This is a genomic window from Anaerococcus porci, assembly GCF_009696575.1.
Taxonomy (GTDB): Bacteria; Bacillota; Clostridia; order Tissierellales; family Peptoniphilaceae; genus Anaerococcus; species Anaerococcus porci.
The window spans coordinates 1-57671 of record NZ_VULQ01000008.1; the positions used below are offsets into that span (position 1 = coordinate 1).

The following is a 57671-nucleotide window of genomic DNA, read 5'->3' on the forward strand; positions in this document are numbered from 1 at the left end:
AGTTCGTATAAAATTAAGATAAGCTCCATTCCTATAGGAATGGACAGATATTGATACATAAAAAATTGTATCAACCCTTACCCATTGATCAGGATTTAGGTTGATACACAAAACTATTTACAGACCCTCAAATGTTTTTAAATTACTTATCATAAGCTTTGCTCCTTATGTTTATTTTTAACTTTATCTTTACTAATGGTGTCCTTAGCCATATCTTTAAACTTATTTATAGTCTTCGTTATTGAATCTTTTCTATCGGCCTTTCTTTCAGAAGCCTTAACTGCTTTTTTAAAGGCATGTTCCATTACCTTTATATCCTTAGATTGAAAAAACACAGAGTGGTTACCAGTTTCCTTATCTTTCATAACAGAAAACTTCACTCCGTGTTTATTTAAAATTTTCTTTAATTCTTTTAACTCAGGATCCTTTAGATTAATTTCTTCTAACTGACCTTTTTTAACCATATCTTTTAGTTTTACTTCTTCTCCATTATTTTTTATTACATTTTTCAAGCCTCCTTGTTCTTCTATTTGCTTGTGAACTTTCTTTAAGGCATCAAGAATTGCTTTACTTGTAGCTTTTGCAAGTCTTACTTCAAGATTAAGACTCGACCTAGATACTTCTTCATTAATCATCTATTCCACCTCCATATAAAAGTAACTCTTTGTATTTTCTTAACTTCTCTTGTTGAATTTTTCTTCTAAAATCTTCTCCCGTAACTTTAACTGGTATTGTCATTTCAAGTATTCTTGAATATATTCTCTGATACTCAAGGTCAATATTAGGATTTTGAATAATTTCCAATGATAAGTTTGTAGTAAAAATTGTCGGTCTACCCTTTAAGTATCTTGAGTTTATAATGTTATATACTTGTTCTCTTGCATAAGATGTATCCCTTTCAATTCCAAGGTCATCTAAGATTAACAAAGCAATATTAGAGAGGTTACTTATTATTTCATTTGAATCAACCTTAAATGCAGATTTTTGTATTTGATTTATAACCTGAGATAAATTCATAATCTTAGCTTTAACTTGTTCTCTTTCAATTAATTCATTTGCAATAGAACAAGCAAGATAAGTCTTTCCACTGCCAACATCTCCATAAAATAAAAGTCCAACATTGTCTTCCTTCATTTGTTCAAAGCTTTTGGCATAATTATATGCAACCTTATAGGCTTGACCTTTTTCATTTAGGAATTTATCAAAAGTATATTGGTGTTGGAGCGGCGATGAGAAGCAATCTCTTTTCAATGACGATATTTTCATCAGTCTTTCTCTTTCTTCATTTTCCTTATCTCTTTTTATTTCACATTCACATTTAATTCTGGGAATAAACTTTGTAAATCCAAGGTCAAGTAATTCTCCATCGACTCTTTTACCACAGACCTTGCAATAAATATGTCCATTCCTTTCAACATCATTTTCTCTTAATACAAAATCTTTTAAGTTCTTCATAAACTCTCTCCTATATCGTAATTCATTTTCCTTGTTGTATTATCATTAATGTTTTTTGCCTGATCATTAAGATACCAATTGATTATCGTTGCCTTGTGATCTTGATAAACTCTGTTATTTGCTTTCATATATGACGAGAGCCTATCAATGTATTCACTAATTCTGCTCCCCAACTCATTTGTTAAGTCCTTGTATTCTTCATCAGTCAAAAATATATTTTTATATATTCCATAAGGCTTTTGTCCCTTACTAAAATCATTCTTTCTTAACTCATTATTACTAATATTGTTATAGTTACCTTCCGATTTTCGAAAATCTTGACTTTCGATATTCGAATCTCTTGAATTTCGATTATCGAACTTCTGGAATTTTGTTTTTCGAACTTCTTGATTTTTTATTTCCACATTATTAAATATGCTCATAAAGTCTTTAACATAAATTCTGTTAGGCTTTCCCAATCCTTGTCTTTTCTTTTCAATCAGTCCTATTCCTGATTTAATATCAAGTTCAGCTATTAATTTATTCGCTTTTTCACTCGCACAATTAAATTGATCTTTTATGCTTTCAATTGTGTAATAAATAAAGACTTTTCCATCTTCATCTATCCAGCCATTTTTATATGAAAGACCCATTCGATTAAGCATATATGAATACAAAACTTTAGCTTCAATAGATATGCTCTCAAAAATCTTATCTTCCATTAATACCATAGGTAACCTAATAAAGTTATACATCTCAGATTGCCTATTATAAAAATAATCAAAATTCATCCCTACCTCCTTTCTTTGAAATAAAAAAGAGCAGCCTTATTTAAGCTACTCTTATAGAAAGTATAAAATGGGTTTTATCTTATTATATTTTTCTTTGTGTCTCCTCATACCAGTTGCAAAACTACTCTTACGTCCATATAGTTTTTTTGAGTTTTTTTGACGTATCCTTCCTCATCTTTATCGAATACAAAATGCTTATAAAACTGCTTAAAATGCAGGATTTCTAAATTTATATCTTTTGTATCAACGCTATAGTCTCCACATGTCTTGATCTTGGAAATTGGTCAAAAACTTGGTATTTTACGACTTTGTACCCTTTTTCCATGAAAATTTCAATGTCCCTAATTTGGGTTTTAGGGTTACAAGATATATAAACAAATTCTTCTGGATTTATATCTATTATCTTTCCTATAGCCTTAGGGTGAATCCCCTCTCTTGGTGGATCTATGACAAGTATATCATATTCACCCTTTACAAGATTGATTTTTTCTAAAACATCTCCAGCTATAAAGTCAATATTTTCAATTTTATTTTCTCTTGCATTGTCAAAGGCCTTTTCTACTGCTTCTTCTACTATTTCTATACCTAAAGCTTTGTTGGACACTTTTGCAAAAAATTGAGTTATGGTTCCAGTACCGGAATAAAGATCTAAGACATTTTTGCTTTTACTAACACTTGAAAGTTCTATAGAATTTTTATAGATTTTTTCTGCTGTATACACATTTGGTTGAAAGAATGAAAATGGAGATATCTTAAACACTAGGTCATTCATTCTCTCTTCTATATATTCTTTTCCAAATAAAAGTTCAATTGAGTCAACCTTTACAGCATCTGCCAAAGAGTCATTTACAACATGGTATATTGATTTAATAATGCCATTGGTCTTTGCATTTAATAGATTGTGGGTGAATAGTTCTTTTCTCATCGGGTCAAATGACTCATCTGAACTTGTTACAAGGATTACCATAATATCTCCTGTATACATCCCCTTTCTTATTATTAAGTTTCTTAAAAGACCTTCATGGGTTTTTTTGTGGTAGAAATTTGTATTTTTTTCCCTAAAATAAGATTGAACGTGTTTTCTTATACTTTCAAAGTCAGAATCTACAATATTGCAACCATTAGTATCTACTATCTCATAAAACCTATTTATTTTATGAAGTCCCAATATTAATGGACCTCCTTTATAAGCATCTCCAAAGGAATATTCCATCTTGTTTCTATATCCCTTAATTTTTGCACTTCTTACTATAGATAGGTCCTTTACTTTTATATCAGATTTTTTTAAAAGTTTTCTTATCATATTATGTTTTAATAAAAGCTCTGTTTCATATCCCATCTTCTGATAAGAACAACCTCCACATATACCTGTATTAGGGCAAAATTCTTTGGAATTTTCAAGTTTTGAATCTTCAATTTTTTCTATGTATTTACCCATTTTCTTATTTCCACGAGATCTTGTAATCTTGACTCTACACTTTTCTCCGAGAACTCCTCCTTTAAATTCAACAAGTTTATCTTCATCAAATTTTCCTATGGAAATATTTGGATATGCTACATCAATTATCTCTACTTCCTTTATAGGTTTTTGTTTCATTCAATCTCCTTTATTCCAAAATTCATCTATTAAAAATCTAAGTTCATCCTTATCTCTTACTTCTTTTATATTTGCCCAATGTCTAGGGTAAAGTCTTCTATATTTATCCCACAAAAACCTATCATCTATTAGATAGATTATCCCCCTGTCCTTTTCATCTCTTATAAGTCTTCCTGCTGCTTGAAAAATTTTATTAAGTCCTGGGTAGGTGTAGGAATAATCAAAGCCATTGTGGTTGATTTTATCAAAGTGGTTTTTTATAAGATTTCTTTCATCACTGACCCCAGGCATACCAACAGATATGACCATGGCACCTATAAGCCTATCACCTTTTAGATCTACACCTTCTGAAAATATACCACCTAAAACAAGAAATGCGGTTTTTTCACTATCATAGGTGAAATTTTGTAAAAATTTATACCTATCTGTTTGAGACATAAATCTCTCTTGGACAAGTATTTCATCATCATATCTATCCTTATAATATTCATAAATATCTTCAAGATAGGAAAATGATGGGAAGAATATAAAATAATTTCCCTTTTTTGAGCTTATAAACTCATGGATAAGATCTCCTATATCCATAAGATTTTTATTTCTATCCTTATATCTTGTTGATATAGGTGTAGCTAAAAGCTTAAAATTTCTATTATCAAATGGAAGGTTCAAGTGAAGTTTTAAGCTATCTTCTGCACCAAGCATCTTCCTATAAAATTCCATCGGTGAAAGAGTTGCTGAGAAAAATATGCAAGATACAGCTTGTTTGTATTTTTCCTTTAAAACTTTTGATGGATCTATGCACTTTATTTCAAAAATCTTATCTAAAGAATTATCATCAAAAGTTAAAGTCATATAAAAACCTTCCATAAAGTTATCTGAAACCTTTATATGATGATTTATTTCAAAAAACATATCTTTTATTTTATCATAGTCTTCTCTTTTTTTATCATCGATTAGAACTTTTTCTAATTTTTTTGAAAGTATAATAAGTTTTTTATCAAAATCATCATTGTATTTTTCACTATAATAAAAAAGTTTTTTACCATAGTTTTTATACATTTGTTCAAATTCATCAAGTATAGAGTCTAAAGACTTTATTATAGTTTTATCTTTTTTTATATCCATTGACTCTCTTAGATCTTTAAAGGAAGATTCTAAAAACTCATGACTAAGCATTTTTCTTGACCTTTCCAACAGATTGTGAGATTCATCTATAAGAAATATAAAGTCTTCTAAGCTTTCATCAAAAAATCTCCTAAGATAAACATTTGGATCAAAAACATAATTATAATCACAAATAATTATATCAGAGTAAAGTGCTATGTCAAGTTCAAATTCCAATGGACAGACCTTGTGCTTTTCTGAGTAAGAAGTTATTACATCATAGTCCATTATATCTTCGTTTTCTAAAATATCTTTAAGGGCATTATTTATCCTGTCAAAGTGTCCCCTTGCAAAAGGGCAGTCGTTTGGATTACACTCGATTTCATCATTTAGACAAATTTTCTCTTTGCTAGTTATTGATACTGCTTTTATGGATAAGTTTTTTTCTTTTAATAAGAATAAGGATTTAATAGCTTCTTTTGCTGTAGTGTTCTTAGCTGTAAGATAAAAAATCTTATCTAATAGACCTTCTCCTAGTGCCTTAACTGAAGGAAATATAGTTGATATAGTTTTTCCAGTTCCTGTTGGTGCATCTACAAAAAGTTTTCTCTTATCAAGTATTGCCCTATAGACAGCAACTGACATCTTTCTTTGCCCCCTCCTATAACCCTTATAAGGAAAAGTTAGTTCTATGGCCGTTTTATCTCTTTTTTCAAGGTTTATAGAAAGAATTTTCGAGAAACTTATATATTCTTTTAGAAGATTAATATAAAATTCATTAAGCTCATCAAGGCTCTTTTCCTTATAAAATTCCTTTGTTCTATAATCATCTAAGGAAACATAGGTTAGTCTTATTCTCACCTTTTTAAGGCCTTTTTTTACAGCAAAAAAGTACCCATAGCAAAAAGCCTGAGCCCAGTGTAGCTTATTTGAAGCATCTAATTTATCTAAGTCTCTAGTAGTTGACTTAATTTCATCAATTGTGTAGGTATCTCCAACCTTAAAAAGACCATCTGCTCTGCCCTCAACATGAAATTCCATATCATCAATTTCTGTAACATTTCTTAGGTAGTATTCAGCCTTATAGTTATCAGAATAAGATTTTTGAATTTGTTGATGTGCCTTTATTCCTTGAACCATCCTATTAGAATCACGAAAGCTATTATCTATATCTCCACTTCTCATAACAAATTCTATCAGCTTTCTTACTGAAGTTTTTATGTACATAAAACCACCCTTCTTTTTTTAATTATAACATATTTAATTGTTTAATAAATCTTCTTTAAGGTATAAAATTATTGAGGTGAGAATATGAATGAAACAATTAAAACACAACTTGAGCATAGGACAATTAGAGAATTCACAGATAAAAAAATTAGTAATGATATTTTAAAAATCCTACTTGATGTTGCAAATCAAACTGCATCAAGCAATGGTATGCAAAACTCATCTATTATTAGAATAACTGATCAAAATATAAAAGATGAACTTGCTAAAATTGGAAATCAAGAATACATGAGAAGATGTCCTGAGCTATTTATATTTATAGTAGACTTATATAGAAACTATAATATAGCCAAGGAAATGGGAAATGAAAATAACATTATGATAAACTTCGATAAATTTATTCAAGGTTTTACTGATGGAGTTCTACAAAGCCAAAACTTTACAATAGCTGCCGAATCTTTAGGACTTGGCGCAAACTTTTATGGAAATATTCACAATGATACTAAAAAAGTAATTGAGCTATTAAAGATGCCGAAACTTACTTATCCCATAGTAGGTGTCGGTATAGGATATCCTAACCAAAAACCACAACTTAAACCAAGAATGTCTTTATCTAATAAACTTTATACAAACTCATATGAGTTTAAAGTCTCATATCTTGACTCCATAAAAGATTATGATAAAGAAATGAGAGATTATTATGACTTAAGAGATTCTAATAAGAGGTCTGATGCCTTCTCTACACAAATTCTTAAAAAACAGGGTTCAATTATAAAAAATAGAGAAAAAATGTTTGATACCTTAGAAGAACAAGGTTTTGTTATAAAAAAATAAAAACAAAGAAAAAAGCTATTGAAAGGATAAAACCTTACAATAGCTTAAATTTTTTCTAAATTCCTCTACTAGCTCCTCCACCACCAGATGAGCCTCCACCTCCAGAGAATCCTCCTCCAGAAAAGCCACCTGATGATCCGCCTGAAAATCCACCGCCAGAGAAACCTCCAAAGCCACCAAAGCCTCCTCCGCCTCTATAGCCACTTCTTCCTGAAAAAAGACTAGATAAAATCATAAATACAACAAACATTATAATTATTGTTCTTAAATCAAAGTCATCATCATCTTCAAGATTATCTTTATAGCTCTCATAGTCACCATTCATATCTACTTGATACTCATCAGCAATCTCTCCAACTACTGCATTAAACCCTTCTTTTATGCCTGTAGAAAAATCTCCTTTTTTCATATAATCAAGCATATAGGTATCTATAATTCTTCCCACCTTTCCATCATTTAGTCTTCCCTCTATTCCGTAGCCTGTTATGATGGATATGTCTTTTTTTTCAGAACCAATCTTTTGTGATATAAGGATTAAAACTCCATTTTCCTTATCTTTATCTCCTATTTGCCATTTACGAAATAAATCAGTTCCATAAGCCATTGGATCATTTTCAATATCTTTAACTGAAACATAGATAACTTGTGCTCCTGTTTTTTGTTCAAGTTCCTTGTTGACCTTAGTAAGATAATCTTTAGTTGGTTGATCTATTAGGTTAAGCCCATCTAGGTAGTAGGTTTTAGGTGCGTCTGGTATTTTATCCGCATAGGCTCTTATTGGTAGAAAAAGAAGAATAAAAGCAAATATTTTTAAAACTAAGGCATTCTTACTTTTTCTCATAATCTACCTAATTTCCAAAGTCTACTTTAGGAGCATCTTGTGCTGATGCATCCGCTTGAAAATACTCAGCTTGCTTAAAACCCATTAATGATGCAAATATACTTGTAGGAAATGATTTAACTTTGGTATTGTAGTTTTGAACCTCCTGGTTATAATTTTTTCTTTCAACTGAAATTCTATTTTCAGTCCCAGCAAGCTCATCCATAAGTTGCGTGAATTGGGTATCTGCCTTAAGTTCTGGATAAGCTTCTGCAACTACATTTACATTTCTTATAGCCTGAGACATTTGTTCATTAGCTTCTGCTAATTCCTTTGGTCCTTTGGCTTCTTCTATACCTGCTCTTGCCTTAGTTATTTCTGTAAGGGTTTCTTTTTCATACTCTGAGTAGCCCTTAACTGTATTTACAAGATTTGGTATAAGGTCTGCCCTTCTTTGAACCACATTTTGAACTTGGGCATAAGATTGGTCAAGTTGTTCTTTCTGCTTAACAAGTCCATTATATGAAGGAACTAAAACAAGTAAGGCTATCACAATTACTGCAACTATTGCAACAACTATACCAATAGCTCCCTTTCTTTGTCTTTTAATTTCCATAAAATCCTCCTAAATTTTTAACTATTTTATTTATACCCATCTAAAATACATATTTTATTTTTTTCTAATGACTTTTGGATATCTATGGTTCTTTGGTTAGATGAACCCTTAAATTTTAATTTTAAATTTTTCAACTCTTCTACAAAAAGACCATCTACTAATACGTCACACATGGAAAGAAGCTTTTTACTTTCTTTATTATTTACCAATACTTCATATTTAAATCCTGAAAATATCCATATGGACTTATCTGACTTATCTCTTATCTTTCTTACAATCTCTATTAAATCTCTTACTGACTCGAAAGGCTCTCCACCAAGAATGGTAAGACCCTCTATTTCATCTTTTTTTAGATAATCAATGATAAGATCTGTTTCTTTTTCAGTCCAAAGTTTACCATAGTTTGGATTCATATATTCTGTATTGAAACAATTTTTACAATTAGCTGAACATCCTGTTACAAAGAAAGATGTTCTTATCCCCGGCCCATTTGCTACATCATATTTTCTAATTTGTCCGTATCTCATAAATCCTCACTTAAAAAGCCCGCAAAAGCAGGCCTTTATTTTTATATATGCAATACCCTTGCTTTTATTTCCTTTGTTCTACCTTCATTCCAGAAATTTTCTCCAAGATAGCCACAAGTTCTTCTTACGACCGTAAGTTTAGACCTGTCTTTATTTCCACATTGAGGACAATACCATTGATTGTCATCATCTAAAAGCATCTCCCCATCGTAATTACACTCTGAACAATAGTCTGATTTTGTGTTAAATTCAGCATATTGAATATGATCATATATATATTCTACAATTGTTCCTAAAGCTTTTAAATTATTGGTCATATTCGGTATTTCTACATAGGAAATACAGCCACCTGATGACATATTTTGAAATTCTGATTCAAAATCAAACTTCTCAAATGCAGATATTTTTTCTCTTACATCAACATGAAATGAATTTGTATAGTAACCTTTATCAGTTACATCTTCAATTTCTCCAAATCTTTTCTTGTCTATAGATGCAAATCTATTAGTCAAATTTTCTGCAGGAGTTCCATAAACTGCAAATTGAAGTCCTGTTTCTTCTGTCCATTCTTCTTTCTTTCTATTTAAAAGTTGCATTATTTTTATAGCAAAATCATGACCTTTTTTACTTGTATGACTTTCACCTGTTACAAGCTTACTTGCTTCATATATTCCAATATACCCAATTGTTACTGTTGCATAACCATTTTTTAAAAGGTGTTCTATTTTTTCATGAGGTTTAAGTCTTGCAATAGCCCCATGTTGGAAGTGGATTGGAGATGAATCACTTGTTACATTCTTAAGGTGCTTATATCTTAAGATTCCTACTCTTTTTACAAGCTCCATTCTCTTATTTAAGATTTTAAAGAATTTTTCTTCATCACCTCTCGCAAGAATTCCTATTTGTGGAAGATTTATAGTACATACTCCTATATTAAACCTTCCATCAAATTTATATTCTCCATTTTCATCCTTATATGGTGGTAAGAAAGCCCTACATCCCATTGGGGAGAATACATTTCCCTCATAGTTTTTCCTCATAATCTTAGCTGATATATAGTCTGGATACATTCTTTTTGCTGTGCATTTTATAGAAAGCTCTGTTAGGAAATGATATTTACTATTCTTTTTAACATTGTTTTCATCTAGAACATATATAAGCTTAGGGAAGGCTGGAGTTACATATACTCCCGCTTCATTTTTAATGCCTTGAATTCTTTGTTTTAAAATTTCTTCTATTATTTTAACTGTTTGATCAAGATATGGATCATCTTCATCTGTATGCATAAACAATGTTACAAAAGGTGCTTGACCATTTGATGTCATTAAGGTATTAATTTGGTATTGAATTGTTTGTATACCAGATTCTAAGTCTCTTTGTGTGAGCTTTTGGGCCATTACTTCTATTTCTTTTTGATTTGAAAGAATTTCTGAAGCTAGCTTAAAATTTTTATTGTAGGATCTTTTCAGATACTTACTAAGACAAGCTATATTTATAGATTGACCACCATATTGGTTTGATGCAATTTGTGCTATTATTTGGGTCATAACATTACAAGCTACTTGAAATGACTTTGGTGTTTCAATTGTTTTTCCATTAATAACTGTTCCATTATCTAGCATATCTTTCATATTTACTAAACAGCAATTAAATATTGGTTGAATCAAATAATCTAAGTCGTGAATATGTATGGCTCCATCTTCATGAGCTTCTACAAGCTCTGCATCTATTAACTTTCTTTTAGCCAAGTCTTTTGATACTTCTCCTGCTATAAGGTCTCTTTGGGTTGATGCTATTAAAGGATTCTTGTTTGAGTTTTCGTCCATAACATCTATATTTGTTCTTTCTAATAGACCAATTATATCATCGTCTGTAGTATTTGCACTTCTCTTATAAGCTTGAACAGACCTGTAAGATTCGTATGATTTTGCTGTAGCAGGATTATTCTTATCAATAAGTTTGTAATAAACTTGATCTTCTATTTCATATATTGAAATCTCTTTTTTATTTTTTGATCTTTCTTCTATTTCATCTGCAATGGTTTGGGCTTGACCATCTACAAATACTCCGTTTGAAGAATTCATAGCTTTTTCTATAGCAATTATTATCTTATCTTTATCAAAATTCACTTTTTGACCATTTCTTTTTACAACTTTTAACATATACAATACTCCTTTTCTTTTCTTTTTAAGTATACCATATATAGATATAAAAAATCAATAACCACTATATATTGTGCTTTTCTCTCTTTTGTTTTGAATAATTAACAAGAAGATAAGCCATTCCATGATACTTGGTGAATAAATATGATAAATAAGATTTTTAATTAATTCTCTACAAATCTTTATATTAAGCAAAAAAATAGCAAAAAGAATTTTTACATCCTTTCTGCTAATAATATTTATACCTTAGTTTTCTATATTGTAGGAAAGTTCATTATTTTCATCTAAATCAATTAGAACATGGTCTCCTTCCATTATATTTCCTTCAATAATTTTTCTACCAAGACTTGTTTCTATATTGCTTTGTATGAATCTTTTTATTGGTCTTGCACCATATTCTACATTATAAGATCTTTCTAAAATATATTTATGAGCCTTATCTGATAATTTTATAGAAATATCCTTATCTTCAAGCCTTTTTGAAATATCTTCTATTTGAAGATCAATGATTTTATAGATTTGATCACTTGTAAGTGGTTTAAACATTATTATATCATCGATTCTATTTAAAAACTCAGGTTTAAATGAATTTCTCAAAGCTTTATCTACTAAGTCTTTAGTATCTTCACTTATAGTTGCATCTTCTTTAAGTCCTTCTATAAGAAAATTGGATCCTATATTTGATGTCATTATGATTATTGTGTTTTTAAAGTTTACAGTCCTACCTTGGCTGTCTGTAAGTCTTCCATCATCTAAAACTTGGAGAAGTATATTAAATACATCTGGATGAGCTTTTTCTATCTCATCAAAAAGTATTACTGAATAAGGATTACGTCTTACTGCCTCTGTAAGTTGACCACCTTCTTCATAACCTACATATCCAGGTGCAGCACCGATTAATCTTGATACTGAGTATTTTTCCATGTACTCACTCATATCAATTCTAATCATATTATTTTCACTATCAAACATTGCTTCTGCAAGTGCCTTTGCTAACTCAGTTTTACCAACACCTGTAGGTCCTAGAAATATAAATGATCCTATAGGCTTGCTGAGATCTTTAAGTCCTGATCTTGCCCTAATTATAGCATCTGAGACACCTATTACTGCTTCATCTTGTCCTATAACTCTTTGGTGAAGTTTTTCTGGAAGAGCTAAAATTTTATTTCTTTCACTTTCTACAAGCTTAGATACTGGAATATTAGTCCAATTTGATACAACATCTGCTATATCCTCATCTGTAACTTCTTCTTTTATAGATGAATCATTTTCTTGGTCCTTTTCTTTCTCTTTTAGCTTTTGTTCAAGCTCATTAAGTTTTCCATATTTAAGCTCTGAAAGTTTTTCAAAATCATAATTTCTTTCAGCCTTTTCTATCTCAACTTTTACCTTATCAATTTCTTCTTTTATATCTTTTACTGAATTTATAGAATCTTTTTGGCTTTTCCATTTATTAAAGTCAGCATTATATTTTTCATTAGCATCTGCTAGCTCTTTTTCAAGTATTTCAAGTCTTTTCTTACTCTTTTCATCATCCTCTTTTTTAAGGGCTGCTATTTCAATTTGAACTTGAAGAATTCTCCTTTTTTCCTCATCTAGGTATTCTGGCATAGTATCTATTTCTGTTCTTACAGTTGCACATGCTTCATCCATTAAATCTATTGCTTTATCCGGAAGAAATCTATCAGTTATATACCTATTTGAAAGTTCAGCAGCTGCTATTACCGCTTGATCTTGGATTCTTATACCATGATAGATTTCATATTTATCTTTTATGCCCCTAAGTATTGATATAGTATCTTCTACACTTGGTTCATTTACTAAAACTTTTTGGAATCTTCTTTCTAGGGCTCCATCTTTTTCTATATATTCTCTATATTCATTTAGAGTTGTAGCCCCTATCACTTTTATTTCTCCACGTGCAAGCATAGGTTTCATTATATTTGATGCATCCATAGAACCTTCTGATTTACCTGCTCCAACTATTATATGAAGCTCATCTATAAACATAATAATTTGACCTTCAGATTTTTTGACTTCATCTATAACTGATTTTAGTCTTTCTTCAAATTGACCTCTATATTTTGCACCAGCAACAAGGCTTGACATATCTAGAGCAAAGATTTCTCTTCCTTGAAGTGGTTCTGGAACATCTTTATTAACAATCCTTTGTGCAAGTCCTTCAACTATGGCAGTCTTACCAACACCAGGATGTCCTATAAGTACTGGATTATTTTTCTTTCTACGAGATAGGATTCTTTGACAATTTCTTATTTCTTGATCTCTTCCTATAACTGGATCGATTTTACCTTCTCTTGCTTCTTTTGTAAGATTTCTACCATATTTTTCAAGTGGATTATTAGTTTCTTCTGGATTATCGTTAGTAACTTTTTGACCATTCCTAACCTTTAAAAGCTCATTATTAAAATTTTTATAAGTTAAGCCAGATACCTTAAATAAGTCACTGAGTTCTGTTTCTTCTTTTAATAGAGATAGAAATATATGCTCAGTGGATATAAAAGAATCACCCATATTTTTTGCTATGTCCTCACTTTTAAGTAGAACTCTTTGAAAAATTGTGTTGGGATAAATATTTCCTGATCCAGATTGGGATGGGAGCTTATTTAATTTATCTTCAATTTTTTTAAGTAATGGTTTGTATATTTTCATATTTGATAATACTTGACTTACCATTGAGTCACTATCTTCTAAAAGTGCATAAGCTAAGTGAACTATACCAACTTCAGGATTGGCATTTTTTATTGCTATTTGTGAAGCTTCATTTATAGCCTCTGTTGACTTTTGAGTAAATTTATTAAAATCCATAATTGCCTCCTAATTTTTTTCTTTTAATTTCTTATATAGGTCAATTTGATCTTTACTTAATGTTTTTGGATTATTGATTTGAATTTCTATATACAAATCACCTTGATTATTATTCATATCAACATATCCCTTATTTTTAATTCTTATCTTATTTCCAGATTCTATCTTTTCTGGAATATTTACCTTAAACTTTCCATTTGGACTATCTATTGTAATTTTTTCTCCAAAGTAGGCATCCCATGGATAAATGGATTCTTTTTGTATAATATCGAGGCCATCTAGTTTATATTTTGAATCTTCTTTTATATTAACCTTGACATATATATCAGCACTTATTCCATATTTCAGTCCATCTATCTTAAGTTTTTTACCAGATGTTAATCCTTTTGGTATATTTATGTTAACCTCTTTAATAGAGTTATTTTTATCATTTATTTTTAATGTTCTTTTACTTCCCTTAATAGCTTCATCTAGTGATATACTTACTGTAGTATTTAATTTTTGTTTTTTCTTTGCTTTAAAACCTGTTCCAAAATTTGAAAACGAAGATCCTTGATGTGTTTTTTGAGAGAATCCTCCACCTCCAAAAAATGTATCAAAAAAGTCTGAAAATCCAGAACTTGATCCTCCACCTTTAGTGTAAGTATAAGACCTATTAGATGATCCAAAGTTTGAGAATATATCTGAGAAATCAAATTGAGAAGGGTCAAAATTTTGACCTTGGCTAAAGTTTCCACTTTGCCCAAACATATCATATTGCTTTCTTTTCTTATCATCAGATAATACCTCATAAGCCTCATTTATTTCAGAAAATTTCACTGTGGCTTCCTTGTCATCAGGATGAAGGTCAGGGTGGTACTTTTTGGCAAGCTTCCTATAAGCTTTCTTAATCTCATCCTTGCTTGCATCTTTTTTTACACCTAATATTTTATAATAATCTTGATATTTCATATTTACCTCCATCATTCTCTGACCATCTTTGACCTTAATCTTACTATACTAAGTTTATGTAAATATTCAAGTTTTAATTATAAATATTTCTATTATTTATAATTAATTGTTAGCTTTTAATAAATATTATCATCTTTTAAATTATCTATAAGATATAGAAATATCACAATATAATATAAGTAAATGCTAGATGTAATTATGACTTAAAACCTTATATAAAAAACTTATTTATAAAGAATGATATTTATTCTTTATAATATTAATTAAGGACTTTATCGGTTTTCTTACTAGATCTTTTTCAAATTTATTCATAGATAAGTACCAAGAAGTAAAGCAATAAAATATTACAAAAGCTATAATATATCCTATAAATTCATATATAGATTTTATATTTATTTTATATATGATTAAGGAGATTAATATAGCTGGTATCATACCTCTTAATACTAATATAATTTCTTTAAAATAATAAAATATATCAATACCTATCCTTTTATAGTAATAAATATTCATTATTATTCCATTTCCTATTGTTACTGTTATTGCTGTACCCAAGGCCGATCCTATAGGACCAAATTTGATAGCTAAGGGTATTGAAATAAAAAAGTTTGTTATAGCAACTATAAAAAACACTATTGCTGTAAATCTATGTAAATTTTTAGCCCTTTGTATATCTATACCTATGGATTGAATAAGAGATAAAAATGATGCTGACATTAGAATTAATGCTACATAATAAGATTCTATATAGGATTTATTTAGCCAAATATTAGAAATAAAGAATTTTCCAAAAGCAAAGAAACCTAAAAGAAATAACATTAAAACATACATTTGGATTCTTGAAATCTTTGCAAATAGTTTTGTAATCTCCATATCACTTTCATCGTTTGATACCATTCTATTTATTTGTGGAACAAATACGTTTACAATAGATGCTGCTAGTTGCTGATAGGCCCTATATATGATAGATCCCATAGCATAACTTGTAACTGCAAGACTTCCTACAAATTTTCCCAAAACAAACTTATCTACAGACCAATTTATTTGTTCCGTTATCATAGTTAAAAAGATAAAGCTTGAAAAAACACTTATAGCCTTTAATAGTTTTTTATCTATACTTGTAAAATCAAATCTCATACCTAATTTTTTTATTGCAAAATAAGAATTAGAAATAAGAGCGAAAAAACTTATAAGGGTTGTAACAATAACTAACCCTACAGACTTAAAGCCAATCATAAGTAATGGTATTCCTAACACTGGCGATAGTATTAGTCTTATAAGCATTATGACTTTTTGAAATATAAATTTTTCATTTGCTGTTATATAAGCTTCAAAAACACTAGTCGGGAAAGTTAAAAATATGTTAACAACTAGTATTGACATAAGTTTTTTAGAAAGAGAAATTTCACCTATGCTTAATTTACCACTTAATATAGTATCTAAATTTAATATTAATATAATACCTAAAAAAAGAGCTATAAAGGCCATAAACATAAAAACTATTATAAATAAGCCATTAAGTTTTCTTATTCCAGAATCATCATTTTTCACCTTATACCCATAGTAAAACCTAATATAAGCTCCACCGAATCCTAATGATAGTAGTCCTAGATATGCTACAAGAGATGCTGTAAGTTCATAGACTCCATATTCAGCATCTCCTAAATAATTAAGAATGATTGGTGTATAGGCAAGTGTTAATAGTGTATTTATAATTATTGAAAGATAAGATAAAACAGCTCCTACTTTTCTTTGACTAAAATTCATAATCTAGTTATTTAAGAAGTCTTTCTAGTTTTTGTTTATTAACAAAAAGTTTTAAACTTCTTAACCCTTGTTTCATTGAAATATTTTCTATATATTTTTTGTATTTATTATAATATTTTTTAACTAAATTAATATCATATCCTCTATCGAGGCACTCAAGCAATCTATATACAATTAAGCCTATAAGCTTATAATTTACCAAGACCTCTCTATGTTTTTTACTTAAGTTTATATCTTTATCATTTATTATTCTATTAACGAAATTAAAGTCCTTGTCAATTTTTTCTATTTCAAAATTAGATAAGGCTTTTTCATCAATCTTATTTATGTAAGTAGTAAGAAAATATTGAACAAGATTTATATTTTTTGTCTTTGACATAGCTTTTATAAAAAAAGAAATGTCTTCTCCCCATGAAAGATCTTCATAAAAGTAAATATTGTTTTTTCTAATAAACTCTTTTTTAAATACAAAAGTAGAAGTATGAAAATTATTTTTTCCTAGTATGTAGTTATAAAGGATATCCTTACTAATAAATTTAGTCTTACTTTCTCTTTTTTCATAATCATCTTCAATATAATATCCGCATATAGCTATATCACCATCATTTTCTCTTATAATGCAAAGCATTTTTTCTACAAAATCCACCTCGTATAAATCATCAGAATCTAAAAATGAAATATACTTTGTTGTAGATTTCTTAATCCCAAGGTTTCTAGCTGATGATACTCCACCATTTTCCTTATATATATATCTTATATTATCATAGTCTTTCATTAAAGATTCTATAACTTTTTTGGAATTATCAGTTGAACCATCATCAATTACCAGAATCTCAAAATCTTTACAGGTTTGATTTTCAATAGATAGAATTGTATCTTTAACCTTATCTTCCCTATTATATAGTGGTATTATTACAGTAAGTTTATCTTCCATAATTCCTCCAAAAAATTAAAACTTTCAAATTGATGAAAGCTTATTAATAATCATATTCTATAAGCGATATTACCTTATAATCTTTTAAAATTTCTCTACCTCCAAGTTCTGTTAGTTCTATTAAAAACTCAAAAGCTACTATCTCTCCTCCTAGGGATTCTATAAGTTTAGCTGAAGCCATTGCTGATCCACCTGTTGCTATAAGATCATCAATAATAACAACCTTATCTTTCTTATTGATAGCATCCTTGTGAATTTCTATTTCACTTTTTCCATATTCTAAATCATATGAAATAGATTCTATATCTCCTGGGAGTTTACCTGGTTTTCTTATTGGTACAAATCCAACACCTAGTCTATCAGCTAGTGGTGCTCCAAAAACAAATCCTCTAGATTCAATTCCTACTATATAGTCAAATTCTAAATCCTTTAAGGCATCTTCCATAAGGTCAAGCGTTTCTTTATAAGCCTTTTTATTCTTAAGTAGTGTTGTTATATCCTTAAATGATATTCCTTCTTTTGGGTAGTCTTCAATTACTCTAATAGTTGCTTTAATATCCATTTTTTCTCCTTTTACTCTTCTAATAGGTAATTATACAATACTTGGTTTCGAATATCTATAGTAGCTTCTGAATCTGGAATATAATAAGAAATTCCGTCTATAGTATCTGGATAGCCAGGTATTGTATATGTAGTGATTTGGGCTTGAGATATATTTTTAAAAGCCCATCCAAATGATAAGAGATTTTTATAATTTATATTTGTATCCATATTTGAGCTAAGTTTCGAAAATACCATTGGTATTCTTAAAAGCTTGCTAGGTTTTGATAGTTCGCTTATAAATTGAACTAGAAAATCTTGTTGGGTTGCAATCCTTCCTAGATCTGCATTTGAATATCCCTTCCTAAATCTTACATAGTTAAGGGCTTCTTGTCCATTAAATCTATGCAAACCAGGTTCTATATCTTGAGCATTTGCTATAGGTTCTTTTACATCTATATCAATGCCACCTAAAGCATCTACTCCATCTACAACAGCTTGAAAATTTACTTCACAATAATAATCGAGATCTATTCCAAGAAAATCTCTTATGGTTTTTATTGTCATATCCATACCACCATAAGAATGTGCTGCATTTATTTTGTCTAATTCTCCTTCAATATATACCCTTGTATCTCTTGGTATAGAAATTATATCAATAGTTTTTGTAGACTTATTCATCAATACAAGCATTAGGGTATCAGTTCTAGTATTAGTCTTCTCGCCTGTAGAGTCTACTCCTGCAAATAAGAAGAAGAGTTCATCCTTATGTCTTTGTTCAATTGTATTACCATCAGATAAATCATCGCCTATAAAATTATTTTCATTTTTTACAATACTTGATGATATAAGACCCTTTATTACAAAAATAGCTAAAAATAGAGTAATAGCCATTAATATAATAAGGATTAATTTTATAATAGTTTTTTTAATGTTTTTCATAAAATCCCCTTAAAAGAAAAAACTTGAAAAAATATATATAATTAAGCCAGCTATAGTATTTCCACAAGCTATTACAAGAAAAGATTTAATTCTTCTTAGTCCAAGAAGTGATGCAATTAGAGAGCCCATCCAAACTCCTGTACCTGGAAGTGGTATGGCTACAAATAAGAACAAACCTAGATACTCATATTTTTCTATATTATCCTTTCTCTTAAAGGCTTTTCCTTCAGCCCAATCTGCAATTTTTTTTAACTCTTTTCTTTCTTTCATCCAATCAAAGACTGGCTTAATCCACAATAGTATAAAAATTGCAGGTATAGTTGAACCCATTAATGATAATCCATATGCTTCAAATGGAGTAAAATCCATGGCAAGACCTATAGGAATAGAGCCTTTAAGTTCAATTAAAGGAAGCATAGATATAATTAATAGAGCTATTTCATTAGAAAATGATGTTCTAATTAAATCTATTATACTCTGCATATATTCTCCTTTTTTATTTTAATATCATATTTTAACAATCTTATTATATCATAATTTATAAGAATATAGCATTTATCAAGAAAAAACCCCGAAATCTAGAAATGATTTCGGGTTATTTTTATTTTGAAGCTTCATTAAAGTATTTAGATGATTTAGTATCTTGTTTCATCTCATAGTAAATTAATGAATTGAGCTTATTATTTCTTTCTTCAAATTCACTATCATCATTAACCTCTTGACCATTTTTATCATATATTTGCTTTGTACTAATTATTGGATAATCATCTTTCATATCAAGCATATATTTTTGGTAGGCTGAAAGCTTGATACCACCTGCTTTTTCTAATAGATATGGTGTAAGGTAGTTAAGTGATATATTTACATCCTTTTCTTCTTCTATATCATAATTTGCCCATATAGTTAAAGGTGTATCGAAAACATCTGCATTTGTATAATCTCCACCATCTTTAATCAAATTCATGAAAGCGTCATAGTTTTGTGGTTGGTGATCTCCAAATATGGCTATGATTGTAGGCTCATCATAATTTTTAAAATATTCTACTAACCTTTCTAAATCCTTATCTGACTCTTTAACTAAATTCACATATTGGTTAACACCTTGATCATCTATACCTGTTGGATTTTCAACTTTTACATCTCCTTCATAGTTTGATACATAGCCACCATGGTTTTGCATGGACACCAAATAATAAAAAAGTGGCTTTTCTGACTTATTTTCATACTTATCAATTATCATATCATAGGCAACAGAATCTTTCATAAAACCACTTAATGGCATAAAACTATCAGATTCATTATTATAATCGTCTATAAAATCTATATTTTTAAAGCCTAGGTTTGGCCAAACTTCTTGTCTAGAATAGTTTGTCGGCTTATTTGGGTGAGTTATAAAGGTTTCATATCCTTGGTCTTCAAGAACTCTTGCAACGGATGTATGACCATCTTTCACATATTGTTGGAACGGATAAGCACCTAAAGGGAAAAAAGTTAAAGGAATAGAAGTCAAAGCTTCATATTCTGAGTTAACCGTACCCCCGCCTAAAACCGATACATAAACATTTCCTTGTATAGCATTTTCATCTAAAGACCTCTGAAATCCTATAGGGTTTTCACTAATTTCTAAATTCCCTTTCCCATAGTAGTCAGCAAGAGCTTCCGATTGAATTATTATTATATTAGGTTTTTTATTATCTTTTTCTCCTATATCCTTGTTGTAATATTCTTCTAAGGTATTTTTAACTTCTTTTTCATCATATCCTTTAGGAGCAGTTATTATTTGATTAGCAAAAATCCTATAGAAACTATAAGGTGAACCTTCAACATAATAAGTTATGGATGGTCTCCATAAATTTACTCCTACTCCATTTTGTTTTATAAAATAATTTATGCTTGTAACAAGTATTATGGCAAATACTGTAGAATATGCGATAAATTGCTTTAAGTATGAAAGCTTACTTATATTAATCTTAGCTTCTTTTATTGAAATTATAATCAAAAGCCACATTGAAGCTAAAAGATACGCCATTAAAGACATAGGATTTAGAGCAATTGTAGTTTCTTTAGCAACATCGGCTGCAACCCCTAGCGAGCTTAAAAAAGCAGGTATGAGTGGTGAGTCTCTTAATATAAATAAGGCATCATTGGCTATACCAAATGCAATAGAAATTAAGAGTACAAGTACCATGGATAGTCTTTTCTTTCTAGATACTATATAAAGTAGTACTTGAATTAAGAAAAGTATAAGAGCATTTATAAGTATATAAACAATCTCCATAGACATAAATTCTGGATTATAGGCTGACTCTAATATATAAAAAGATACAAATGGATTTATAACAAAAAGTATCCAATTAACTATGGAATATTTTTTATCATCCTTCCTATTCTTATATACACTTCTTATCCCAAGACTTAATAAAAATACCATGAGTATAAGAGCAATCATGTCATTGAATGTATAAGGTGTACTAAAGACTGTAAATGTGCCAGTATTTGATATATGATCTTTTATCTTATACATTCCAAATATAGATATAGCTAAAATCACAAAATCTATAATATAATCTTTTAATCCATAAGCTAATTTTTTAATTGGATTTTTGGATGCTATTAACTTATTTATTAAACTATATAAGAATATATAGAAAAATCCTATAGCAAGTATTGCAATTAAAGTTTGTATCAATACAGATACAAGACCTGTATAAGAGATATCTACATATGATTGATTATCTGATGAGTTTGCATACATGGTCATTGTATGGTCTGTGAGATAAGTCATAACAGCTTGGGAATAAGCTGGATTTGTAGCAAAGTTTACTGTTAAGTCATCAAATAAAAGCTTTAATGGTGGTTTAAATTTAATATGGTTTCCTTCACTATATCCATTTGTTTTTATTGGATAACCTGTTTCAGTATTTGACTTTTCCCACCCCTTAATATCCATATTATCAAGGTTAAGTAATTTATCTCCTATATAAATCGAATAGATTTTAAAATTATCCGAATCTTTTGTAATATTTGAAGTTTGTTCAATTATGATTTCTTCATTTGTAAACGCTTTAAAGGAAAAATCTTTAATAAAAGATTGCAAAAATAGAATTACAATTAATGAAATTATAAATGAAAAAATTTTTATCTTTCTTTCTCTACTAATATTAATCCCCTCTTTTCTTGTCTGTTAAATAAATATATGTTAATTATAAATTTTGTGTAAACTTCGTGATATAATTATATATTATATGACAAATTATGTAAATATAATGTTTTTATAATAAGAAATCCTATCTATATGGATTTAGTGACATAAAGGAGTTATATGTTAATAGATAAATTAGACCAATATATAGAAGATAATTATTATTCATTTGCTATGCCAGGACATAAGAGAAATAAGAATATATTAAATAAAGCATTACCTTATGATAGGGATATAACAGAAATTAGAGGATTTGATAACCTAAATGACCCCAAAACTATATTTAAGGATATGGAAGATAAGCTTAAAGAAATATATAAGTCCTTTGACTTTATCATTTCTACAAATGGATCTACTTGTGGAATACTTTCATCCATTAGGACACTAACAAGAAAAAATAAAAATATACTTGTCCAAAGAAATTCCCACAAGTCAGTCTATAATGCCATAGAAATTTTTAATTTAGATGCAGATTTTATAGATTTACTTATAGATTGTGATATAGCTTATGATATAGATTATGATGATTTAGAAAACAAGTTGAAAAATAAGGATTATAGTGCCATAGTTTTGACATCACCCTCTTATGAAGGATTTATGCTTAATTTAAAAAGAATAAGAAAAATCTCAAAAAATACCAAGATTATATTAGATATGGCACATGGATCTCACCTAATTCTTGATAAATTATATGATGAATTAGATTTTGATATTGCAATTACTTCTTTTCATAAGAATCTATCTGCTCTAACTCCTGCTGGTGGAGTTATAATAAATAATAAATCTATAGACAAAAAAGAAGTAAGACGAAATATGGCTATTTTTCAAACATCTTCTCCATCATATATAATTTGTCAATCCATAGATGATATGATAGATAATTTTCAAAAGTTTTATATGCTGTATAATAGCTTAAATGAGAATTTAGATGACTTATATAATATTAAACTTTCAAATCTTAAATTCATTAATAATAAAAATAAAGATAAGTCAAAGATTCTAATATCTTGTAAAAATACTAATATAAATGGAAATGATTTTTCGAATTTTTTATATAAGAAAAAAATAGAAGTAGAAATGGTATCTTATTCCTATATTTTATTATTAAGCTCTATTTTTAATCAAAAGAAAGACTTTAACAAGCTTAAACAAACAATAATAAATATGGATAAGAATCTTTCTTATAAGAAAGATAGTTTTGATTTTTCTTATAAGATACCTAAAAGGGCCCTATCTATAAATGATGCCTTAAGAAGAAAGAAAAAGATTGTTGATTTTAATAATGCTGATAAGAAGATTTCTGGATCTTTTATCTATGCCTATCCCCCAGGGATACCTCTAATAGTTCCTGGAGAAATTTTTGATATAGATATAATTTCAAATATTAAAAATCTACTAGAACAATCTGTACAGCTTAATATAGAAAAGGGTGGTTTTATTATACTAGATTGACAAGTGTAGACTATTTTGTTAGAATATAGATAATAATACTACATAATTTAAGGAGATAAAAATGAAAAGAATTATTACTTTAAATACAAGAAATCTTCACAAAAGCAAAAAAGATGGTGGTTGTGGAGAATGTCAAACATCTTGCCAATCAGCTTGTAAAACATCTTGTGGTGTTGCAAATCAAGAATGTGTAAACTCAAAAAATAAATAAGGGCATGACCCTTATTTTTTTATGGTCTTAATCTAGACTATTTCACTATAATTTAAGGAGAAATTATGATTCATCAATATAGAGCAAAGGGCTATAATATAGTTCTAGATGTATATTCAGGTTCTGTTCATTTAGTAGATGATATAACTTATGATATTATAGAACTTTTTGATAAGGATAAAAAATACATAAAAAAAGAAATTCAAAAACTACATAATATATCAAACGAGGAATTTGAAGAGAGCTTGTCTGAAGTAGAAAGCCTTAAAAATCAAAATCTTTTATTTTCAAAGGATGATTTTAAAGATATTACTATTGATATAGATAATAAGAAAACTTATCTTAAAGCTATGTGCCTTAATGTAAGCCATACTTGTAACCTATCTTGTGAGTATTGCTTTGCTAAAGGCGGAAGATACCATGGTCCTGAAGCAATAATGACATGGGATGTAGCAAAGAGTGCTATAGATTTTCTTTTAAAAAATTCTGGATCACATTTTAACCTTGATATTGATTTTTTCGGTGGTGAACCACTTTTAAATTGGGAATTGGTTAAAAAAACTATTGACTATGCAAGGAGTAAGGAAGAAGAATATAATAAACACTTTAATTTTACTCTTACTACCAATGGAGTACTTTTAGATGATGAAAAAATTGATTATCTAAATGAAAATATGAAAAATGTTGTTCTTTCTCTTGATGGAAGAAAGGAGAAACATGATGAATTTAGGAAGACTATAGATGGTAGAGGCTCATTTGATAAGATTGTTCCAAAATTTCAAAAACTTGTAGAAAAACGTGGTGATAAAGAATATTACATGAGGGGCACCTTTACAGCCAATAACCTTGATTTTACAGAAGATATAAAAACTTATCTTAATCTAGGTTTTAAGAGAACCTCCCTTGAACCAGTTGTTGGAAACAGTGAAGAGGACTATGCACTTAAGGAAGAACATCTTCCAAAGATATATAATGAATATGAAAAACTTGCTGATATGCTAATTGAAGCTGTAGATAAGGATAATAAGTTTATCTTCTATCATTATATGATAGATTTAAACAATGGTCCTTGTGTTTATAAAAGAATATCTGGTTGTGGGTCAGGTTCTGAATATATGGCTGTAACTCCAACAGGAGATTTATATCCTTGCCATCAATTTGTCGGAAACGAAAATTTCAAAATCGGAGATGTTTATGATGGTATAAAAAGAGAAGACTTGATTTCTAATTTTAAGAAAAATAACCTTTATAGCCAAAAAAAATGTAGGGATTGCTGGGCACAGATGTATTGTTCTGGTGGTTGTGCTGCAAATAATTTTAATGCAGGTGGCGATATCAATAAAATTTATGATTATGGATGCAAAGTATTTAAGAAAAGAATAGAAATGGCTCTTGCTGTAAAAATTCATGAATTTTTAAGAGAAAATGAAAAAGAAGAAGATATAAGTTAAAAATAGTAGCCGTTGCAATTAAATTTGCAATAGCTACTATTTTTTTACTCTGTGGCTTGACGCAAGAGCAATTATTTCAATACTATCTGGGTTATTTTTTTCCAAAGTTCTTATTATCTCCTTCATAGTATTTGAACTTGTTATAATATCATCAAATACCAATATCGATTTTCCAGTTAAGTCTTCATCTATAAAAAATGAATTCTTAAGGTTCACTTCCCTATCTTCTCTAGATAAAATATGTTGGACCTTGGTATTTTTTATTTTTTTGAAAGAATCAAGATAACTAATACCTAAATCCTTTATAAAATAATCACAAATTAATCTTATATGGTCAAATCCTCTCTTATTTAAAACTGACTTTGACGAAGGTGTTGCAAGTATATAATCAAAATTAAATAGTTTTTTTTCTTTTAAATAGGAATAAATCATAGACCCAAATACCTTATAAAGTGAGGTATTTCTATTAAACTTATAATCAGCTATAAGATTTGCCATAAAATCATTGTAAAAATATAAGACTCTTGTATTATAATCTAGTATCTTAAATTCATTATCTACAAAATCTAACTTATCCAGACATTCTTCACATAAGAAATGTATTTCATGTGTTTCCCTTTTACATGATAAACATAAATTTTCATCTAAAAATAAAAAATCTAAAATCATTTCAATACCTTATCAAGCTCATTTATCCAAAAACTAAGATTAGTTAATCTTTTAGACTGTCTATCATTATTCACCATTTGTTTTAAAATCCTCTTCTCCCCTAAAAGTATAACGAGCTTTTTTGCTCTTGTTATAGCTGTATATAGAAGATTCCTATTTAAAAGCATATAGGATGTACTCATCATTGGTATAATTACACAGTCAAATTCTGAACCTTGCGACTTGTGTATAGTTATAGCATATGATAGGTCTAAATCTTTTATATCATCTTTTTTATAAGTTACAATATTTCCATCATAAAATTCAACCTTTAGCTTTTCTCTTTTTACATCAATATCAATAATCCTACCTATATCCCCATTGTATACCCCATCATCAAAATTCGATGGATCATCACTTTCAAGGTCATAATTATTTCTAACTTGCATGACTTTGTCATTTATCCTATATATTTTATTATTGACCTTAATCTGTGAATTAGACTTATTAAGCTCTTTTTGGAAAATAAGGTTTAAATTGACTGTACCCCAATCAGACTTTTTACTAGGAGCAAGAACTTGGATATCATTTATTGGATCAAATTTATAATAGCTTGGCAGCCTTAATTTGACCAAGTTTAATATATCATTAATAAAGTTTTTTTTATCTGAATCTATAAAAAAGAAATCCTTGTTTTTTTGATTTAAATAAGGATATTTTCCTTCATTTATCCTATGTGCATTTACTACAATATTACTTTGCTTAGCCTGTCTAAAGATTTTTTTAAGTTTTACATTTTTTATATTTGTTTCTAGTATATCTTTTAAGACATTTCCAGGTCCAACACTAGGAAGCTGATTATGATCTCCAACAAGGATTAAGGCTGTTTTATCACTTACTGCCCTTAGTAAGGTGTCCATTAATCTTATATCAATCATAGATACCTCGTCTAAGATAATATAGTCTGTTATTAGAGGGTTTTCTTCGTTATATTCTGGAATTGGGCTATCAGGTTTTATGCCCACGAGTCTATGAATTGTAAGAGCTTTTTTATCAGTTGATTCTTGCATTCTTTTTGCAGCTCTTCCTGTAGGAGCTGCAAGTAAAAATTTAAGATTATTTTTTTCAAGTATCCTTGTAATTGCTCTTATTATTGTGGTTTTTCCAGTACCTGGTCCTCCAGTTACTACTAAAAGCATATTTCTAAAGGCTTGATCTATGGCATCTTCTTGTTCTTTCGAAAAGCCTTCAAAGTTTTCATCTATATCAATATCAAATATAAAATCTTCATTTTTAAGTCTTGATAGGTGAATGGCACAAGATTTTTCTGCCTTATAAAGTTCTTTTTCATATACATATTTATTTCCTTGAAATTCCATTATTAAAATTTTAGAATTTAGCTGATCCGATAAAATTTGTTTTTTAATGATATCTTTATCTACCTTTATTAATTCATATACGTCATCTATAAGTTTTTCTAAAAGCATGGTACAATTACCACTCATATCAGCATCATTTTTAAGTATATAGTTAATAGCAGCAGATATCCTAAAATCAGAGTCCCTTTCCATTTTCATATTTAAAGCAATCTTATCAGCCATAAGAAAACCTATCCCTCTTATATCTTCACTTAGCTTATAAGGATTAGTTTTTATAAGGCTAATGGTATCATCACCATAGTTTTTATAAATTTTATTTGAAAGATTATATGATATATCTAAGGACTGTAGATATAAAAGTACCTCTCTACTCTCTCTTGCCGCTTCACTTGAATCTTTTATCTTTTGAAGCTTTTTTTTACCTATACCATTAATAGATAAGAGTTTATCAGGATTATTAAAAACTATATCTATGGACTCATCCTTAAACTTATCATAGATAAGCTCGGCTGTTTTTTTACCTATAGATTCAATACTACCATTTGATAGGAAATTAATTATAGCTTTTTTACCTGAGGGCTTTTTTAACCTTGCTTCTTTTACATTAATTTGCTCGCCATATTTTTCATGATAAATAATATCACCAATAATCTCTATATTGTCTTCTTCATTAAAAAAAGGCATAGTTCCAGTACATATTATAGGAGAATCAAAAGTTTCTAAAGATAATACTGTGTATCCGTTTTCTTCATTTCTATAAATAATACTTTTAACTATGCCTTCAAATTTCATTTTATATTACCTGTTTTCTTTCAATTTTAGCTCCAAGATTAGTGAATTTTTTAATTAAGTCGCTATATCCTCTATCTATATGATAAATATCAGATATCATTGTTTCACCTTCTGCTACAAGTCCTGCTAAAATTAAAGCTGCTCCTGCTCTTAGGTCTGTTGCCTTTACTTCTGCTCCGTGAAGCTTATCTACACCAACTATTGCTGCTCTATTACCTTCAGTTACTATTACTGCTCCCATTTTTTTAAGTTCATCTACATGCATAAACCTATTTTCAAAAACAGTTTCAACTACTGATGATTCTCCATTACACACTGTCATTAATGCCATAAATTGTGATTGGACATCTGTAGGAAATCCAGGATATGGTAAAGTTTTGATTGTAGTTGGTTTAAGCCTTTTATCAGTTCTTACCCTAATCATATCTTCATCATCAATCTCTTCTACATGAGTTCCCATCTCTATAAGCTTTGCTATAACTGGCCTGATATGGCTCCCTATGACATTCTTAACTAGGATATCACCCTTAGTAATAGCTGCTGCTAACATATAAGTTGCCGCTTCTATCCTATCAGGAACTATGGTATGTCTTGTTCCTTTAAGTTTTTCTACACCTTTAATAATAATATTAGATGTACCTGCTCCAATAATATCAGCCCCCATTTTTGATAAAAATGAAGCCAAATCTACTATTTCAGGCTCTTTCGCTGCATTTTCTATTACAGTTTCACCTTCAGCAAGACATGCTGCCATCATTATGTTTTCTGTAGCTCCAACTGATGGAAAATCTAGATAAATCACATCTCCTTTTAGCCCACATTTTGCCAATGAAGATATTTCTTCATGATTCATTGTTGTATTGGCTCCTAAAGATTCAAAACCTTTAAGGTGAAGATCTATTGGTCTTTTTCCAATATTGCATCCGCCTGGTGCCTTTGTAATAGCATGTCCAAATCTTGCAAGTAGTGGACCCATTACTATAAAAGATGCCCTCATCTTATCCATTAATTCAAATGGTGTTTCATATTTATCTACCTTTGAAGCATCGATTTTTAAGGAAGTATCTGATATATATTCAACTTTTGCATTTAAACTCCTTAATATTTCTACCATTACTTCAATATCTTTAAGCTTTGGAACTTCATCCAAAATGACTTCTTCTGTAGCCAAGATACTTGCAGCAAGTATTGGTAGAGCTGAGTTTTTCGCTCCTGAAATTGAGACCTCTCCCCTTAAAGGTCCATTATCCCTAACTAATAATATTTCTTTGTTCACCATATAATACCCCTACTTTGTTCCAAAAAGCCTATCTCCAGCATCACCTAGTCCTGGCACTATATAACCATCCTTATTTAATTTCTCATCTAATTGTGCTATATAAATATCTACATCTGGATGTTCCTTTTGAACTTTTTTAATTCCTTCAGGTGCAGCAATAATATTAAGTAATTTTAATGATGTGCACCCCTTTTCTTTTAATCTTTGAATAGCATCACAAGCAGAGCCTCCTGTTGCAAGCATAGGATCTATAACTAACATATCCCTTTTATTGGAATCTTTAGGTATTTTTAAATAGTATTCTACAGGTTTCAAACTCTCTTCGTCTCTATACATACCAATATGTCCAATTCTTGCAGCTGGAAAGACTTCAATAAGTCCATCAACCATTCCAAGTCCAGCACGAAGTATTGGTATAATGCCAAGTTTTTTGCCTGAAAGCCTATATCCTTTAGTAGCGCAGATTGGTGTATTTAAGTCATATTCTTCAACTGTAAAGTCCTTACTTGCCTCATATGCAAGAAGGATTGTAATTTCCCTAATAATAGACCTAAATTCATTACTCCCTGTATTTTTATCTCTTAGTATCGAAATTTTATGTTTGATCACTGGATGATCTAGTACTGTAACTTTGCCCATCATTTCTCCTTTATAAATAATTCACATTTCCTGACGCTGATTTTTTCATTCTATTCATTATACTTTTACCCAAACCTATATCTTCAACACCTTGGGCTAATATTATATCACAAGAATTTCTATCAAGATCTCTTAGTGCCTGAAATAATACATGGCTCATCTCGATAAGCCTATCCTTATTCCCTAATGATAAGGTATAATAATCTGAAAACTCATCTAGATAATCATTAAATACTAAAATTCCTACCTTGTTCCCCTTCTCACTTTCTTTTTTCGCTAAATCTTTTATTAAACTTATACTCTTATCTCCAACATAAACTTCCATCCTAGCTTTTGGGGCATAGTGTTTATATTTTTGACCAGGAGATCTAGGAACTTTCGAATCATCAACTAAAGAATCATCCAAGCAAACTTCAGGTATAAATTCTTTTATATATTCATAAGTATAAAAACCAGGCCTTAGTATACAAGGCTTATCTAAACTCATGTCTATTACTGTAGATTCTATACCTATATCACTTTCTCCTCCATCGAGTATCAAAGAAATTCTTCCATTCATATCATAGTATACATCACTTGCATTTGTTGGTGATGGTCTTCCTGATATATTTGCCGAAGGAGCTGCTATAGGTGTATTGCACTCTTTTATAAATAATCTCGCAAGCTCATCTTTTGGCCTTCTTACAGCAACAGTATCGCCTCCACCTGTTATTATAGCAGGTATTTTTGAACTCTTTTTGAGTATAACAGTCAGTGGCCCTGGCCAAAGATTGTTAATAAGATATTTAGTCTTATCATCAACTTTCTCAACCAAGTCAATAAGTTCTTCGTTTTCTGATATATGTAAAATTAAAGGATTATCAGCCGGTCTATTTTTTGCCTTAAATATTTTAGCTGCGGCCTTTTCATTTAGTCCATCAGCTCCTAAACCATATACTGTTTCTGTAGGAAAGGCAACCAATTCTCCCATTTTTATTAAATTTCCTGCTTTTTTAAGATAGGAATAGTCAACATTATTCCTATCTATCTTCAATATCTTTGTTTCCATTTTCCACTGACTTTCTTAATCTTTCAATTATCTTTTTATTTTCTTCGTTTTCTGTTAAACAATAAGTTGGATCCATGTGTATGGTTATAGATATATTTAACTCATTTTTTAGCCTTACTTCAACGTCTGTAACAGCCTGATGCATAATACCTACACTTATATTAGATGGAACTTCTACATCACATGAGCCAGTTAGTTTACCCCTACCATATTCGTGAATATTTAAATCATGATATCCTTCTATTAAATCGCCTTCTAAAATTATTGTTTCTATTTTTTTATGAAGTTCAGGGCTTACTCCCCTTCCTAATAGCTTATCCATAGTTTCTAAGGAAAGATCTAAACCCGGCTTAAATACAATTACAGCAAGTATAATACCAATTATTGAATCTAAGTTGAAATCTATATATCTTTGTACAATTACTGAAATAATAATAGATATAGTAGATAAAATATCATTCCTTGCATCTATCATTACAGCATAATTGAGTTGTGAATCAAGCATTTTATTTAATTTTTTATTTAATAAGTATATATAGATTTTAAAAGTTAAAGAAAAAATTAATATTATAAGTGCTATAAAACTAAGCCTAGGTATATCTCCTTTATAGAAACTCTTTATAGAATTTATAAAAAGAACAAATCCTATAAACATTATAAAAATTGATACAAGAAAACTTGCTATATATTCACTCCTACCATGACCATAAGGATGTCCACTATCTGCTGGCTTATTACTTGCCTTTGCACCTATTAAGGTTATAAAGCTAGTAAGCGAATCAGACATATTATTAAAGGCATCACCAATTATAGCTTGAGATGATGATAATATACCTATAGTAATTTTTATAATAAATAATAGAGCATTTATCAGAACACCTACAAGACCTGAAAGTGATATAAGTTTAAGCCTAACACTCCCATTCTTATAATTCTTATAGTCTTTAACATAAATTTTGCTAAGGAATTTAAACAATTATTCTTCTCCCATTGTTTCAAGTTTTCTTGCTTGATCTTCAGTTATCAGAGATTCTATCATCTCTTCTATATTTCCATTTAAAAAGTCATCTAGTTGATAGATTGTCTTATTAATTCTGTGATCTGTAATTCTTCCTTGCGGATAATTATAGGTTCTAATTCTTTCTGAACGATCTCCAGTACCTACTTGAGATTTTCTATTATCTGATATTTCCTTTTGACGTTTTTGTTCTTCAAGCTCATATAATCTAGATCTTAAAACTCTCATAGCCTTGTCTTTGTTCTTAATCTGAGATTTTTCGTCTTGGCAAGTTACTACAAGACCTGAAGGTATATGGGTAAGTCTTACTGCTGAATCTGTTGTATTTACACTTTGACCTCCATTACCACTAGACCTATATACATCAACTCTTATATCATTAGGATCTATCTTAACATCTACCTCATCAGCTTCAGGCAAAACTGCAACAGTTGCAGTAGATGTGTGGATTCTACCACCAGATTCAGTTTCTGGAACCCTTTGAACCCTATGAACTCCAGATTCATACTTAAGCTTTGAATAAGCGCCCTCTCCTCTAACTAGAAAAGTCGCTTCTTTAACTCCACCAATTCCTTGGCTTGATACATTAATATCTTCTGTTTTGTAACCTTGCTTATCAGAGTACATATGATACATCCTATAAAGATTACCAGCAAAAAGACCAGCTTCATCTCCACCAGCTCCTGCTCTAATTTCAACAATTACATCCTTGTGGTCGTTAGGATCTTTCGGTATTAATAAGACTTTTAAGTCTTCTTTATATACTTCTAGTTTATTCTTGTTTTCATCAATCTCAGCCTTAAGTAGATCAATCATTTCTTTATCTTCAGCCTCTTTTAAAAGCTCACTGTTTTCTTCAATCATATTCTCAGCTTCTCTAATTTGATTGTATTTTTCTACTATAGGTTTTAATTGATTGTATTCTCTTGAAACTTTTTTAAACTTATCAGAGTCTGATAAAACTTCTGGATCTGCAAGTTTTTTCTCCAATTGTTTAAAATTTTCTTTCATATGTTCTAGATTTTCTAACATATATCCTCCTTAGATATTTGATGATAAAATCCTATCAAAATCATTATAATCTTTTATTGCTTTTATATTTTTATATCCCTCATCTTTTAAAAGCTGGATAAGAGGATTTTTTTGGTTATATCCTATCTCTAAGTATATTTTACCATTTTTATTGAGAAAATACTTGGCTTTAGAAATTATCTGCCTATAAAAATATAAACCATCTTCTCCACCGTAAAGAGCGTTTTTAGGCTCATAATATAATTTCTCCTCCAAATTTTCATAATCATCTTTATTTATGTAAGGTGGATTTGACACTATTAAGTCAAACTTTTCATCTATATTTGAAAATAAGTCACTATAGATAAATTCTACATTGTTTAATTTAAGTTTAGATTTATTTAAATTCGATAATTCAAGAGCATCTTTTGAAATATCACATCCTATAATCCTTGATTTTTCTAATTTTTTTGCCAAAGCTAGACTTATAGCCCCACTTCCACAACCAATATCAAGTATTTTTTCCTTTTTAAATGGTTCTTTTAGAATTTCTTCAACTAGAATTTCCGTTTCAAATCTTGGTATAAGAGCTCTTTTATCTACATAAAGATCTAGACCATAAAAATTCCACTTACCAATTGCATATTGGAGTGGATATCCCTTTTGTATCTTTTTTAATATTTTTATTAGTTCATTTTCTATCTCTTTACTTAATTCCTTTTCAGGATAAAGATATAGATTGTTTTTATTTGTATCTAGCAAATATGAAAGAATAAGTGCTGCATCATTTCCATATTTTTCTAAAAAACATCTTACTTTCATAAGTATTCTCTAATATTTTCTTAAGTATATAAAAAATAAGGTTAGAGAATCTAACCTTATTTATTTCTTCCATATTTTCTATTGAACTTCTCTACATTACCACCACGATCAGAAAATCTTTGTTTTCCTGTATAAAATGGGTGACATTGTGAACATACTTCAACTTTTATCTCTTCTTCTGTTGAACCAACAGTGAATTCATTACCACATGATGTACAAGTAACTTTTGCTTGGTGGTATTCTGGATGTAGTTCTTTTTTCATATAAACACCTCTTCTTGTCTCTTTCAATAAGCAATAGTTATTATACCATAAGGATCTATATCTTTCAAGCAAAATTTTTAAATATAGTTTTTATTCCCAAAACAAGACCCATAGAATAGATAAAGATTGATGGTGGTTTACAAAATAGAATTATTTTTGCAAAAGTCGAAAATTTCATATTAGTTAAACCTGAAAAATAGCATAGAAAATCATCAGGTGCTACAGGTAAAAGTATAGCCCAAGCAAAAAACCTATCATATTTATCATGATTTAGCCATTTTCCATACTTTTCGAAACTTTCTTCTCCAAATATTGATAAGACTATTTCTTTACCGAAAAATCTTGATATAAAAAAGACAATCATTGAACCTATACATATAGAAATATAATTATAGATAAAGCCCCACAAAGGACCAAACATTACTACTCCAAAGGCTGTAGTAATCCCTCCTGGTATAACAGGAATAACAATTTGTATAATCTGTAAAAGCATAAAAATCATAGGAGCCCAAATACCATATGACTTAAGAAGCTTTTGTAGACTTTCAACAGATGTAAATATATTCATCTTATATCCCCTATACCCTAAATATATAGATATGAGTATTATTAAAATACTAATTATATTAATTATGCTTTTTGTTTTTATTTTCATAAAAACTCCTAATCAAAATTTAATTTCACTTTCTGCTATATTTTGTTATACAAGAAAAATATGCTTAATTTTTGTAAGTTTTATTTATAAGTTCTATAAATTCATCATTAGTTGATGTTTTTGACAATAGGCTTAAGAATTCATTTGTAAATTCAATTTTATCTCTCATATCAGAATTTCTAAGTTTATAAGCAGCTTCTTCTTCTTTTTCAGACAATAATAAATTGTCTTTTCTAGTAGATGATTTTTCTATATCAATGGCTGGGAAAATTCTCCTTTGAGCAAGTTTTCTATCAAGGTGTAATTCCATATTACCCGTTCCTTTAAATTCTTCATAAACCATATCATCCATCCTAGAACCTGTATCAATAAGAGCAGTGGCTATTATTGTTAAAGATCCTCCATTTTCTATATTTCTTGCTGCCCCGAAAAATTTTTTAGGTCCTACTAAAGCAAGTGGGTCTAATCCCCCTGAAAGAGTTCTTCCAGATTGTGGAGTCATAATGTTATATGCTCTCGCAAGCCTTGTAATTGAATCAAGTAAAATTACCACATCTTTATTATCTTCTACCAATCTTTTTGCCCTTTCTAATACCATCTCTTGCATATAAATATGGTTTTGAGGTGGTTTATCAAAGGTTGATGCAGCAACTTCAGTTCTCATTAATTCATTATTTTTATCCCTATATTGGTTTACAAATCTCTTAAAATCCGTTACCTCTTCTGGTCTTTCATCTATAAGAAGAACTAGAATTTTTAAATCATCAAAATTTTTTTCAAGAGCATACTCAATATCCTTTATTAAGGTAGTTTTACCAGCCTTAGGTTGAGCAACTATAAGTCCTCTTTGTCCCCTACCTATAGGTGATATTATATCAATAATTCTTTGAGAAATATTATTTTTATTTGTTTCGAGTTTTAGTTTTTGATTTGGATAAATTGGTGTAAGTAATTCAAAATTTGATCTATTAAAAGCGTCGGCAGCCTTAAGGCCATTAACATCTGAAACGAAAATTAAGGGTGAAAATTTATCTCTATCTCTTTTTTCTCTGGCTATTCCCTTGATGAAATCTCCAGTTTTAAGTCTAAACATTTTTACTTGTTTTGGGGAAACATATATATCATCATTGCTTGATTCATAAAGGGCTGTTCTTAAAAAACCAAAGCCATCTTCATGAAGATCTAAAAGCCCTTCACAATTAAATTTTTCTCCAAGATCAAATGAAGAGTCATTATCATCAGATGAATTTTCTCCATTCTTTTTGCCATCTTCATTGTATATATCCCTAATTTTTTCTATAAGTTCGTTTTTTCTAAATGAGCTTATAGCTTTTATATCTAATGACTTTCCAATCTTTTTAAGCTCATCAAGTTTTAAATGTTCTAAATTATTAATATCTATTTCCATATATTTCCTTCTTAATAAAAAATATCCGGAGCCTTAGGCTCCGAAACTTTTTATTTATCTGCAGAATTTTCTCCTCCAAAGAAGTCTACTTTTTCACGTACCTTGTCTTTGATTGCTTCAAAACCAGGTTTTAAGACTTTTCTAGGATCAAATCCTTTTTTCTCTTTATCCTTGTTCTCTTCAAAGTATTTTCTAGTAGCCTCAGTAAATACAATTTGACATTCTGTATTTATATTGATTTTTGAAACTCCTCTTTCAATAGCTTTTTTAACTTGTTCTTCAGGAATTCCTGTACCGCCATGAAGTACTAGTGGAAGTTTTCCAACCGCTTCTTTGATTTCTTCAAGTCTTTCGAAGTTAAGTCCTTTCCAATCTTCAGGATAAACTCCGTGAATATTACCAATACCTGCTGCTAAAAAATCAACTCCAAGATCTGCAACTTGCTTACATTCTTTTGGATCAGCAAGTTCACCATTTGATATAACTCCGTCTTCTTCGCCTCCAATTCCACCTACTTCAGCTTCAACTGAAACATTTTTAGCATGAGCAAGTTCTACAATTTCTTTGGTTTTTTCTATATTTTCTTCAATTGGAAAATGTGAACCATCAAACATTATAGAAGTAAATCCAGCTTCAAGTGCTTTTTTTGCTCCTTCATATGAACCATGATCTAAGTGTAGAGCCACTGGAATTGTTATATTTAAATCCTTATCGAGTCCTTCTACCATTTTTGCAACTGTATTAAAGCCACCCATATATTTCATAGCACCTTCAGATACACCAAGAATTACAGCAGTATTTTTTTCTTGACAAGCCTCAAGTATAGCCTTGGTCCATTCTAGGTTGTTTATATTAAATTGACCAATTCCGTATCCACCCTCATAAGCTTTGTTTAACATTTCTTTTGCATTTACTAACATATTAACTCCTTATAAATTTATAGTCTTTATATTGAAATCATTTTTCTTTAGACTATCCTTGGTAAATATAACCAAGGATGGTATTTGATTAATACCCAATTTTTGCATTAATTCTCTATTTTTGTCAATATCTATAATAATTTTTGCCTTATCTTTATATTGATCTTCATTTTCTTTTAAAAATTCTTCCTTAATTTTATTTGAAAAAGATGACCAATTTGCATGAAATAAAGCTGTCACCTCCTTATTATCCTTAATAAGACTAAAAATCAAATCGTTTGACAATTTATCTTTAATTATTTGCATAAATCTTCTCTTACTGCTTCTATAATTTCTGAAATTGCTTCCTTTGAAGATATTTTTTTATTTTTCATATCACTTCTTTTTGAATATTCAACAATATCATCCTTACTATCTTTACCTACAGTAATTCTATAAGGAACTCCAACTAAGTCTCTGTCGTTAAACTTAACTCCAGCTCTTTCTTTTCTATCATCTAGCATAACCTCTATCCCCTCATTTAAAAGGTTTTGATAAATTTTTTCTGCAAGATTTCTTTGTTCTTCATTATTATTATTTACAAGTGTAATCCACACATGAAAAGGTGCAACTTTAGTTGGCCATATTATTCCATATTCATCATAATGTTGTTCAATAATTGCCGAAATAGACCTTGTTATACCTATACCATAAGAACCCATACTAAATGGCTTTTGCTTACCATTTTCATCTAAGAAGTAAGCCTCAAGACTTTCAGAATATTTTGTTCCTAGCTGAAAGATATTACCAACTTCTATTCCTCGAGCTTTCTTAAGCTTTTCCTTAGAGTCAAGTGATAAATCTCCTTCTTTGGCTGTTAATAAATCTTCTGCAACTTCTCCATCAAAATCTCTTTTATAGTTTGCATTTATAAAGTGGTGGTCGGTTTTATTTGCTCCTATAACCAAGTTTTTATACCTTGTTATGGATCTATCTATAATTACTCTTACATTTTCTTTTAAATCTTTAGGACCTGTAAATCCAGGTTCTGCTTCTGTGATTTTTTTGATAGTTATATCATCCATCATTTCGATTTCATGTTCTGGAACTTGAAGATAGGCTATAAGTTTTGCCATATTTAATTCCCTATCTCCAGGAACTATAACAAGAACCGGTTCTCCTCTAACTAATAGGTCAACAGCCTTAGCACATTTTTCTTTATTTACACTTAGAAAGTTTGAAACTTCTTCTATGGTTTTAGCATCCTTTGTTTCAACTAATTCTATTTCCTTTAGTTCTTCATTTTCATCAATTTCCAAGAAAAATTTAGCTGATTCATCTGTAGCCGCATAATCTGAATTTTCTGTATAGAAGATTTCACCTTCTCCAGTTTCTGCAAGAGCCATGAACTCATGAGACTTATTTCCACCCATAGCACCTGAATCACCTTCAACTATCTTATAGTCAAGGTCAAATTGATCAAATACATCTACATAAGCATCCCACATTTTTTGATATGATTTTTCAAGTCCTTGCATATCCTTATCAAAAGAATAGGCATCTTTCATAATAAAATCTCTTGATCTATTAATACCAAATCTAGGTCTTTTTTCATCTCTAAATTTAGACACTATTTGAAAAAGATTTAGTGGCAATTGCTTGTATGAATTTAATTCATCTTTTACAAGTGTAGTAAATTGCTCCTCGGCAGTAGGTCCTAAACAATACTCTCTATCATGTCTGTCTATAAGTTTAAACATTTCAGGTCCAAAATTTTGCCACCTACCAGACTTCTCCCATATATCCCTTGATTGAAGTACAGACGTAGTAACTTCTATAGAATCATATTTTTCCATAGATTTTCTTACTATACTTTCTATTTTATTTATAACTTTCATACCTAATGGCAAGTAGGAATAAACTCCTGATGAGCTTTTTCTTATAAAAGCTCCCCTTACCAACAGTTTATGACTTTGCGTTTCTGCATCTTGAGGATCATCTCTTAATGTAGGCATATAATAGTTCGATAATCTCATTTATCCTCCAAAGTATATATTTATTATTATTATAATTCCTTAAAAAATATTATCACATACAAGAAGTTTTTTCAATTAATCTTCTATTATAACCTTTTGAACCTCTTCATTAAGACCTGCGTCAAAATTAATCTCTGATAAACTATTATCTTCTAAATTTGCTACAATACATGGTGTTATGATTGATGGAACCTTATCTTTGATAGTTTCTATATCTACAGATAAAACTTTCTCTCCTGCTTTTACCTTATCACCAACTTTTACATGTGGAGTAAATCCCTCTCCCTTAAGTTCAACTGTTTCAAGACCAAAATGAACAAGCACTTCTATACCTTCTTCAGTTTTTATACCTATTGCATGGTATCCTTCTGGCTGAAGCGTAACCTCACCTGTAACCGGTGCATAAACTTCACCATCAACAGGTTTAATTGCAAAACCATCCCCCACCATTTTCTCAGCAAATACTGGATCTGGAACTTCTTTTAACTCTATAATTTCTCCATTTACTGGTTTTATTATAGATAATTCCTTTTTTTCTTTTTTTCTTTTTAAAAAATCAAACATCTTTTACTCCTTTATATTTTTCATTGATAAGCCAATTCTTTCTCTTTTCTTATCTATTTCAATTACTCTTACCTTAATTATATCAGAGTTTTTAACAATATCATTTGGATCTTTTATAAACTTATCACTCATATTTGATATATGAACAAGGCCGTCTATTCCAACACCTATATCTACAAAGGATCCAAACTCTGTGATATTTCTTACAGTTCCTGTAAGTTCATCTCCAATTTTTAAGTCATCAATTGATAAAACTTCACCTTTAGTAATTACTTCTGGAAGTTCATCCCTAGGATCACGTCCTGGTTTTTTTAACTCTTCTATTATATCTTTTAATGTTAATACCCCAACTTTAAGTTCTTTACTTAAATTTTCTAAGTTTACATCATTTAAATCTATTTCTTTAATTTTTTCGGCTATTTTATAACTTTCAGGATGAACTGCGGTATTATCTAAAAAATTTGGTGAGTCAGGAAATCTTAAGAATCCTGCTGCCATTTTGTATGTCTTTTCTCCAAGTCCTTTTACATTTTTTAAATCACGTCTTTCTTTTAGTTCTCCATTTTTAAATGCTTTCTCAATTCTTTTGGCTAGATTTAAATTAAGACCAGATACATATGATAAAAGTTTATAGGAGGCATTGGTCATATTGACCCCGACTTCATTTACACTATCTTCTACTACTTTTTCAAGTTCATCATCAAGTTTTTTTTGATTTATGTCATGTTGATATTGACCAACTCCAATATGCTTTGGGTCAATTTTTACAAGTTCTGCCATTGGATCTTGTAGTCTTCTTGCCATAGAAACTGCTCCTCTTATAGTTACATCAAGCTCAGGAAACTCTTCTTCACCTAGTTTTGATGCAGAATAAACACTTGCACCAGCCTCATTTACTATGGCATAGCTTACACCGTTAACTTCTTTTAAAAGCTCATTTACTACCTTTTCCGTTTCCCTGCTTGCTGTTGCATTACCTAATGCTATAAGACTTACCTTATATTTTTCAATAAGTTTTTTTAATGTGTTTATAGACTTTCTTACCTCTTCTTTTGGTTTTACTGGATAAATTACAGCCTGATCAAGATATTTTCCATTCTTATCTATAACTGCAACCTTGCAACCTGTCCTAAAACCAGGATCAAGCCCTATTATATTTTTATCTTTTATGGGTCTTTGAAGTATGTAAGGTTTTAAATTCTTGGAGAAAATCTTTATAGACTCATCTTCTGCTTCTTCTATCAACTTATTTCTAATCTCTGTTGTAATAGATGGTAGTAATAGTCTTTTATAGGAATCATCTATGGTATCACTTAACAATCCTTCCAAATAAGGATTTTTAGCCTCATATAAATTTTTAATTAAAGTCTTATTATAAGTATCTGTGAAAGTAAATTTCACCGATAAGTTGTCATTTTTTTCAGCTCTATTTAAGGCAAGAATTTGAAAAGGCTTAATATTTTTTATTTTTTCAGAAAAATTATAATAATTTTCATATAAAGCTTTGTCATCTTCTTTCTTTTCAGCCTCAATCCTTGCCCTAATGAAACCATCACGCCTTATTATATTTTTAACATCAATATTATTTGCTATATCTTCGGCCAAAATATCTAAAGACATTTTTATAGCATCTTCAGTAGAATCTATTCCTTCTTTTAAATAGTCTTTGGCAAACTCTATTGCATCTTGTTCTTGCTTTGCCTTAGTAAAAATCTTATCTAAAAGTTCATTTAAACCAAGTTCTTTTGCCCTATCAGCTCTTGTTTTTCTTTTTTTCTTAAATGGGGCATATATATCTTCAAGCTCAGTTATAGTTTTTGAATCCTCTATTTTATCTTTAAGTTCATCACTAAGTTTTTCTTGGTTTCTTAAAGATTGTATTATCTCTTCTTTTCTTTTTTCAAAGTTCCTAAGTCTTAATAATCCCTTTTCTATCTCTCTTATTTCAGTATCTTTTAGTGATTTAGTTTCCTCTTTTCTATATCTTGCTATAAAAGCTACAGTAGATCCTTCATCTAAAAGTCTTATAGCAGAATCTATTCTTTTTTTGTCTATATTTAATTCTTTCGAAAGAATCTTTGAAATATCCATTAAGCTCTCCTTATCCTTAAATTACAAAAATATAGGAAAATTAAATCCTATATTTCAAAATTAATTATGTATTTATACTATTACTATACTCCTTTTTTTAAATTAAAATACCCCAAATCTTAGGATTTGGGGAGCTTACTAGTTTTCTTGTATGAAATTAATCTTATATTTTGGGAAATTCATAGAGATTGTCTTTCCTTGAAACTGTCTATTAAATTTTTTATCTAGTTCATAAAGGTTTGATGGGTCGTATAGGACTATTTTAGAATTTGTCATATTTTGTGGAATTAGGTCAAGTTGAAATTTAAACTTACTTTTATTTTGAGAATATTCTATAAGTAAGTCAATAAATCTTCCATAATCATAATCATTGTAATTTTCAAATTCTAAGTCCACCTTATATTCTATATCTTCTTTTATAACTACTTTTGCCTTATTAGACTCATAAGATTTCTTCTGCCCAGTTTTAAGATTTGTCAAAGTTATAAGACTAATATTAGTGGTGTTTTCTAGATTTATCATAGAAAACAAATCTATATCATATAAATCTTTTTCCAAATCATTTAAATAAGTATTAATTCTTTTGTCAGAGTTTTCTACATCTTTTCTTATTTCTTCTTTATCAAGTCTTATGGTTTCATCCTTATTTATATTAGCTTTATCAGTTTTTAAAATTTTTCTGTCAGCATTTTTATTAGATTTTTTATTTTTTTTAAAAAAACCTTTCAAGTCATCAAATCTCATTCTATTATCATTATACTTTTTCATATCAATCCTTTTGTAGGTATTAAATAGACTGGTAAATACCATAAATAGAAATGAAAGTGAAGTAAGAGCAGTGATTATGCTTTGGTAGGTATTATTTTCTGTATTTATAAGAATATTTAAAATTAGCATTAGTAAGAATGGAAGAGATCCCGTATATCTAAAAAATCTTTTTATAGGATTATCTTTTTTTGTAAGTTTTAAATTCTTATCCTCATAGTACTCTTTCTTAGCCTTATTTTTTCTTATATTTTTTATTACTTTTAATAAAAATATTATAAATCCCACAATATATAAAATCTTTATTGTAATAAAAGTAATAGGGTAAATCTCATATATATCTATTGGAATTAGCTTTATTATATTGTCAATTACAAAAGTAAAGACCAACAAAAACAAACCTAGTTTAACAAATAACCTTGTAAGTAGTAATAATACCACTATTAAAACTAGGGCAGTTATTAAAATAATAGATATATTTCTTTGATTTAAGAAATTTAATATTTCATCATAATTTAAATTATTCATAAAACCACCTTTGAAATAATTATACCAAAATTAAATAAAAAGTCTAAATCTATATTTATTGAATATTTTAAATATTTTCGTATAATATAATTATGCTGGAATAGCTCAATGGTAGAGCAATTGTATCGTAAACAAAAGGTTGCGGGTTCAAGTCCTGTTTCCAGCACCATTTTTTTATAAAAAAAAGACTATTGCAAATGCAACAGTCTCTATTTTTGAATTATTCTAATACTATACTATTTATTCTATCTCTATTTTTTCTTGAATTTCTTACTATAAATACAGCATAAAGTATGGCTAAGACTGCACCTATAATATAAGATATTTTAATATCTAAACCAAAACCAATTCCCTTTGCATTAGTTATAAATGAAAATACTATAAATGTATAGAATATTCCAGGAATAAGTGTCATTAGGTAGTTTTTATTTTTAGTTATTAAATAAGATGTTGCCACACCTAAAGCAAAGATTGCAACAAATTGATTGGTAAATCCAAAATATCTCCAAAGAATATTAAATCCATTAGGATTTGACTTTGCAAAGAATAATATAGCTATGGCTGGTATAAATAGTGTAGCTGCAACCATGGCTCTTTTTGAATTTGATTTTTGATTGATATTTAATTCTTCAGATATTATAAGTCTTAGTGATCTAAAAGCGGTATCCCCACTTGTAATTGGAAGAGCTATTACACCTATAATAGCAAGATAACCTCCAATATTTCCCATAAAGTTTCTTGAGATTTGTCCAACCATTAGTGTTCCAGCTGTATCAAGAGCAGCAGCACCTGTAGAAAATAATACTAGAGCACCCGCAGCCCAAATCATAGCTATAAAACCTTCAGTTATCATAGCTGAATAAAATACGCTAGTTCCCTCTTTCTCACTTGATATAGTTCTTGAAACAAGAGTTACTTGAGAACCGTGAAATCCTGAGAGTATACCACAAGCTACAGTAATAAAAAATGAAGGTATGAATTTTTGTCCTTGAGGATGATTATATAGTAGTCCATATCCTTCGAATTGTAAATGAGGAAGACCTTTTATTAGTATACCTATAAATACTCCAATAGATGAAATTAGTAAAAAAGCTCCAAATATTGGATAAATTCTACCGATAATCTTATCTATTGGGAGAACAGTTGATAATATGTAGTATAAGAAAATGATACCATAGATAATCCATATAACATTTGAATTAGGATCAAGTCCTAGTATATCGTTTGCTATTAGATCTCCTGGTGTATATACAAAAACTGTTCCTGTAAGTAGTAACAAAACCGCAATAATTACATTATAAACTCTTCTAATATTACTTCCTAAATATTTTCCTACAAGCTTTGGAACTTGGCTTCCACCATTTCTCATTGAAATCATTCCTGTAAAATAATCATGAACTGCACCTGCAAATACACAACCCAAAGGAATAGCTAAAAAAGCAATTGGTCCAAATAATATACCTTGAATAGGTCCAAGAATTGGTCCTGTTCCTGCTATATTTAATAAATTGATTAGCCAATTTTTCTTCTTACTCATCGTAACATAATCGACTCCATCAGCCTTTTTAATGGCTGGAGTTTCTCTATCATCAGGTTGGAATTGATTCTCTACTAGTTTAGAATATAAAACTCCACCTACAAAAAGGATTATAAGTCCTATAAAAAATAATAACATTGTACCTCCTATATTAGTACTAATAATTCATTTTTATTATAAAACTTTTAATTGATAATTTCAATCTTTTTACAAACAAATAGAAAATTATCGTTAATTATTGACAAAAAAATTAACCTAGTCATATTTAGAATAAAAAAATCTAAATTGACTAGGTTTTTTAAAAAATTTCACCTATAAGATAATCTTCCTTATAAGATATAATTTTCACATTCCTTATATCATTTACTTTTACATCATCCTTTGTATGGACTCTTAAATAGTTTGTAGAATAACCAGATTTAAATCCTTTAAACTCTGTTTTTGTTTCAAAAAGAACTGATAAAGTTTTTCCTATTTGTTTTTTAAGGAAATCTTTTGTATTTTCTTTTTCAATTTCAGAAAGCTCTTTTGATCTTCTCTTTTTAACATTTCCATTTACTTGATTTTTCATAGTTGAAGCCTTTGTACCATCTCTTTTAGAATATTTAAAAAGATGAATTTTAGAAAATTTAATATCTTTTATAAATTCTTTGGTTTCTTCATGATTTTTTTCAGTCTCGTTAGGAAAGCCAACTATGATATCTGTTGTTATGCCTGCATTTGGAAAAACTTCTCTAATTAGGTCAACCTTTTTTTTGTATAATTTTGTATCATACTTTCTATTCATTAATTTTAATATTTCATCAGATCCTGACTGTAGGGAAAGATGAAAATGATCACAAGCTTTTTTACAAGCCTTCATTCTTTCTAAGAAATCTTTCGTAATATGTCTTGGCTCCATCGATGAAAGTCTAATTCTTTCTATTCCATCAATCTTTGCAATATGCTCTATAACATCTATTAATGAAATCTTTATATCAAAATCTTTACCATAGCTTGCAACATGTATTCCAGTTAGGACTATTTCCTTATATCCATTATCTCTTAACCTTTTAGCTTCATTTATTATGGAAACTAAATCTCTCGATGCTATATTTCCCCTTGCATAAGGAATTAAGCAATATGAACAATACATATTACATCCATCTTGAATTTTTATATATGCACGGGTCATATCTGATTGCTTCGAAATTTCTAAATCTTCTATTGACTCTTTCTTGGTAAAATCCTCTACATTTTCAGTTTTTATCTGATCTTCTATAAATTTTACACAAAGATCAACTACTTCTTCTTTATTTCTTGAACCAAGAATTATATCTACTCCCTCAATTTCTTTGACCTCATCAGCCTTAACTTGGGAATAACATCCAATGACTGCAATGATAGCATCCTTATTTTCACGTCTTGCCCTTGATATTGTTTGTCTTGATTTTCTATCACTCATATTGGTTACAGTACAGGTGTTTATAACGTAGATATCTGCGTTTTCTTCACGTTTTTCAAAGCCTCGTTTTTTAAATATTTCTTCTATAGCTTCTGATTCGTATTGATTAACCTTGCAACCTAGAGTTTTAATATTAAATGTTTTATTCATCAGTCAAATAAATCCTTTAATTTTTCGAAAAAGTTCTTATCTTCTTTTACTACATCTCCAGAAACTTTTGCAAATTCTTTAAGCTTTTCTTTTTGTTCTTTAGAAAGATTTGTTGGCGTTATAACTTTTACATAAAAATAAAGATCACCTTGTCTTTTGTTGGATTTTATTCCTTCATTTTTAAGTTTAAACCTAGTGCCAGTTTGAGTTCCTTCAGGTATATGATATTCTTGAGTAGTTGTAAGTGTTGGTATATCGATATTTCCACCTAAGGTAGCTGTTTGGAATGAAATTGGCATCTCATAGTAAATATCAAGTCCGTCTCTTTTAAATATTTCATGGTCCTCAATCTTTAATATAATATAAAGATCTCCAAATGGACCACCATTAACACCAGCATGACCCTTGCCAACTATTCTTATTACAGAATCATTTTCAACGCCACTTGGTACATCTACCTTTATTTTCTCACTCTTATAAACTCTTCCTTGACCATGACAAACATCACATTTTTCTTCGATTATTTCACCTTCACCATGACACTTATCACAAGTAGTTTGTCTTGATACTGTTCCAAAAGGGGTTTGACTTATATTATTTATAACTCCAGTACCATGACATTTATCACATGTGTGTTTTTTACTAGAATCTTTTGCACCAGAGCCATGACAAGTTTCACACTCTACTTCTCTTCTTACTTGAACTTCTTTTTTTATTCCAAAACAAGCCTCTTTGAAAGATAGGTTTAAAACTTGTTGGATATCTCCACCTTTTCTTGGTCTTTTTATATTTTGGCTTCTTCCTTGATTAAATATATCTCCAAAAAAATCTCCAAATATGTCGAATCCTCCAAATCCTTGCGAAGAAAATCCTCCACTTCCCGCCGCTCCATTTTCAAATACAGCAGAACCATAAGTATCATAGCGTCTTTTCTTTTGAGGATCTGATAGAATTTCATAAGCTTCATTTATTTCTTGAAATTTTACTGTAGCAGTCTCATCATCTGGATTTAAGTCTGGATGGTATTTTTTTGCAAGCTTTCTATATGCTTTTTTTATATCTGCCGAGCTTGCATCTTGACCTATCTCCAATACTTCATATGGGTTTTTCATTTATCCTCCAATACAAAAAAAATAAATTATCACTAATTTATTTTTTAATCTTTTAATTTATAATTTTATACTTTTATCTTAAGCTTATTTATTATACCTTATTTGATAAAAAAATTAAATTATATCTTAAAAATAATAATAAAGAATAAGGGACATTTATCCCCTATTCTTTATTTTTTTGTTTATTACTCTTCATCATCTACAACTTCATAGTCAGCATCTACTACATTATCATCATTTCCTGAATTTTCGTTAGAATTTGTTCCTTGAGTGTTTTTGTACATTTTTTCACTCATAGCGTATATTTCTTCTTGAAGAGCTTCTGTTTTAGCCTTGATATTATTTGTATCATCAGTTTTCAAGCTATCTTCAAGGTCTTTAATTTTTCCTTCAATTCTTTCTTTTTCTTCGCCTTCAATTTTAGCGTCTTCTAGGGTTTTTCTAGCTTGGTAAGCTAATGATTCACCATTATTTTTAATTTCAATAGCTTCTTTTTTCTTCTTATCTTCTTCAGCAAATTTCTCTGCTTCTTTTACCTTTTTATCAATTTCTTCATCTGTAAGATTTGTTGATGATGTGATTGTAATTTTTTGTTCTTTTCCACTTCCTTGGTCTTTTGCAGACACATTTACAATACCATTGGCATCTATATCAAATGTAACTTCTATTTGTGGAACCCCACGTCTTGCAGCTGGTATTCCTGTAAGTTGGAATCTACCTAATGTAGTATTGTCCGCTGCCATTTCTCTTTCACCTTGTAATACATGGATATCTACATCAGTTTGTCCATCTGCTGCAGTTGTAAATATTTGAGATTTCTTTGTAGGTATTGATGTATTTCTTTCTATAAGCTTTGTTGTAACTCCACCTAAAGTTTCAATTCCTAATGAAAGTGGTGTAACATCAACTAATAGTATATCCTTTACATCTCCTGATAAAACTCCACCTTGAATAGCTGCACCTAAAGCAACACATTCATCTGGATTAATATCTTTTTGTGGGTCTTTTCCAATAATATCTTTTACTAATTCTTGTACTGCTGGAATTCTTGATGAACCACCAACCATTAGTACCTTTTGGATTTCAGATGCAGATACTGATGCATCCTTTAAAGCTTCTTCTACTGGTCCTCTTGTAGCTTCAACTAAGTCTCTTGTTATTTCTTCAAATTTAGCTCTTGTTACTGTTATATCTAAGTGAACTGGTTGACCATCTACAGCTGTAATAAATGGTAAGTTTACATTAGTTGTCTTTGTTGAAGATAATTCTTTTTTAGCCTTTTCAGCTGCATCTTTTAGTCTTTGCATAGCTGTAAGATCTTTTGTTAAATCAACACCAGTTTCTTTTTTAAATTCACCTGCTAGGTATTCAACTAATTTATTATCAAAATCATCTCCACCTAGTTTGTTGTTTCCTCTTGTAGCTAATACTTCAAATACTCCATCACCAACTTCTAGCACTGATACATCAAATGTACCACCACCTAAGTCATAAACCATTATCTTAGCTTGATCTGTTTCTTTATCCATACCATAAGCTAGGGCTGCTGCAGTTGGTTCATTTATAATTCTTTGAACATTAAGTCCTGCAATCTTGCCAGCATCTTTTGTAGCTTGTCTTTGTGAGTCTGAGAAATATGCAGGTACTGTAATTACTGCATCTGTAACTTTATCATTTAAGTAACTTTCTGCATCAGCCTTAAGTTTTTGTAAAATCATAGCTGAAACTTCTTCTGGAGTATATGATTTTCCATCTATTTCATTTGTCTTATAATCTGTACCCATTTGTCTTTTTATTGATGAAATTGTTCTATCTGGGTTTGTTATTGCTTGTCTTTTAGCAGTTTCTCCCACAAGTCTTTCTCCATCTTTTGTAAATGCTACAACTGATGGTGTTGTTCTATTACCTTCTGAGTTAGGGATTATTGTTGAATCTCCACCTTCAAGTACTGCAACCGCTGAGTTTGTGGTTCCTAAGTCAATTCCTATAATTTTTGCCATAAATAAATCCTCCTATTTTGCAACTTTTACCATACTTGGTCTTAAAACTTTATCATTAAGGGTATATCCTTTTTGATATGTCTCTATAATATAATTTGATTTGAAATTTTCGTTTTCTTCTGTTTGAAATGCGTGGTGGAAATTTGGATCAAATTCAACATTATCTGATTCAATTTCCGCAAGTCCTTCTTTTTCTAAAACTTTCCATAATGAATCTCTTGTCATTACTATTCCTTTAACAAAAGAATCATTTTTGTCTGTATCTTTAAGTGCCCTATCAAAGTTATCTAAAACTGGTAATAACTCTTCAATTAACTTTGATGAAGCAAACTTTTTAAATTCTATTCTAGCCTTTTCTTCCCTTTTTTTATAATTTGAAAACTCTGCTAATAATCTTTGATACTTATCTTTATATTCATTTTCAATTAATTCTTCTTCGACTTCTTTTGGAGTTTCTTCATCTTCTCCTGAAGCTTCATTAACTTCTCCATCTTCATCAACAATTTCAGCTTCGATTTCTTCTAATTCTTCTGTATTTTCAACATTCTCATCATGCTTTTTTTCATTGTCCACCTTAAACACCTACCTTTATTTACTGAGTAAATCTGAAATTAGCTTTATATCAGAAATAACTTCCTTATAATCAATTCTTGTAATTCCTATAATTCCAATTTGGCCTACAATGTCCTTATCATAATTAAAATGCGAAGTTATTATTGTATTGTCTTTTAATTCATTTATCTCATTTTCATCTCCAATAGTAATTTTAAGATTGCTATTGGAATTTTCAATCAAATCCCATATCCTATCTTTACTATCTAAAATTTTAATAAACTCTTTAGCCTTTATTGGATCCTCAAATTCTTTAAAATTAAAAATATTTCCAATTCCTTTTATAATTACTTCCTTACTAAGATCTGTTAAAGAATCATTATTAATTTTATTCTCCAAAATTTCTAATAAGGATTCATACTTTTTAAGATTTTTATCTTTAAGTCTCTTAAACACCTTAGAAATATCTTTAATATTGACTCCTTCTATATTTTTTTTAAGTTCTATAGACAAGTATTTTATATCCTCTTCACTTACTTCAACATTGGTATAAATCCTATCACTAATAATACTTGCATTGTCATAAACTATGACAAATAAGAGCATATTAGAATCAAGTTTAATAAGTTCGAGATTTAAAACTTTATTGATATTATTTCTTATAGTGTAAGATATAGCTGTAAGATTAGTCATCTTAGAAAGTAATAAGGTTGCTGTATCTATAATTTTTGAAACATTTCCATATCTTTTATCAAGAATTTTTTCTAATTTTTCTTCATCTTCTTTATTAGAATCCAGTGTATTTTCTAATATATAATTGACATATAATCTGTAACCCTTATCTGATGGGTACCTACCACTAGAAGTATGGGCCTTTTCAAGAAGTCCCATCTTCTCAAGAGTGCTCATCTCATTTCTAATAGTTGCAGAAGATATATCTAGAGAATATTCATTAAGTAATGAATTTGAACCAATAGGCTCTCCAAGATTAACGTATGAGTTTATAATGGAAAAGAGTATCATTTTCTTTCTCTCGTTCATTATCTTCACCTCATTTAGCACTCCTAATATCTGACTGCTAATATTAATATACTTGGTAAATTTATATTTGCAAGTTAGATTATTTCAAGATAAAATTCATTAGATAAGTCGAAACCTTTATGGGTAAAACTCAGGCTTTTCCCTATATTAAAAAAGCCAAGATTATAATATTTATCAACAATTTTACTATACTTGTTTAAAAGACTATAACCAAAAATTTCTTCAAATTCTTTTAAATTAATTCCTTCACATTCCCTTAGCTTAAAGATTATATATTCTTTCTCCCTTTCACTTTTTGAGATAAACTCTTTAGTTTCTATGGGAAACTTTCCACTATTTATTAAGTTTTCATATTTAATAAAATTTCTTACATTACTGTATCTAATATTCGATAAAAATCCTGATGCACCAAGACCTAAGGCAAGATATCCACCCTCAGACCAATATTTTTTATTGTGGTAAGATTCGAAACCTTTTTTTGAAAAATTAGAAATTTCATACCTAAATAATCCTAAATCTTTTAATTGCTTTTCTATATATAAAAAAATTCCCCTTTCTAGATCATCATCCATTAACTTTAATTTTCTTTTTTTATAAAGAGTATAAAAATATGAACCCTTCTCTAAAATTAGAGAATAATAAGATATATGTTCTGGCTTAATTTCTTTTATAAGTTCTAAATCTTTTTTTACTACATTAAAGTCTCCTCCTGGTAGATTTAAAATCATATCTAAGGAAAGATTTTTAAATCCAACTTTTCTTATATTTTTAATGTCATTTAATATAATTTCTTTACTATGATCACGACCAACATTTTTTAATACCTTATCATCAAATGATTGAACTCCTAGAGATATCCTATCTATACCAAGTTCCCTATATTTTTTTAGCTTATCAAGTGTTAGGGAATTTGGATTTGACTCTATAGTAAATTCCTTAAGATTTTTAACCTTAAAATTTTTAAGTTTTTCTACAAGTTTCTCTATATATTTATAATCAACATATGAAGGTGTTCCTCCTCCAATATATATAGAATCTATATCTACACTTATATTTTTTTGATATAAATCAATTTCCTTATATAAATTATCAAAGTATGAATCAATCCTATTTTCCAAATTGGGATAAGCTACGAAATCACAATAAAAACATTTTTTCTTGCAAAAAGGGATATGTACATAAAGTCCAATTTTTTCCATTTTTCCTCCTTTTACATAAAAAAAGCTAGGACAAGCCTAACTTTTTAATCATCTTCATATTTTAATACAGCAAGGAATGCATCCTGAGGGATTTGAACACTTCCTAACTGTCTCATCCTCTTCTTACCTTCTTTTTGTTTTTCTAGTAATTTTTTCTTTCTAGATATATCTCCACCATAACATTTTGCAATTACATCTTTTCTTAGTGCTTTTACAGTTTCTCTTGCTATAACCTTAGAGTCTATAGTAGCTTGAATTGGAATTGCGAATTGTTGTCTTGGTATTTGTTCCTTGAGTTTTTCAACAATTGACCTTCCTCTTTCATATGCAAAATCCTTATGTACTATGGTCGAAAGTGCATCTACCCTATCTTCGTTTATCTTAATATCAAGTTTTATTAAATCACTTTTTACATAGTCTGTTACTTCATAATCAAGAGATGCATAACCCTTTGACCTTGACTTAAGTGAATCAAAGAAATTATATATAACCTCATTTAAAGGTAGCTTATACTTGATTAAAACCCTATTTTCATCAATATAGGACATATCTATAAGCTCTCCACGCCTTGATTGGGCAAGCTCCATTATAGGACCTATATAATCCTTTGGAGTCATAATTTCAGATATTGTAATTGGTTCTTTTACATATTCAATTTCTGAAGTTGATGGAAAATCATTAGGATTTTCCAACTTTTTCTCATCATGACCCTTAGTCTTTACCCTATAGATTACAGAAGGTGCAGTAGCTATAATATCAAGGTCATACTCTCTTTCAAGTCTTTCTGTAATAATATCCATATGCAAAAGTCCCAAAAATCCACATCTTAGACCTACACCCAAGGCTTGAGAGTTTTCTTGTTCAAATACAAGAGATGCATCATTAACTTGGAGTTTTTCAAGAGAATCTCTAAGTTTTGCAAAAGATTCTCCTTCTGCAGGATAAATACCAGAATACACCATTGGTAGAACTTCCTTATATCCTGATAATGGTTTATCTGTTTTATTGTTCTTTAAAGTTATAGTATCTCCAACTCTTGCATTTCTTATGTCTTTAATACTGGCTTCTATAAAACCAACATCCCCACTTCTTAAATCTTTTGTCTCTATCCTATCTTTCATAGTATAGCCAACTGCTGTAACTTCGTATGATTTTCCGCTTGCCATCATGTAAATTTCATCACCAGGCTTAACTGAACCTTCAAAGATTCTCACATAGCATATTACTCCCCTATAAGAATCATAATAAGAGTCAAAAATTAAAGCCTTAAGAGGCTTATCATCATGATCTTCTGGTGCTGGAATATTTTCGATTATATCTTCTAGTACATCAGTAATATTTAATCCAGTTTTAGCTGAAACTAGAGGAATTCCTTCGGTATCAAGACCTATTTGATTTTCTATCTCTTCTTTTGTCTCATCAACCCTAGCACTTGGCAAATCAATCTTATTTAAAACTGGTAAAATCTCAAGATTCTGTTCTAAAGCTAGATAGGTATTAGCCAAAGTTTGAGCCTCTACACCTTGTGATGCATCCACAACAAGAATTGCTCCTTCGCATGCCTTAAGAGATCTTGAAACTTCATAAGTAAAGTCTACATGACCAGGAGTATCTATGAGATTTAGAACATAATCTTTTCCATCCTTAGCCCTATAATTTAACTTTACTGATTTTAATTTAATAGTAATTCCTCTTTCTTGCTCAAGATCCATGCTATCAAGCATTTGTTCTTCAATATCTCTTTTTGAAACAGAATTAGTTTCCTCAATTAATCTATCAGCTAAAGTTGATTTGCCATGATCTATATGGGCTATAATAGAAAAATTTCTTATATTTTCTTTTTTCTTCATTATCTATTTTCCTTATCTACAAAACCAATATCATATAAAGGGTAAAATCTTAAGAAAGCATGACCAACTATAGAATTCTCACTAATAGGGCCAAAATTTCTTGAATCATTACTTGCATTTGGAAGTCTATTATCCCCCATAACAAAGTATTCTCCTTCATTTAAAGTCCATTCACTATTATTATTTGTTGTTAGAGTTTCGTCCGTATTTATATAATGCTCTGAATAAATTTCTCCATTAATATATACATTCCCATTACTTATAGATACAGTATCCCCTGGAAGTCCAACAATTCTTTTTATATAAAGAGTAGATTCTTGGTCAGGAGCTTCAATTATAACTATATCTCCTACATCAAAACCTTTAAAATGCTTCGATAATTTATCTACAAATAACATATCACCACTATGTAATGTGTTAAGCATTGAATTTCCCTCTACCTTGGTAGCATCAAGCAAAAATATTTTTATAAAAAACGCTAAAATTAAAGCAAGCAGTATTGTCTTAATCCAATCAAGAAATTCTAATGAATTTTCTTCACTCATATATACACCTCTCTTACTAAAATATTATAAACGAATATTGCAAAAGTTCAAAATATTTTAAAATCATATAATAAAACTTAAATATTTGTAAAAAACTTAAGTTTATGGTAAAATAAATCAGTCGAAGTAAATTGGGGGTGAAAAAATGGCAAATATCAAATCAGCAATTAAAAGAATTGACATAGCTAGAAGACAAACTGCTAGAAATAAATCTGTAAAATCAGAAATTAAAACATATGTTAAAAAATTTGAACAAGCTATAGAAAATAATGAAGCTGACAAAGCTAATGAACTTTTCAAAACTGTTGATAAAAAAGTAAAACAAGCAGCAGCAAAAAACATTATTCATAAAAATCAAGCTAGTAGAACTAGTTCAAGATTAGCTAAAAAATTAAATTTATTAAATGCTTAATTTTTAGTCGGTTCATTCAAACTTGCGACTTAAGACAAGTCGCAAAGAATAGAATGAGTCGATTTTTTTATTTTGAAAAAGAACTTATTAACATTTCCATATTCAAATTCATATCAAAGTCTAAGCTCTTTTGTTTTCTCTCCATATTATATAAAAAATCATGTATATTAAATAATTCATCAAGAGTAAAATTTCTCACGAAAGATTTATCTTTATTTAACTCATAAAAAGAAATTGAAAGTGTCTTCATTATATATGAATCATTAAAAGAATTATTACTTAAAACCTTTATACCTATAAGATTTCTAATATGTCTTACTAGCATATGATAAATCTTAAATATTTCATCTATATCCCTTGCCATATAAAAGTATGTATCAAGTGCTTTTTTACTATTTTTCATAGATAAGGCATCAGTAAAATTAAAAATATTTAAATCAAGAATTTGATCTAATTGTTCTGATACATCTATGTCTTTTACTTCCATCTGATCAGAGTTTGAAATAATTTTATCTATAGTATTTACAACTTCATAAAGGTCTACCTCTGAGTTTTTATTTAAATATGAAAATCTAGCTATAATATCATTTATTTGAGATTTTTTGATTTTTTTACCAAATTTTAAGAATCTTTTTCCAATAAAATATATTAATTCATTATTAGTAAGCCTTTTTACTTCTACTATTTGACCATTTTTTTTGACATTTTTATAAAATTTTCCCTTAAAAATCTTTGAATCAGGTATTATTAAAAGAGTTAAAAAATCTCCGACATTATTAATTGTTTTTATAAGGCTATTATTAACTTCCTCATATTCTTTAATGTTTTTTTGAGAAAAGTCTACATTTCTCCATATAATCACTTTTTTATCTTCCATAATAGGATATGTGTCCATAGCTGTTTGAATCTCTTCTATACTTGTTTTTCCCTTAATTTCTATGTAATTAAAGTCAGGATATCTTAGTATATCCTTTGCTGCATCTATAATTGTCTCTTTTAGGTATTCTTCTTCAGAATCAATCAAATATATTCCACTTGTATTACTTGATAAGAAAGCTTTCATAAATTCCTTATAATTCATCTAAAAAATCCCCCCTTCATATATTTTTCAACTTTAAAACCACCATTCACAAATTGGATTTCTACATATCCATCTGTTTGAGTATTATAAGTTTTGATATCTTTTAAATTCTCTAATACTTCCTTACTAGGATGTTTATATACATTATTTCGTCCTGCAGATATTAAAGCAACTTCGGGCCTTACATAATTAATAAAATCTTTTGATGTAGAAGATTTAGAGCCATGGTGTGATACTTTTAAAATATCGGCTTTTCTTTTAACTACTTCTTCCCTGTTGCTAGGTAAATCACCCATAGTAAGTATTCTTACTCCTTTTATTGTAAGTAAAAGTGGCATTGAGTCCTCATTTTCTTCCCCATCATAATTTTCAAGGACATCTATTATTATATCTTTTTTAGTAAGTCTATCATAGTCATGTAATATTTCTATGTTGTAATTTTTAAATGAATTCACATTATACTTATTTACATAGATTTTTTCTATATTAAATTCATTATTTAATTTACCTAAAGCTCCATAATGATCACTATCTTCATGAGAGATAAAAACCCCCTTTATTTTTCTAATTCCCTTTGCTTTTAAAAGAGGAATGAGAATATTATCAGTAGAGTTATAATTACCAAAAGAAATCTCACCACAATCAAAAAGATATATATCTTTTCCAGTCTCTAAGATAAATGAATCGCCTTGTCCAATATCTATCATCGAAAAACTTATAGGCCTATTTAAATCACAAGTAATAGAAAAAACTATTATTAGAATTGAATATATTAAATATTTTCTTAAATTTTTAAGTCTTTTGCTTTTAAGTTCCAGAAATAGATATATAATTATTAGAAAATAAATCGATATAAGAATTGATTCTTTTGGAAAACTAATTTTAAATACATCTATAGAATTTAAAAATAAAGCCATATTTATTATTGATTTTATCAAAAAATTCAAACTCCAAAATATAATAAATAAAAACTTTCCCAAAAATGGATATGCCAAAATTATTATAAAAATAAGATAGGCTGATATTTGAAATATAGGTACAATTAAAAAATTTGTAATTATTGATAGAAAATTAAAACTTTGGAAATAATAGACTAAAAACGGGAACATAACAAGTTGAATCGAGCCTATAAAAACCAAATTTTTCTTTATAAATGAACCTTTATTCTTATATTTTGGATAAATTATATATATGGCAAAACCTGCCAAATATGAAAGTATTAGGGATGCATGAAATATAGCAAAAGGATTTATAAAAATAATTAATAGAAAAGATGCCATTAGAATTTTATACATATCCTTTCCTTTTTTTAGTAAAAAACCCAAATATATAATACTATGAAGTAAGATTACTCTCATAATAGAGAAAGGAAATCCTATCAAATATCCATAAGATACTGAAAAAATTAATCCTAAAGGCAGAGCCACTTTATAAGAAAGCCCAAATTTTATAAGTATAAGTATCATAAACCCTAATATTATATCTATATGAAGACCAGATACAGCAAGTAAATGG

The 57671-nt window shown here is 29.1% G+C and carries 50 protein-coding genes and 1 tRNA gene (1 of these 51 running past the window's edge); 6 read left to right on the plus strand and 45 right to left on the minus strand.

Annotation, left to right across the window (positions count from 1 at the left end; translation table 11 throughout):
* Positions 1-149: 149 nt before the first annotated feature.
* The 5 genes from FYJ26_RS07115 to FYJ26_RS07135 form a co-directional block, all read right to left on the minus strand.
* A complete protein-coding gene (locus FYJ26_RS07115; RefSeq protein ID WP_000606600.1) occupies positions 150-635 on the minus strand; it encodes a PcfB family protein in 486 nt (161 codons plus the stop codon).
* A complete protein-coding gene (locus FYJ26_RS07120) occupies positions 628-1455 on the minus strand; it encodes an ATP-binding protein (protein ID WP_154541033.1) in 828 nt (275 codons plus the stop codon). Before FYJ26_RS07120 ends, FYJ26_RS07115 begins: the two co-directional genes overlap by 8 nt.
* Complete coding sequence (locus tag FYJ26_RS07125) at positions 1452-2225, minus strand: replication initiator protein A (protein WP_154541035.1); 774 nt, start codon at positions 2223-2225, stop codon at positions 1452-1454. Before FYJ26_RS07125 ends, FYJ26_RS07120 begins: the two co-directional genes overlap by 4 nt.
* A 229-nt stretch (positions 2226-2454) precedes the next feature.
* Positions 2455-3822 carry a 23S rRNA (uracil(1939)-C(5))-methyltransferase RlmD gene (gene rlmD / locus FYJ26_RS07130; RefSeq protein WP_154541037.1) on the minus strand — a complete coding sequence of 456 codons (1368 nt, stop codon included), beginning with the start codon at positions 3820-3822 and terminating at the stop codon, positions 2455-2457.
* Positions 3823-6153, minus strand: a complete 2331-nt coding sequence (locus FYJ26_RS07135) for an ATP-dependent DNA helicase (protein WP_154541039.1) — start codon at positions 6151-6153, stop codon at positions 3823-3825.
* A gap of 84 nt (positions 6154-6237) precedes the next feature.
* Between FYJ26_RS07135 and FYJ26_RS07140 the strand changes: the two genes are divergently transcribed.
* A complete protein-coding gene (locus tag FYJ26_RS07140) occupies positions 6238-6987 on the plus strand; it encodes an NADPH-dependent oxidoreductase (protein ID WP_154541041.1) in 750 nt (249 codons plus the stop codon).
* Between the two features lie 55 nt (positions 6988-7042).
* On the opposite strand, the gene FYJ26_RS07145 is transcribed toward FYJ26_RS07140, so the two are convergent.
* From FYJ26_RS07145 to FYJ26_RS07200, 12 genes are all read right to left on the minus strand, one after another.
* Positions 7043-7828 (minus strand): TPM domain-containing protein, encoded by a 786-nt coding sequence (locus FYJ26_RS07145; protein WP_154541043.1) that lies wholly within the window; start codon positions 7826-7828, stop codon positions 7043-7045.
* A 7-nt stretch (positions 7829-7835) separates the two neighbouring features.
* Positions 7836-8423: a LemA family protein gene (locus FYJ26_RS07150; RefSeq protein WP_154541045.1), complete on the minus strand. Its 588-nt coding sequence runs from the start codon at positions 8421-8423 to the stop codon at positions 7836-7838.
* Between the two features lie 26 nt (positions 8424-8449).
* Entirely contained in the window at positions 8450-8950 is a 501-nt protein-coding gene (gene nrdG / locus FYJ26_RS07155; RefSeq protein ID WP_154541047.1) for an anaerobic ribonucleoside-triphosphate reductase activating protein, read from the minus strand.
* Positions 8951-8991: 41 nt separating this feature from the next.
* On the minus strand, positions 8992-11112 hold the full coding sequence (gene nrdD, locus FYJ26_RS07160) for an anaerobic ribonucleoside-triphosphate reductase (RefSeq protein ID WP_154541049.1): 2121 nt from the start codon (positions 11110-11112) through the stop codon (positions 8992-8994).
* Between the two features lie 246 nt (positions 11113-11358).
* Positions 11359-13938: an ATP-dependent chaperone ClpB gene (clpB, locus tag FYJ26_RS07165; protein ID WP_154541051.1), complete on the minus strand. Its 2580-nt coding sequence runs from the start codon at positions 13936-13938 to the stop codon at positions 11359-11361.
* 9 nt (positions 13939-13947) lie between these two features.
* On the minus strand, positions 13948-14889 hold the full coding sequence (locus tag FYJ26_RS07170; protein ID WP_154541053.1) for a DnaJ C-terminal domain-containing protein: 942 nt from the start codon (positions 14887-14889) through the stop codon (positions 13948-13950).
* Positions 14890-15117: 228 nt separating this feature from the next.
* Positions 15118-16656: an oligosaccharide flippase family protein gene (locus FYJ26_RS07175; protein ID WP_154541055.1), complete on the minus strand. Its 1539-nt coding sequence runs from the start codon at positions 16654-16656 to the stop codon at positions 15118-15120.
* A 7-nt stretch (positions 16657-16663) separates the two neighbouring features.
* A complete protein-coding gene (locus FYJ26_RS07180; protein ID WP_154541057.1) occupies positions 16664-17590 on the minus strand; it encodes a glycosyltransferase family 2 protein in 927 nt (308 codons plus the stop codon).
* Positions 17591-17633: 43 nt separating this feature from the next.
* Positions 17634-18152: an adenine phosphoribosyltransferase gene (locus FYJ26_RS07185; protein ID WP_154541059.1), complete on the minus strand. Its 519-nt coding sequence runs from the start codon at positions 18150-18152 to the stop codon at positions 17634-17636.
* Positions 18153-18163: 11 nt separating this feature from the next.
* Positions 18164-19072, minus strand: a complete 909-nt coding sequence (locus tag FYJ26_RS07190; protein WP_154541061.1) for an LCP family protein — start codon at positions 19070-19072, stop codon at positions 18164-18166.
* Between the two features lie 9 nt (positions 19073-19081).
* Positions 19082-19555 carry a COG2426 family protein gene (locus FYJ26_RS07195; RefSeq protein ID WP_154541063.1) on the minus strand — a complete coding sequence of 158 codons (474 nt, stop codon included), beginning with the start codon at positions 19553-19555 and terminating at the stop codon, positions 19082-19084.
* Between the two features lie 118 nt (positions 19556-19673).
* Entirely contained in the window at positions 19674-22169 is a 2496-nt protein-coding gene (locus FYJ26_RS07200; protein WP_154541065.1) for an alkaline phosphatase family protein, read from the minus strand.
* Positions 22170-22394: 225 nt separating this feature from the next.
* On the opposite strand from FYJ26_RS07200, the gene FYJ26_RS07205 reads away from it, so the two are divergent.
* The 3 genes from FYJ26_RS07205 to scfB all read left to right on the plus strand — a co-directional run bounded on the left by FYJ26_RS07205 (position 22395) and on the right by scfB (position 25388).
* Positions 22395-23726, plus strand: coding sequence for an Orn/Lys/Arg family decarboxylase (locus tag FYJ26_RS07205; protein WP_154541067.1), 1332 nt, complete (start codon positions 22395-22397; stop codon positions 23724-23726).
* Between the two features lie 61 nt (positions 23727-23787).
* Positions 23788-23937 (plus strand): six-cysteine ranthipeptide SCIFF, encoded by a 150-nt coding sequence (scfA, locus tag FYJ26_RS07210; protein ID WP_154541069.1) that lies wholly within the window; start codon positions 23788-23790, stop codon positions 23935-23937.
* Positions 23938-24002: 65 nt separating this feature from the next.
* Entirely contained in the window at positions 24003-25388 is a 1386-nt protein-coding gene (scfB, locus tag FYJ26_RS07215; protein WP_154541071.1) for a thioether cross-link-forming SCIFF peptide maturase, read from the plus strand.
* 36 nt (positions 25389-25424) lie between these two features.
* Here scfB and FYJ26_RS07220 read toward each other — a convergent pair whose 3' ends face one another.
* From FYJ26_RS07220 to FYJ26_RS07300, 17 genes are all read right to left on the minus strand, one after another.
* Entirely contained in the window at positions 25425-26057 is a 633-nt protein-coding gene (locus FYJ26_RS07220) for a ComF family protein (RefSeq protein ID WP_154541073.1), read from the minus strand.
* Positions 26054-28207: an SF1B family DNA helicase RecD2 gene (gene recD2, locus FYJ26_RS07225; protein ID WP_154541075.1), complete on the minus strand. Its 2154-nt coding sequence runs from the start codon at positions 28205-28207 to the stop codon at positions 26054-26056. Before recD2 ends, FYJ26_RS07220 begins: the two co-directional genes overlap by 4 nt.
* A 1-nt stretch (position 28208) precedes the next feature.
* On the minus strand, positions 28209-29486 hold the full coding sequence (gene murA / locus FYJ26_RS07230; protein WP_154541077.1) for a UDP-N-acetylglucosamine 1-carboxyvinyltransferase: 1278 nt from the start codon (positions 29484-29486) through the stop codon (positions 28209-28211).
* Positions 29487-29495: 9 nt separating this feature from the next.
* Positions 29496-30125, minus strand: a complete 630-nt coding sequence (gene upp / locus FYJ26_RS07235; protein WP_154541079.1) for a uracil phosphoribosyltransferase — start codon at positions 30123-30125, stop codon at positions 29496-29498.
* A gap of 10 nt (positions 30126-30135) precedes the next feature.
* Complete coding sequence (locus FYJ26_RS07240) at positions 30136-31173, minus strand: L-threonylcarbamoyladenylate synthase (protein ID WP_154541081.1); 1038 nt, start codon at positions 31171-31173, stop codon at positions 30136-30138.
* A complete protein-coding gene (locus FYJ26_RS07245; RefSeq protein WP_154541083.1) occupies positions 31145-32149 on the minus strand; it encodes a cation diffusion facilitator family transporter in 1005 nt (334 codons plus the stop codon). Before FYJ26_RS07245 ends, FYJ26_RS07240 begins: the two co-directional genes overlap by 29 nt.
* Positions 32150-33223, minus strand: coding sequence for a peptide chain release factor 1 (gene prfA, locus FYJ26_RS07250; RefSeq protein ID WP_154541085.1), 1074 nt, complete (start codon positions 33221-33223; stop codon positions 32150-32152).
* Positions 33224-33232: 9 nt separating this feature from the next.
* A complete protein-coding gene (prmC, locus tag FYJ26_RS07255; protein ID WP_154541087.1) occupies positions 33233-34024 on the minus strand; it encodes a peptide chain release factor N(5)-glutamine methyltransferase in 792 nt (263 codons plus the stop codon).
* 56 nt (positions 34025-34080) lie between these two features.
* Positions 34081-34287, minus strand: coding sequence for a 50S ribosomal protein L31 (gene rpmE, locus FYJ26_RS07260; RefSeq protein WP_154541089.1), 207 nt, complete (start codon positions 34285-34287; stop codon positions 34081-34083).
* A 64-nt stretch (positions 34288-34351) separates the two neighbouring features.
* Positions 34352-34942 carry a TVP38/TMEM64 family protein gene (locus FYJ26_RS07265; RefSeq protein ID WP_154541091.1) on the minus strand — a complete coding sequence of 197 codons (591 nt, stop codon included), beginning with the start codon at positions 34940-34942 and terminating at the stop codon, positions 34352-34354.
* Between the two features lie 64 nt (positions 34943-35006).
* Positions 35007-36350 (minus strand): transcription termination factor Rho, encoded by a 1344-nt coding sequence (rho, locus tag FYJ26_RS07270; protein WP_154541093.1) that lies wholly within the window; start codon positions 36348-36350, stop codon positions 35007-35009.
* A gap of 50 nt (positions 36351-36400) precedes the next feature.
* Positions 36401-37270 (minus strand): class II fructose-1,6-bisphosphate aldolase, encoded by an 870-nt coding sequence (fba, locus tag FYJ26_RS07275; protein WP_154541095.1) that lies wholly within the window; start codon positions 37268-37270, stop codon positions 36401-36403.
* Positions 37271-37279: 9 nt separating this feature from the next.
* The gene (locus FYJ26_RS07280; protein ID WP_154541097.1) at positions 37280-37576 is read right to left on the minus strand and encodes a thioredoxin domain-containing protein; all 297 of its coding nucleotides are present in this window, start codon (positions 37574-37576) and stop codon (positions 37280-37282) included.
* Positions 37567-39285: a proline--tRNA ligase gene (locus FYJ26_RS07285; RefSeq protein ID WP_154541098.1), complete on the minus strand. Its 1719-nt coding sequence runs from the start codon at positions 39283-39285 to the stop codon at positions 37567-37569. Before FYJ26_RS07285 ends, FYJ26_RS07280 begins: the two co-directional genes overlap by 10 nt.
* Before the next feature lie 75 nt (positions 39286-39360).
* Positions 39361-39849 (minus strand): PTS sugar transporter subunit IIA, encoded by a 489-nt coding sequence (locus tag FYJ26_RS07290; RefSeq protein WP_154541099.1) that lies wholly within the window; start codon positions 39847-39849, stop codon positions 39361-39363.
* Between the two features lie 3 nt (positions 39850-39852).
* Positions 39853-41940 (minus strand): Tex-like N-terminal domain-containing protein, encoded by a 2088-nt coding sequence (locus FYJ26_RS07295; RefSeq protein ID WP_154541100.1) that lies wholly within the window; start codon positions 41938-41940, stop codon positions 39853-39855.
* A 138-nt stretch (positions 41941-42078) separates the two neighbouring features.
* Positions 42079-43233, minus strand: a complete 1155-nt coding sequence (locus FYJ26_RS07300; RefSeq protein ID WP_154541101.1) for a hypothetical protein — start codon at positions 43231-43233, stop codon at positions 42079-42081.
* 94 nt (positions 43234-43327) lie between these two features.
* Between FYJ26_RS07300 and FYJ26_RS07305 the strand changes: the two genes are divergently transcribed.
* A tRNA-Thr gene (locus tag FYJ26_RS07305) sits at positions 43328-43402 on the plus strand.
* 51 nt (positions 43403-43453) lie between these two features.
* On the opposite strand, the gene FYJ26_RS07310 is transcribed toward FYJ26_RS07305, so the two are convergent.
* The 9 genes from FYJ26_RS07310 to lepB all read right to left on the minus strand — a co-directional run bounded on the left by FYJ26_RS07310 (position 43454) and on the right by lepB (position 54663).
* On the minus strand, positions 43454-44908 hold the full coding sequence (locus tag FYJ26_RS07310; RefSeq protein ID WP_154541102.1) for a carbon starvation CstA family protein: 1455 nt from the start codon (positions 44906-44908) through the stop codon (positions 43454-43456).
* 160 nt (positions 44909-45068) lie between these two features.
* Positions 45069-46364 (minus strand): tRNA (N(6)-L-threonylcarbamoyladenosine(37)-C(2))-methylthiotransferase MtaB, encoded by a 1296-nt coding sequence (gene mtaB, locus FYJ26_RS07315; protein ID WP_154541103.1) that lies wholly within the window; start codon positions 46362-46364, stop codon positions 45069-45071.
* Positions 46364-47476 (minus strand): molecular chaperone DnaJ, encoded by a 1113-nt coding sequence (gene dnaJ / locus FYJ26_RS07320; RefSeq protein ID WP_154541104.1) that lies wholly within the window; start codon positions 47474-47476, stop codon positions 46364-46366. Before dnaJ ends, mtaB begins: the two co-directional genes overlap by 1 nt.
* Positions 47477-47661: 185 nt before the next feature.
* Positions 47662-49476, minus strand: coding sequence for a molecular chaperone DnaK (gene dnaK / locus FYJ26_RS07325; RefSeq protein WP_154541105.1), 1815 nt, complete (start codon positions 49474-49476; stop codon positions 47662-47664).
* A gap of 12 nt (positions 49477-49488) precedes the next feature.
* Complete coding sequence (gene grpE, locus FYJ26_RS07330; RefSeq protein ID WP_176269985.1) at positions 49489-50049, minus strand: nucleotide exchange factor GrpE; 561 nt, start codon at positions 50047-50049, stop codon at positions 49489-49491.
* Positions 50050-50064: 15 nt separating this feature from the next.
* Positions 50065-51069, minus strand: coding sequence for a heat-inducible transcriptional repressor HrcA (gene hrcA / locus FYJ26_RS07335; RefSeq protein ID WP_154541106.1), 1005 nt, complete (start codon positions 51067-51069; stop codon positions 50065-50067).
* Positions 51070-51143: 74 nt separating this feature from the next.
* A complete protein-coding gene (gene hemW, locus FYJ26_RS07340; RefSeq protein WP_154541107.1) occupies positions 51144-52268 on the minus strand; it encodes a radical SAM family heme chaperone HemW in 1125 nt (374 codons plus the stop codon).
* Positions 52269-52312: 44 nt separating this feature from the next.
* Positions 52313-54118, minus strand: coding sequence for a translation elongation factor 4 (gene lepA / locus FYJ26_RS07345; RefSeq protein ID WP_154541108.1), 1806 nt, complete (start codon positions 54116-54118; stop codon positions 52313-52315).
* Positions 54118-54663 carry a signal peptidase I gene (lepB, locus tag FYJ26_RS07350; protein ID WP_154541109.1) on the minus strand — a complete coding sequence of 182 codons (546 nt, stop codon included), beginning with the start codon at positions 54661-54663 and terminating at the stop codon, positions 54118-54120. The genes lepA and lepB overlap by 1 nt, the downstream gene beginning before the upstream one ends.
* A gap of 145 nt (positions 54664-54808) precedes the next feature.
* Here lepB and rpsT point away from each other — a divergent pair, with 145 nt between their 5' ends.
* On the plus strand, positions 54809-55075 hold the full coding sequence (gene rpsT / locus FYJ26_RS07355; protein WP_154541110.1) for a 30S ribosomal protein S20: 267 nt from the start codon (positions 54809-54811) through the stop codon (positions 55073-55075).
* Positions 55076-55142: 67 nt separating this feature from the next.
* Here the strand turns inward: rpsT and holA are convergent, their stop codons facing one another.
* Both holA and FYJ26_RS07365 read right to left on the minus strand, forming a co-directional pair.
* Positions 55143-56156: a DNA polymerase III subunit delta gene (gene holA, locus FYJ26_RS07360; protein WP_154541111.1), complete on the minus strand. Its 1014-nt coding sequence runs from the start codon at positions 56154-56156 to the stop codon at positions 55143-55145.
* Positions 56153-57671: the 3' portion of a DNA internalization-related competence protein ComEC/Rec2 gene (locus tag FYJ26_RS07365; protein ID WP_154541112.1), read on the minus strand. It continues 650 nt past the right edge of the window; only the last 1519 of its 2169 coding nucleotides appear in the window; its start codon lies beyond the right edge, outside the window; the stop codon is at positions 56153-56155. The genes holA and FYJ26_RS07365 overlap by 4 nt, the downstream gene beginning before the upstream one ends.

Excerpts from the sequence above, each read along its gene's own strand:
- FYJ26_RS07115 (WP_000606600.1), bottom strand. The coding sequence starts at position 635 with ATGATTAATGAAGAAGTATCTAGGTCGAGTCTTAATCTTGAAGTAAGA.
- FYJ26_RS07120 (WP_154541033.1), bottom strand. The coding sequence starts at position 1,455 with ATGAAGAACTTAAAAGATTTTGTATTAAGAGAAAATGATGTTGAAAGG.
- FYJ26_RS07125 (WP_154541035.1), bottom strand. The coding sequence starts at position 2,225 with ATGAATTTTGATTATTTTTATAATAGGCAATCTGAGATGTATAACTTT.
- rlmD (WP_154541037.1), bottom strand. The coding sequence starts at position 3,822 with ATGAAACAAAAACCTATAAAGGAAGTAGAGATAATTGATGTAGCATAT.
- FYJ26_RS07135 (WP_154541039.1), bottom strand. The coding sequence starts at position 6,153 with ATGTACATAAAAACTTCAGTAAGAAAGCTGATAGAATTTGTTATGAGA.
- FYJ26_RS07140 (WP_154541041.1), top strand. The coding sequence starts at position 6,238 with ATGAATGAAACAATTAAAACACAACTTGAGCATAGGACAATTAGAGAA.
- FYJ26_RS07145 (WP_154541043.1), bottom strand. The coding sequence starts at position 7,828 with ATGAGAAAAAGTAAGAATGCCTTAGTTTTAAAAATATTTGCTTTTATT.
- FYJ26_RS07150 (WP_154541045.1), bottom strand. The coding sequence starts at position 8,423 with ATGGAAATTAAAAGACAAAGAAAGGGAGCTATTGGTATAGTTGTTGCA.
- nrdG (WP_154541047.1), bottom strand. The coding sequence starts at position 8,950 with ATGAGATACGGACAAATTAGAAAATATGATGTAGCAAATGGGCCGGGG.
- nrdD (WP_154541049.1), bottom strand. The coding sequence starts at position 11,112 with ATGTTAAAAGTTGTAAAAAGAAATGGTCAAAAAGTGAATTTTGATAAA.
- clpB (WP_154541051.1), bottom strand. The coding sequence starts at position 13,938 with ATGGATTTTAATAAATTTACTCAAAAGTCAACAGAGGCTATAAATGAA.
- FYJ26_RS07170 (WP_154541053.1), bottom strand. The coding sequence starts at position 14,889 with ATGAAATATCAAGATTATTATAAAATATTAGGTGTAAAAAAAGATGCA.
- FYJ26_RS07175 (WP_154541055.1), bottom strand. The coding sequence starts at position 16,656 with ATGAATTTTAGTCAAAGAAAAGTAGGAGCTGTTTTATCTTATCTTTCA.
- FYJ26_RS07180 (WP_154541057.1), bottom strand. The coding sequence starts at position 17,590 with ATGGAAGATAAACTTACTGTAATAATACCACTATATAATAGGGAAGAT.
- FYJ26_RS07185 (WP_154541059.1), bottom strand. The coding sequence starts at position 18,152 with ATGGATATTAAAGCAACTATTAGAGTAATTGAAGACTACCCAAAAGAA.
- FYJ26_RS07190 (WP_154541061.1), bottom strand. The coding sequence starts at position 19,072 with ATGAAAAACATTAAAAAAACTATTATAAAATTAATCCTTATTATATTA.
- FYJ26_RS07195 (WP_154541063.1), bottom strand. The coding sequence starts at position 19,555 with ATGCAGAGTATAATAGATTTAATTAGAACATCATTTTCTAATGAAATA.
- FYJ26_RS07205 (WP_154541067.1), top strand. The coding sequence starts at position 22,395 with ATGTTAATAGATAAATTAGACCAATATATAGAAGATAATTATTATTCA.
- scfA (WP_154541069.1), top strand. The coding sequence starts at position 23,788 with ATGAAAAGAATTATTACTTTAAATACAAGAAATCTTCACAAAAGCAAA.
- scfB (WP_154541071.1), top strand. The coding sequence starts at position 24,003 with ATGATTCATCAATATAGAGCAAAGGGCTATAATATAGTTCTAGATGTA.
- FYJ26_RS07220 (WP_154541073.1), bottom strand. The coding sequence starts at position 26,057 with ATGATTTTAGATTTTTTATTTTTAGATGAAAATTTATGTTTATCATGT.
- recD2 (WP_154541075.1), bottom strand. The coding sequence starts at position 28,207 with ATGAAATTTGAAGGCATAGTTAAAAGTATTATTTATAGAAATGAAGAA.
- murA (WP_154541077.1), bottom strand. The coding sequence starts at position 29,486 with ATGGTGAACAAAGAAATATTATTAGTTAGGGATAATGGACCTTTAAGG.
- upp (WP_154541079.1), bottom strand. The coding sequence starts at position 30,125 with ATGGGCAAAGTTACAGTACTAGATCATCCAGTGATCAAACATAAAATT.
- FYJ26_RS07240 (WP_154541081.1), bottom strand. The coding sequence starts at position 31,173 with ATGGAAACAAAGATATTGAAGATAGATAGGAATAATGTTGACTATTCC.
- prfA (WP_154541085.1), bottom strand. The coding sequence starts at position 33,223 with ATGTTAGAAAATCTAGAACATATGAAAGAAAATTTTAAACAATTGGAG.
- prmC (WP_154541087.1), bottom strand. The coding sequence starts at position 34,024 with ATGAAAGTAAGATGTTTTTTAGAAAAATATGGAAATGATGCAGCACTT.
- rpmE (WP_154541089.1), bottom strand. The coding sequence starts at position 34,287 with ATGAAAAAAGAACTACATCCAGAATACCACCAAGCAAAAGTTACTTGT.
- FYJ26_RS07265 (WP_154541091.1), bottom strand. The coding sequence starts at position 34,942 with ATGAAAATAAAAACAAAAAGCATAATTAATATAATTAGTATTTTAATA.
- rho (WP_154541093.1), bottom strand. The coding sequence starts at position 36,350 with ATGGAAATAGATATTAATAATTTAGAACATTTAAAACTTGATGAGCTT.
- fba (WP_154541095.1), bottom strand. The coding sequence starts at position 37,270 with ATGTTAGTAAATGCAAAAGAAATGTTAAACAAAGCTTATGAGGGTGGA.
- FYJ26_RS07280 (WP_154541097.1), bottom strand. The coding sequence starts at position 37,576 with ATGCAAATAATTAAAGATAAATTGTCAAACGATTTGATTTTTAGTCTT.
- FYJ26_RS07285 (WP_154541098.1), bottom strand. The coding sequence starts at position 39,285 with ATGAGATTATCGAACTATTATATGCCTACATTAAGAGATGATCCTCAA.
- FYJ26_RS07290 (WP_154541099.1), bottom strand. The coding sequence starts at position 39,849 with ATGTTTGATTTTTTAAAAAGAAAAAAAGAAAAAAAGGAATTATCTATA.
- FYJ26_RS07295 (WP_154541100.1), bottom strand. The coding sequence starts at position 41,940 with ATGGATATTTCAAAGATTCTTTCGAAAGAATTAAATATAGACAAAAAA.
- FYJ26_RS07300 (WP_154541101.1), bottom strand. The coding sequence starts at position 43,233 with ATGAATAATTTAAATTATGATGAAATATTAAATTTCTTAAATCAAAGA.
- FYJ26_RS07310 (WP_154541102.1), bottom strand. The coding sequence starts at position 44,908 with ATGTTATTATTTTTTATAGGACTTATAATCCTTTTTGTAGGTGGAGTT.
- mtaB (WP_154541103.1), bottom strand. The coding sequence starts at position 46,364 with ATGAATAAAACATTTAATATTAAAACTCTAGGTTGCAAGGTTAATCAA.
- dnaJ (WP_154541104.1), bottom strand. The coding sequence starts at position 47,476 with ATGAAAAACCCATATGAAGTATTGGAGATAGGTCAAGATGCAAGCTCG.
- dnaK (WP_154541105.1), bottom strand. The coding sequence starts at position 49,476 with ATGGCAAAAATTATAGGAATTGACTTAGGAACCACAAACTCAGCGGTT.
- hrcA (WP_154541106.1), bottom strand. The coding sequence starts at position 51,069 with ATGAACGAGAGAAAGAAAATGATACTCTTTTCCATTATAAACTCATAC.
- hemW (WP_154541107.1), bottom strand. The coding sequence starts at position 52,268 with ATGGAAAAAATTGGACTTTATGTACATATCCCTTTTTGCAAGAAAAAA.
- lepA (WP_154541108.1), bottom strand. The coding sequence starts at position 54,118 with ATGAAGAAAAAAGAAAATATAAGAAATTTTTCTATTATAGCCCATATA.
- lepB (WP_154541109.1), bottom strand. The coding sequence starts at position 54,663 with ATGAGTGAAGAAAATTCATTAGAATTTCTTGATTGGATTAAGACAATA.
- rpsT (WP_154541110.1), top strand. The coding sequence starts at position 54,809 with ATGGCAAATATCAAATCAGCAATTAAAAGAATTGACATAGCTAGAAGA.
- holA (WP_154541111.1), bottom strand. The coding sequence starts at position 56,156 with ATGAATTATAAGGAATTTATGAAAGCTTTCTTATCAAGTAATACAAGT.